This window comes from Pseudoflavonifractor sp., assembly GCF_050943825.1.
In the GTDB taxonomy this organism is placed as follows: Bacteria; Bacillota; Clostridia; order Oscillospirales; family Oscillospiraceae; genus Pseudoflavonifractor.
The window spans coordinates 57,309-114,979 of sequence record NZ_JBMNPX010000005.1 but is presented as its reverse complement, the minus strand read 5'-3'; the positions used below and the strand labels follow the sequence as shown (position 1 = coordinate 114,979).

The 57,671-nt window shown below is 61.3% G+C and carries 49 protein-coding genes and 1 riboswitch (2 of these 50 cut by a window edge); of the genes, 8 read left to right on the top strand and 41 right to left on the bottom strand.

The genetic code is table 11. The annotated features are described in order from the left end of the window. The 17 genes from ACOX7T_RS06935 to ACOX7T_RS06855 all read right to left on the bottom strand — a co-directional run. A protein-coding gene (locus tag ACOX7T_RS06935; protein WP_433441199.1) for an amidohydrolase family protein crosses the window boundary here: on the bottom strand, positions 1-100 show its 5' end (the start). Its footprint begins 1,202 nt before the window's first position; only the first 100 of its 1,302 coding nucleotides appear in the window; it begins with the start codon at positions 98-100; its stop codon lies off the left edge, out of view. A 90-nt stretch (positions 101-190) separates the two neighbouring features. Next, positions 191-1,015 carry a purine-nucleoside phosphorylase gene (locus ACOX7T_RS06930; protein ID WP_433441197.1) on the bottom strand — a complete coding sequence of 275 codons (825 nt, stop codon included), beginning with the start codon at positions 1,013-1,015 and terminating at the stop codon, positions 191-193. Positions 1,016-1,097: 82 nt separating this feature from the next. Beyond that, positions 1,098-1,490, bottom strand: a complete 393-nt coding sequence (locus ACOX7T_RS06925; protein ID WP_433441195.1) for a zinc ribbon domain-containing protein — start codon at positions 1,488-1,490, stop codon at positions 1,098-1,100. A gap of 213 nt (positions 1,491-1,703) precedes the next feature. Continuing rightward, positions 1,704-2,396, bottom strand: a complete 693-nt coding sequence (locus ACOX7T_RS06920) for a Crp/Fnr family transcriptional regulator (protein ID WP_433441193.1) — start codon at positions 2,394-2,396, stop codon at positions 1,704-1,706. A gap of 255 nt (positions 2,397-2,651) precedes the next feature. After that, positions 2,652-5,039, bottom strand: coding sequence for an S-layer homology domain-containing protein (locus ACOX7T_RS06915; RefSeq protein ID WP_433441191.1), 2,388 nt, complete (start codon positions 5,037-5,039; stop codon positions 2,652-2,654). Between the two features lie 45 nt (positions 5,040-5,084). Continuing rightward, on the bottom strand, positions 5,085-5,732 hold the full coding sequence (locus ACOX7T_RS06910) for a Crp/Fnr family transcriptional regulator (protein WP_433441189.1): 648 nt from the start codon (positions 5,730-5,732) through the stop codon (positions 5,085-5,087). Between the two features lie 206 nt (positions 5,733-5,938). After that, a complete protein-coding gene (locus tag ACOX7T_RS06905) occupies positions 5,939-7,693 on the bottom strand; it encodes an NADH-dependent [FeFe] hydrogenase, group A6 (protein ID WP_433441187.1) in 1,755 nt (584 codons plus the stop codon). A gap of 15 nt (positions 7,694-7,708) precedes the next feature. Next, positions 7,709-9,511 (bottom strand): NADH-ubiquinone oxidoreductase-F iron-sulfur binding region domain-containing protein, encoded by a 1,803-nt coding sequence (locus ACOX7T_RS06900; protein WP_433441185.1) that lies wholly within the window; start codon positions 9,509-9,511, stop codon positions 7,709-7,711. Positions 9,512-9,526: 15 nt separating this feature from the next. Continuing rightward, on the bottom strand, positions 9,527-9,895 hold the full coding sequence (locus tag ACOX7T_RS06895) for a (2Fe-2S) ferredoxin domain-containing protein (RefSeq protein WP_433441183.1): 369 nt from the start codon (positions 9,893-9,895) through the stop codon (positions 9,527-9,529). A 94-nt stretch (positions 9,896-9,989) separates the two neighbouring features. Further along, a complete protein-coding gene (locus tag ACOX7T_RS06890; protein WP_277214819.1) occupies positions 9,990-10,523 on the bottom strand; it encodes an ATP-binding protein in 534 nt (177 codons plus the stop codon). Positions 10,524-10,681: 158 nt separating this feature from the next. Next, on the bottom strand, positions 10,682-11,176 hold the full coding sequence (gene nuoE / locus ACOX7T_RS06885; protein ID WP_006573279.1) for an NADH-quinone oxidoreductase subunit NuoE: 495 nt from the start codon (positions 11,174-11,176) through the stop codon (positions 10,682-10,684). A 143-nt stretch (positions 11,177-11,319) separates the two neighbouring features. Beyond that, entirely contained in the window at positions 11,320-12,033 is a 714-nt protein-coding gene (locus ACOX7T_RS06880; RefSeq protein WP_433441180.1) for a PHP domain-containing protein, read from the bottom strand. A 646-nt stretch (positions 12,034-12,679) separates the two neighbouring features. Continuing rightward, on the bottom strand, positions 12,680-13,006 hold the full coding sequence (locus ACOX7T_RS06875) for a DRTGG domain-containing protein (RefSeq protein ID WP_433441178.1): 327 nt from the start codon (positions 13,004-13,006) through the stop codon (positions 12,680-12,682). A gap of 38 nt (positions 13,007-13,044) precedes the next feature. Then, complete coding sequence (locus tag ACOX7T_RS06870; RefSeq protein ID WP_148319398.1) at positions 13,045-14,385, bottom strand: [Fe-Fe] hydrogenase large subunit C-terminal domain-containing protein; 1,341 nt, start codon at positions 14,383-14,385, stop codon at positions 13,045-13,047. Continuing rightward, a complete protein-coding gene (locus ACOX7T_RS06865) occupies positions 14,382-14,588 on the bottom strand; it encodes a hypothetical protein (RefSeq protein WP_433441176.1) in 207 nt (68 codons plus the stop codon). The genes ACOX7T_RS06870 and ACOX7T_RS06865 overlap by 4 nt, the downstream gene beginning before the upstream one ends. A gap of 13 nt (positions 14,589-14,601) precedes the next feature. Beyond that, on the bottom strand, positions 14,602-15,021 hold the full coding sequence (locus ACOX7T_RS06860) for an ATP-binding protein (RefSeq protein ID WP_433441174.1): 420 nt from the start codon (positions 15,019-15,021) through the stop codon (positions 14,602-14,604). Positions 15,022-15,025: 4 nt separating this feature from the next. Further along, complete coding sequence (locus ACOX7T_RS06855) at positions 15,026-15,367, bottom strand: DRTGG domain-containing protein (protein WP_294552314.1); 342 nt, start codon at positions 15,365-15,367, stop codon at positions 15,026-15,028. 326 nt (positions 15,368-15,693) lie between these two features. On the opposite strand from ACOX7T_RS06855, the gene serC reads away from it, so the two are divergent. Together serC and ACOX7T_RS06845 are read left to right on the top strand one after the other, a co-directional pair. Next, the gene (gene serC / locus ACOX7T_RS06850; protein ID WP_433441171.1) at positions 15,694-16,776 is read left to right on the top strand and encodes a 3-phosphoserine/phosphohydroxythreonine transaminase; all 1,083 of its coding nucleotides are present in this window, start codon (positions 15,694-15,696) and stop codon (positions 16,774-16,776) included. Positions 16,777-17,205: 429 nt separating this feature from the next. Beyond that, the gene (locus ACOX7T_RS06845) at positions 17,206-18,375 is read left to right on the top strand and encodes a phosphoglycerate dehydrogenase (protein ID WP_433441169.1); all 1,170 of its coding nucleotides are present in this window, start codon (positions 17,206-17,208) and stop codon (positions 18,373-18,375) included. Between the two features lie 128 nt (positions 18,376-18,503). Here the strand turns inward: ACOX7T_RS06845 and ACOX7T_RS06840 are convergent, their stop codons facing one another. Together ACOX7T_RS06840 and ACOX7T_RS06835 are read right to left on the bottom strand one after the other, a co-directional pair. Continuing rightward, the gene (locus ACOX7T_RS06840; protein ID WP_433441167.1) at positions 18,504-23,009 is read right to left on the bottom strand and encodes an S-layer homology domain-containing protein; all 4,506 of its coding nucleotides are present in this window, start codon (positions 23,007-23,009) and stop codon (positions 18,504-18,506) included. Beyond that, positions 22,957-25,080 carry a serine hydrolase domain-containing protein gene (locus ACOX7T_RS06835; protein ID WP_433441165.1) on the bottom strand — a complete coding sequence of 708 codons (2,124 nt, stop codon included), beginning with the start codon at positions 25,078-25,080 and terminating at the stop codon, positions 22,957-22,959. Before ACOX7T_RS06835 ends, ACOX7T_RS06840 begins: the two co-directional genes overlap by 53 nt. Before the next feature lie 224 nt (positions 25,081-25,304). Between ACOX7T_RS06835 and ACOX7T_RS06830 the strand changes: the two genes are divergently transcribed. The 3 genes from ACOX7T_RS06830 to ACOX7T_RS06820 all read left to right on the top strand — a co-directional run bounded on the left by ACOX7T_RS06830 (position 25,305) and on the right by ACOX7T_RS06820 (position 28,322). Beyond that, positions 25,305-25,550, top strand: coding sequence for a helix-turn-helix transcriptional regulator (locus tag ACOX7T_RS06830; protein ID WP_433441163.1), 246 nt, complete (start codon positions 25,305-25,307; stop codon positions 25,548-25,550). Positions 25,551-25,677: 127 nt separating this feature from the next. Beyond that, positions 25,678-26,151 carry a hypothetical protein gene (locus ACOX7T_RS06825; RefSeq protein ID WP_433441161.1) on the top strand — a complete coding sequence of 158 codons (474 nt, stop codon included), beginning with the start codon at positions 25,678-25,680 and terminating at the stop codon, positions 26,149-26,151. A gap of 173 nt (positions 26,152-26,324) precedes the next feature. Continuing rightward, a complete protein-coding gene (locus tag ACOX7T_RS06820) occupies positions 26,325-28,322 on the top strand; it encodes an LTA synthase family protein (RefSeq protein ID WP_433441159.1) in 1,998 nt (665 codons plus the stop codon). Between the two features lie 41 nt (positions 28,323-28,363). Here the strand turns inward: ACOX7T_RS06820 and ACOX7T_RS06815 are convergent, their stop codons facing one another. Both ACOX7T_RS06815 and aroF read right to left on the bottom strand, forming a co-directional pair. Beyond that, on the bottom strand, positions 28,364-29,230 hold the full coding sequence (locus ACOX7T_RS06815; protein ID WP_433441157.1) for a prephenate dehydrogenase: 867 nt from the start codon (positions 29,228-29,230) through the stop codon (positions 28,364-28,366). A 15-nt stretch (positions 29,231-29,245) separates the two neighbouring features. Next, a complete protein-coding gene (gene aroF, locus ACOX7T_RS06810) occupies positions 29,246-30,262 on the bottom strand; it encodes a 3-deoxy-7-phosphoheptulonate synthase (RefSeq protein WP_433441155.1) in 1,017 nt (338 codons plus the stop codon). Between the two features lie 328 nt (positions 30,263-30,590). Between aroF and ACOX7T_RS06805 the strand changes: the two genes are divergently transcribed. Continuing rightward, complete coding sequence (locus tag ACOX7T_RS06805) at positions 30,591-31,025, top strand: RrF2 family transcriptional regulator (RefSeq protein WP_006573297.1); 435 nt, start codon at positions 30,591-30,593, stop codon at positions 31,023-31,025. Here ACOX7T_RS06805 and ACOX7T_RS06800 read toward each other — a convergent pair. The 4 genes from ACOX7T_RS06800 to ACOX7T_RS06785 all read right to left on the bottom strand — a co-directional run bounded on the left by ACOX7T_RS06800 (position 31,022) and on the right by ACOX7T_RS06785 (position 34,760). Continuing rightward, positions 31,022-31,618 carry a hypothetical protein gene (locus ACOX7T_RS06800; protein WP_433441153.1) on the bottom strand — a complete coding sequence of 199 codons (597 nt, stop codon included), beginning with the start codon at positions 31,616-31,618 and terminating at the stop codon, positions 31,022-31,024. The two genes, ACOX7T_RS06805 and ACOX7T_RS06800, sit on opposite strands and share 4 nt — an antisense overlap. 129 nt (positions 31,619-31,747) lie before the next feature. After that, positions 31,748-32,896, bottom strand: coding sequence for an ABC transporter substrate-binding protein (locus tag ACOX7T_RS06795; RefSeq protein ID WP_433441151.1), 1,149 nt, complete (start codon positions 32,894-32,896; stop codon positions 31,748-31,750). A gap of 11 nt (positions 32,897-32,907) precedes the next feature. Next, positions 32,908-33,735: an ABC transporter ATP-binding protein gene (locus tag ACOX7T_RS06790; protein ID WP_433441149.1), complete on the bottom strand. Its 828-nt coding sequence runs from the start codon at positions 33,733-33,735 to the stop codon at positions 32,908-32,910. After that, positions 33,732-34,760 carry a FecCD family ABC transporter permease gene (locus ACOX7T_RS06785; protein WP_433441147.1) on the bottom strand — a complete coding sequence of 343 codons (1,029 nt, stop codon included), beginning with the start codon at positions 34,758-34,760 and terminating at the stop codon, positions 33,732-33,734. Before ACOX7T_RS06785 ends, ACOX7T_RS06790 begins: the two co-directional genes overlap by 4 nt. Before the next feature lie 109 nt (positions 34,761-34,869). Further along, positions 34,870-35,011: riboswitch (molybdenum cofactor riboswitch) on the bottom strand. A 117-nt stretch (positions 35,012-35,128) separates the two neighbouring features. Here ACOX7T_RS06785 and ACOX7T_RS06780 point away from each other — a divergent pair. Further along, a complete protein-coding gene (locus tag ACOX7T_RS06780) occupies positions 35,129-35,632 on the top strand; it encodes a nucleoside-triphosphatase (RefSeq protein WP_433441145.1) in 504 nt (167 codons plus the stop codon). Positions 35,633-35,678: 46 nt separating this feature from the next. Here ACOX7T_RS06780 and cysK read toward each other — a convergent pair whose 3' ends face one another. The 4 genes from cysK to ACOX7T_RS06760 form a co-directional block, all read right to left on the bottom strand. After that, positions 35,679-36,614, bottom strand: coding sequence for a cysteine synthase A (cysK, locus tag ACOX7T_RS06775; RefSeq protein WP_433441143.1), 936 nt, complete (start codon positions 36,612-36,614; stop codon positions 35,679-35,681). A 112-nt stretch (positions 36,615-36,726) separates the two neighbouring features. Continuing rightward, positions 36,727-37,596, bottom strand: coding sequence for a MetQ/NlpA family ABC transporter substrate-binding protein (locus ACOX7T_RS06770; RefSeq protein ID WP_433441140.1), 870 nt, complete (start codon positions 37,594-37,596; stop codon positions 36,727-36,729). A gap of 584 nt (positions 37,597-38,180) precedes the next feature. Beyond that, on the bottom strand, positions 38,181-38,912 hold the full coding sequence (locus ACOX7T_RS06765; protein WP_433441138.1) for a methionine ABC transporter permease: 732 nt from the start codon (positions 38,910-38,912) through the stop codon (positions 38,181-38,183). Then, a complete protein-coding gene (locus ACOX7T_RS06760; protein WP_433441136.1) occupies positions 38,905-39,909 on the bottom strand; it encodes a methionine ABC transporter ATP-binding protein in 1,005 nt (334 codons plus the stop codon). The genes ACOX7T_RS06765 and ACOX7T_RS06760 overlap by 8 nt, the downstream gene beginning before the upstream one ends. Before the next feature lie 448 nt (positions 39,910-40,357). Here ACOX7T_RS06760 and ACOX7T_RS06755 point away from each other — a divergent pair, with 448 nt between their 5' ends. Further along, positions 40,358-42,712 (top strand): vitamin B12-dependent ribonucleotide reductase, encoded by a 2,355-nt coding sequence (locus ACOX7T_RS06755; RefSeq protein ID WP_433441134.1) that lies wholly within the window; start codon positions 40,358-40,360, stop codon positions 42,710-42,712. A 72-nt stretch (positions 42,713-42,784) separates the two neighbouring features. Here the strand turns inward: ACOX7T_RS06755 and rpiB are convergent, their stop codons facing one another. The 12 genes from rpiB to glgA all read right to left on the bottom strand — a co-directional run. Beyond that, positions 42,785-43,222: a ribose 5-phosphate isomerase B gene (gene rpiB, locus ACOX7T_RS06750; RefSeq protein ID WP_433441132.1), complete on the bottom strand. Its 438-nt coding sequence runs from the start codon at positions 43,220-43,222 to the stop codon at positions 42,785-42,787. Positions 43,223-43,240: 18 nt separating this feature from the next. After that, positions 43,241-44,047 (bottom strand): PHP domain-containing protein, encoded by an 807-nt coding sequence (locus tag ACOX7T_RS06745; protein WP_433441130.1) that lies wholly within the window; start codon positions 44,045-44,047, stop codon positions 43,241-43,243. A gap of 11 nt (positions 44,048-44,058) precedes the next feature. Next, complete coding sequence (locus ACOX7T_RS06740; protein WP_433441128.1) at positions 44,059-46,272, bottom strand: phospholipid carrier-dependent glycosyltransferase; 2,214 nt, start codon at positions 46,270-46,272, stop codon at positions 44,059-44,061. Positions 46,273-46,395: 123 nt separating this feature from the next. After that, positions 46,396-47,559 carry a molecular chaperone DnaJ gene (dnaJ, locus tag ACOX7T_RS06735; protein WP_433441126.1) on the bottom strand — a complete coding sequence of 388 codons (1,164 nt, stop codon included), beginning with the start codon at positions 47,557-47,559 and terminating at the stop codon, positions 46,396-46,398. A gap of 68 nt (positions 47,560-47,627) precedes the next feature. After that, complete coding sequence (gene dnaK / locus ACOX7T_RS06730) at positions 47,628-49,487, bottom strand: molecular chaperone DnaK (protein ID WP_433441124.1); 1,860 nt, start codon at positions 49,485-49,487, stop codon at positions 47,628-47,630. Between the two features lie 184 nt (positions 49,488-49,671). Further along, positions 49,672-50,238 carry a nucleotide exchange factor GrpE gene (grpE, locus tag ACOX7T_RS06725; protein WP_433441122.1) on the bottom strand — a complete coding sequence of 189 codons (567 nt, stop codon included), beginning with the start codon at positions 50,236-50,238 and terminating at the stop codon, positions 49,672-49,674. Between the two features lie 17 nt (positions 50,239-50,255). Then, the gene (hrcA, locus tag ACOX7T_RS06720) at positions 50,256-51,320 is read right to left on the bottom strand and encodes a heat-inducible transcriptional repressor HrcA (protein ID WP_433441120.1); all 1,065 of its coding nucleotides are present in this window, start codon (positions 51,318-51,320) and stop codon (positions 50,256-50,258) included. A 224-nt stretch (positions 51,321-51,544) separates the two neighbouring features. Next, positions 51,545-52,303: an MBL fold metallo-hydrolase gene (locus ACOX7T_RS06715; protein ID WP_433441118.1), complete on the bottom strand. Its 759-nt coding sequence runs from the start codon at positions 52,301-52,303 to the stop codon at positions 51,545-51,547. Positions 52,304-52,336: 33 nt separating this feature from the next. Continuing rightward, a complete protein-coding gene (locus tag ACOX7T_RS06710; RefSeq protein ID WP_433441116.1) occupies positions 52,337-53,740 on the bottom strand; it encodes an MATE family efflux transporter in 1,404 nt (467 codons plus the stop codon). A 27-nt stretch (positions 53,741-53,767) separates the two neighbouring features. Further along, on the bottom strand, positions 53,768-54,904 hold the full coding sequence (locus tag ACOX7T_RS06705) for a cysteine desulfurase family protein (protein ID WP_433441114.1): 1,137 nt from the start codon (positions 54,902-54,904) through the stop codon (positions 53,768-53,770). Between the two features lie 154 nt (positions 54,905-55,058). Further along, positions 55,059-57,518 carry a glycogen/starch/alpha-glucan phosphorylase gene (locus ACOX7T_RS06700; protein WP_433441112.1) on the bottom strand — a complete coding sequence of 820 codons (2,460 nt, stop codon included), beginning with the start codon at positions 57,516-57,518 and terminating at the stop codon, positions 55,059-55,061. A gap of 118 nt (positions 57,519-57,636) precedes the next feature. Then, on the bottom strand, positions 57,637-57,671 hold the end of the coding sequence (gene glgA, locus ACOX7T_RS06695) for a glycogen synthase GlgA (protein ID WP_433441110.1). 1,402 nt of this gene lie beyond the right edge of the window; the window shows 35 of its 1,437 coding nt (coding positions 1,403-1,437); the start codon falls outside the window, past its right edge — the gene reads right to left on this strand; it ends in the stop codon at positions 57,637-57,639.

The window sequence follows — 57,671 nt, the reverse complement described above, 5'->3', positions numbered from 1 at the left end:
AGGAGATCTTGTCCCCCTCCACGGCCACAAAGGCGCCCTCCAGCACCGTGTTCTTCTCGTCCATCAGCACGGCACAGGCGTTTTCAAACAAAACAGACATGGGAAAACCCCCTTATCTCAGAATTCAGTGGGGAAAAAACCGCGGAGACGGACGCCGGAATCGGCGCCGTCTCCCATGGAGCGGTTATCCTTACAGCTTCTTCAGGCAGGAGAGCACCAGCCGGGAGAACTTGTCCTTGCAGGCCTCGGCGGCGTCCAGCACCTCCTGCTCGCTGAGGGGCTGATCCAGGATGCCGGCGGCCATGTTGCTCAGCAGGGTGAAGCCCAGCACCTGCATGCCGCAGTGGCCGGCCACGATGACCTCGGGGGCAGTGGACATACCCACCGCGTCGCCGCCCAGGATACGGGCCGCCCGCACCTCGGCGGGAGTCTCGTACTGGGGACCGTAGCAGTAGAAGTAGACGCCCTCACGCAGCTCGATGCCCAGCTCGGCAGCGGCCTGACGGGCCAGATCCCGCAGGGCGGGGGTGTACAGGGAGGAGGCGTCGGGGAAGCGGACGCCGAACTCGGGCAGGTTCTCGCCCCGGAGGGGGGACTCGGAGAACATCTTGATGTGGTCGGTGATGAGCATCAGGTCGCCGGCCTTCCAGTCGGTGCGGACGCAGCCGGCGGCGTTGGTGACGATGAGGGTGTCGGCGCCCAGCAGGCGCAGCACCCGCACGGCGTAGGACACCTCCTCATAGGAGTAGCCCTCGTAGTGGTGCATGCGGCCCTGCATCACGGCCACAGGCTTGTCCTCCAGATAGCCGAACACCAGCTGGCCCTTGTGGCCGGGGGCGGTGGAGGCCTTGAAGTGGGGGATCTCCTTGTAGGGCACCACGATGGGGTCCTTCACCACGTCGCCCATGAAGCCCAGGCCGGAGCCCAGCACCATGGCCGCCTTGGGGGTAAAATCACCGATTTTGGAGCGGATGTACTCCGCGCTCTCCTGATACTGGGCAAAGGTATAATTCATACGCTTGTCCTCCTTTGTAGTGGGTGGAGCCGGGCGGAGGCTCCGCCCGGCGTGGATGGAAGGGGAATGCAATCCGCCGGACTCAGAAGGGCCGGCCGCAGCTCTTGCAGAATTTGTCGTCCCGGCCGCAGGAGGCGCCGCAGGCGGGGCACTCCTTGGCGTGCTTCAGGGCGGCGATGCGGTCCTTCAGCTCGTCGATGGCGCGATTCTTCTCGTCAATCTGGCCCAGCTTTTCCTCCAGCGCGGACTGGTCGGCGGTGCGGCCCAGATGGGTGTCGTAGACCGTCTGGCCTACCTCACGCAGCAGGTTGTTGATGTCGCTCTTCAGGTCGAAGATCTTCATATTCAGCTTGGCAATGTCCACGGTCTGCCCGGCACATTTGGCGGCATCCCGGGCGGTGGTGCCCGCAGCCTCACTCACAGTCAGGGCAGTGCCTCTCACCCGATCCAGCAGCTCTCTCACGCGTTCATCCATACCGGAGAACCTCCTTTTTCAGCGTTCAGGCCATAGTATGCGGCAAGTCAGAGGTATTTTACACCAGAGGCGGGAAAAAAGCAACGGACACACGGCTGTTATCGGAGAAAAGCGGGACAAAACTTCCGTTCAAACTGGAAAAAACGGCAGAAAAAGCCCGCTGTTCCCCCGGATGGGAACAGCGGGCGGAAGAGACGCAACAGGAAGGGGGCGTTAGTCGTTCCTGCCCCAGTTTTCCGTCAAACGGGCGTACTGGTCCGCGTTGATGTGGACCTTGCCCCGGACGATGGAGAGATAGTCCCCGTCCTGGAGCTGCTGGAGGCAGCGGTCCACGGTCTTGGCGCTCATGATGAGCTCGCTGGACATGGTCTGACGGGTCTTGGTGACCACCGTCTCACGAGCGGCGGTGGGGGGCGTTATGGAGCAGTAGCGCAGCAGGTAGATGGCCACCTTGTCCAGGCTGGAGCGGAAGGCGGACTTGCCGCGGTAATAGGAGCTGTCATAGGTCTTGCGGTTGCACAGGGCGGAGACCATCCGCAGGAAGGGCAGGTCGTTGTCCAGCCAGCGGGAGACCATGGCAGCGTCGCAGCGGATCATGTCGCAGTCGGTGTTGGCCATGACATTGGAGGCGTAGACCGGCATGTCGGCCAGCAGCTCCAGGTCGGAGAGCATGCTGGGGGCGTCCAGGGTGATGAAGCTGGACTTCTTGCCGTCCTCCGTCTCGCTGAAGGTGAGCAGCTCGCCCATGAGCAGGAACCAGGCGTACTTTACCGGCTCCTCCTGGCGCACCACCACCTGCCCGGCGGGGACCCGGATCAGGGTGCCGCTGTCCAGCAATACAGGGGGGACCTTGTTGAGAAATTCCGCGACTTTCTTGCTGCTCTCGCGATAGCTGGTGAGATCCATATTTGACGCCTCCAGAAGAGTGAAGTCAGAATAGAAACAGGAGAGTTCTGTTTTTCTATTTTACATAATCGGCGCGGAAAATGCAACATGGAATTGGACAATTGGCTGAAATGGGAAAGAGGAGAAGAAAATGAAATATTTATAAGAAAAGACGATAAAAAGCACGGAAAGAGGCCTGAAACAGGCCTCTTTCCGTGCTGAGAATGAAAGGCGGTGCAGCGTGAACTTTATCCGCTGCTGCCGGAGAAGCTGCGCTTACAGATAGGGCGCCACGTCCGCCTCGGTAATGGAACGGACATTGGTCCGGCCGTTCTCCAGCGCGGGGAGGGTAATGGTGCCGTTGTTGATGAGCTCAACCGCCTTCTGATAGGCGGGAGAGGTCTCGTCAATGCCGGTGTAGATGTACCAGTTCTCATAGTTGAAGATATCGCCGTCCACCGTGCCCTTCAGCACCTCCTGGATATAGCGGATGGTCAAGGCACGGACGGTACCGTCGTCGCCCCACTCGGAGACCGTGTTGAACACGACCTCGGGGTCATGGCCCTCCAGCATTCCGCCTTCGGCCAGCAGCTTGTCCATATCATAGGAGTTGCAGCCGAACAGGATCTCCATATCGTCGGTGACGGGGACGGTTTTGGGATTCCCGTCGCTGTCCAGCACAGGGAGCCCCGCATCATCATACTCCGTAATCAGGCACAGGTCCTGAATGCGGCTTCCCACCGGCTTGGTCAGATCGATCCAATAGGTGACGCCGTTGGCAGTATCGGCCTCGCTGATGCCGCCCGTACGGCGGACGGGGTCATAGCTTATCGTAAGATCGCCGGGCTGAATCTGATTGTAGTAACCGGCGCACCACTCAAGCCAGGTCTTCAGCTCCGCGCCCGTCAGCTTATAGACGGTGACCTCGCCGCCGGAGTAGGAGTAGCTCTGAGAGATGTTTTTGATGCTGATGGGGCCGACAGGGAAGCCCGCGTTTTCATAGTCCGTGTTCAGGGCCACCACATCTGCGCCGGAATAGTACCGGCCGGCGGTCTCGAGCAGGGAGAGAATGCCGGTGGATTCCGTAAAGACGCTGGAGATGCCGGAAATTTTGTCCTGGGCGGAGAGATCGCTGTTAATCAGCTGGCCGATGGGCGTATTGACATACTCCTGGAGCTCCGTCTTGTAGGGGGCCATCAGCTCGACCAGCTGGGGGTCCTCCTCCGAGCCGGCCGTCTGGATGCCGCTGCGCTTTTCCGCGACGGTGTAGCCGTCCCCGTCAGGAACCATCACCAGATCCACAACCGAGACCACCTGGGCATAGGCCTTGGGCTCGGTAATCAGCACACCGTTGACCTCCTGGCCGTCAATGCGGCTGTGGGAGTGGCCGGCGATGATCACATCCAGCTCAGGATAGCGCTCCGCAATCTCTGTGACGCTGGTGCCGGTGACCTCGTTTTCCTTGTTGAGGCCCATGTGGTAGATGCCGATAATGGCGTCCACGTCCTGCGCCTGAAGCTCCTGCAGGGCGAGCGCAGTCTCATCCAGAGGATTCCGGACATCCATATCATCTAGCGTGCCGCGCCCGGCCTCAAAGTCGGCAATCATGGGGGTGGTAATTCCGATGAAGCCCAGCTTGACGCCGTCCCGCTCCACTACGGCCGTAGCAGGCAGGTAACGCTGATTGGTGCTCTTGTCATACACATTGCCAGAGAGGCAGATGCCGTTGAACTGGTCAATGAGGCCCTGACGGCGGTCAGAGGTGAAGTTGTACTCGTGGTTGCCCCAGGTCCAGATATCATACTTGAGATAGTTCATGGCGGTCAGCATGGGATTCTGCTCCGCGTCAATGAAATACTCGCTGTAATTGGCCTGTACCGTATCACCCGCATCCACCAGAACCAGGTCGGGGAAATCCTCCCGATTGGCAGCAATGACGGTTGAAAGCAGCGTGAGGCCGCCGCTTGTGCTGGCCTGATCCATGGCAAAATCCCAGGGGACAAACCAGCCGTGAATATCACTGGTGGCCAGAATGCGGATGTTTTTGGCATCGGGGTAGAGCGGCTCCACTTTGGAGAGGTTGAACAGCATCTGCGCCAACTCGGCCCGGACGGCGGTGCCGTTGGGATCCAGCAGGCCGCCCGGCTTGCCGGACAGTACGCCTGCGGACAGGCACCACTTCATTCCCTCCGCGGCCCAGCTGCCCACGGCGGCATAGTCCGGGGCGGCAGTCAGGTCGGGGCCGCCCTCAGGGGAGGAGAGCAGAGCCACCTGCTGGGCGTAGCGGAAGAAGATGGTGGCCAGCTCGCCGCGGGTGATCAGCCGGTCGCCATGAAAGAGCTTGTCAGCAGAGACGGCGGCCAGACCGGTGTACTCCGCCCAGCCCGCCGCATCGGCATACCAGGTGCCTGCCGTATCGGTGAAGCTGGCGGCGGGGGAGACCGGAGCACCTGCCATACGGTAGAGAGTCTGGAACACAACGGCCCGGGTTACAGGACCGTCAGGCTGGAAATCTCCGTCTGTGGCGGTCATGATGCCTGCTTCCATCACATAATTCTTGGCGTCTGCGTACCAGGGGAGGGAGTCTGTCTCCGCGGCAAGGGCGGATACAGTCAGGGACAGCAGCAGAGCGAGGGCTGTCAGGATGCTGATAACTCGTTTCACGTTTTTTCCTCCTTCTTTTTTATACGGAATGCTGCTCAAACAGCATCAGCACGAGGGCCCCCATGACTCCAACAGGCGCTGATACTGAGACGCACTGATGTGGATTTTGCCATGACGAATGGTGAGATAGCCGCTGTCACGCAGTTTGATGAGGCAGCGGTCCAGGGTTTTTTGGCTGATGATAATTTCGCTGGCAATACGGGAACGGGTTTTAAGAAGGACGAAATCGATGCCCTGCATGGGCGGATGAAAGGCGCACTGCTGGAGAAGAAAAAGGGCGGTCTTATCCAGACTGGAGCGGAAAGCGGCGTTGCCCCTGCTGTGGGAGAGAAGAAAATTTTTCTGGCCGACCATTCGGGCCACGGACCAGAGAAAATTCGCGTCGCTACGCATGAGAGCGGAAAATTCAACTGCGGAGGAGCGCAGGGCGATGCAGCCCGACCCAGCGGAGACGCTGGCGGCGTATGTGTCGGTGCCCGCCAAAATTTCCAAATCAGAAACAACAGTCGGTGCGTTCATGGTCATCCAGGTGGAAAATTTCCCGTCAGCGGTTTCGCTGCAGACCAGAAGTTCACCTGAGAGTACATAGTAGGCATACTCTACCACATCATCCCGCAGCACCACGGTTTGTCCTGCGGAAAAGTGAACCAGTGTGGAAATCTCCAGAAGCCGATGGGGAAGCGTCTCCAGCAAGGGCGCCAGCTGAGGATATCGGGAGCTAAGCCTTGAACTCACGGTTAGACCATCCACCTTGTTAAAAATAAATAAAAGATTGCCGGATTTGGAGCAGGGGAATGGATAGATTTATTATAGCAGTAACCGCAGGCACAAAAAAGGACATATGACTATTTTAAAAGTTTCGGGGTGCGCCAAAGGCGCGCCCCGAAGGGAGAACAGCATTATTCCGTACGGTACCGTTTCTGGGGGATATAGGTGGTGTGGAGCAGCTCGTGGGCACGGTGGCCGCCGGGCTCGCCCAGATACTCCTTATATACCTGCTGGACAATGGGGTTCTCGTGGCTGCGGCGGTAGGTCATGCCCTCGTCCTGGGTGTAGAGAGCCTTGGCCCGCAGGGAGCGGACGTCGGTCCAGTTGCGCACGTCGGCGTGCTGGATGGGCTGGCCGCCGCCGTTGATGCAGCCGCCGGGACAGGCCATGATCTCGATGAAGTCGTACTGCATCTCGCCGGATTTGACCCCGTCCAGCACCTTCTTGGCGTTGGCCAGGCCGGAGGTGACGCACACCCGGACGGTCTTGCCGGGCAGGTCGTAGCTGGCCTCCTTGATGCCGGTCATGCCCCGGACCTCGGTGAACTCCAGGGGCTTCATCTCGCCCTTGGTGACGACCTCCACCACGGTGCGCAGGGCGGCTTCCATCACGCCGCCGGAGGCGCCGAAGATGGCGGCCGCGCCGGTGGACACACCCAGCATCTCGTCAAACTCCCCGTCGGGCAGGTTCTGGAACAGCAGGCCGGCCCGGGTGATCATGCGGCCCAGCTCACGGGTGGTGAGGGACACGTCCACGGGCAGCCAGCCGTGCTGGCGCATCTCCTCACGCCGCACCTCGTACTTCTTGGCGGTGCAGGGCATGATGGACACCACGAAGATGTCCCGGGGGTTGATGCCCATCTTCTCGGCGTAGTAGGTCTTGACCAGAGTGCCGAACATCTGCTGGGGGGACTTGCAGGAGGACAGGTTGGGCACCATCTCGGGATAGTGCTGCTCGCAGAACCGGATCCAGCCGGGGGAGCAGGAGGTGATGAGGGGCAGGGTGCCGCCGTTCTGGAGGCGGTGGAGGAACTCGGTGCCCTCCTCCATGATGGTGAAGTCGGCGGCGTTGTCCACGTCGAAGACCTTGTCAAAGCCCAGACGGCGCAGGGCAGTGACCATCTTGCCCTCCACGTTGGTGCCGATGGGCATGCCGAAGCACTCGCCCAGGGTGACACGGATGGAGGGGGCGGGGCCCACCACCACGTGCTTGGTGGGGTCGTTGAGGGCGGCCCACACCTTGGCGGTGTCGTCCTTCTCCTGGAGGGCGCCGGTGGGGCAGGCCACGATGCACTGGCCGCAGGACACGCAGTCCACCTCGTTCAGGTCCCGGTCAAAGGCGCAGCCCACGTGGGTGGCAAAGCCGCGGTCGTTGCAGCCGATGACGCCCACCTCCTGGCTCTTGCGGCACACGGCGGTGCACCGGCGGCACAGGACGCACTTGGAGTTATCCCGGATGAGGTGGGGCGCAGAGTCCTCAATCTGGGGAGGCAGGTTGTCGGCGGCGTAGCGCACGGCGTCAATGCCCAGGTCCCGGGCCAGGTCCTGCAGCTCGCAGCGGCCGCTGCGGGAGCAGGTGAGGCAGTCCATCCGGTGGTTGGACAGAATCAGCTCCAGGGTGAGCTGACGGGAGTGGCGCACCTTCTCGGTGTTGGTAAAGACCTCCATCCCCTCGCTGACCGGGTACACGCAGGAGGCCACCAGGCTCTTGGCGCCCTTGACCTCCACCACGCAGATACGGCAGGCGCCGATCTCATTGATGTCCTTGAGGAAGCACAGGGAGGGGATTTTGATGCCCGCGTTCCGGGCCGCCTCCAGCACGGTGGTGCCGGCGGGCACGGAGACCGGGATGTTGTCGATTTTCAGATTGACCATCTTCTGTTCCATCTTGTTTCCCCTCCTTTAGCCCTTGAGAATGGCGCTGAAGCGGCAGTTGTCCATACACACGCCGCACTTGATGCACTTGCTCTGGTCGATGACATGGGGCGCGCGGACCGCGCCGGAGATGGCGCCCGCCGGGCAGTTCTTGGCGCACAGGGTGCAGCCCTTGCACTTAGCGGGGTCAATGGTGTAGCGCAGCAGGTTCTTGCACACGCCGGCGGGGCAGCGCTTCTCCACCACGTGGGCCACGTACTCGTCCCTAAAGTGCTTCAGGGTGGACAGCACCGGGTTGGGTGCGGTCTGGCCCAGGCCGCACAGGGCGCTGGACTTCAGGTGGTAGCACAGCTCCTCGATGGTGTCCAGGTCCTCCAGGGTGCCCTCGCCCTCGGTGATCTTGGTCAGCAGGCCCAGCAGACGCTTGGTGCCGATGCGGCACACCGAGCACTTGCCGCAGCTCTCGTCCACGATGAACTCCAGGAAGAACTTGGCGATGTCCACCATGCAGTTGTCCTCATCCATGACGATGAGGCCGCCAGAGCCCATCATGGAGCCGATGGCGCCCAGGGAGTCGTAGTCCATGGGGGTGTCGATGAGGCTGGCGGGGATGCAGCCGCCGGAGGGGCCGCCGGTCTGGGCGGCCTTGAACTTCTTGCCGTTGGGGCAGCCGCCGCCGATGTCCTCGATGACGGTGCGCAGGGGGGTGCCCATGGGGATCTCCACCAGGCCGGTGTTGGTGATCTTGCCGCCCAGGGCAAAGACCTTGGTGCCGGTGGACTTGGGGGTGCCGATGGCGGCGAACTTGTCGGCGCCGTTGTTGAGAATCCAGGTGATGTTGGCGTAGGTCTCCACGTTGTTGAGCAGGGTGGGACGCTCAAAGAGACCCTTGTTGGCGGGGAAGGGAGGACGGGGATGGGGCTCGCCACGCTTGCCCTCGATGGAGGTCATAAGGGCGGTTTCCTCGCCGCAGACGAAGGCGCCCGCGCCCAAGCGCAGCTCCAGATTGAAGGAGAAACCGGAATCAAAGATGTTGTCGCCCAGCAGGCCGTAGTCCTTGGCCTGCTTGATGGCGATCTCCAGACGCTTGACGGCGATGGGGTACTCGGCGCGGACGTAGATGTAGCCCTGCTGAGCGCCGATGCAGTAGCCGGCAATGGCCATGGCCTCAATGACGCTGTGGGGGTCGCCCTCCAGCACGGAGCGGTCCATGAAGGCGCCGGGGTCGCCCTCGTCGGCGTTGCAGCAGACGAACTTCACCCCGTCGGGGGAGACGGCGTCATGGGTGAACTGCCACTTCCGGCCCGTGGGGAAGCCGGCGCCGCCGCGGCCGCGGAGGCCGGAGGCCAGAATCTCGTCGATGACCTGCTGGGGCGGAATTTTCTCGGTCAGGATGCGGCCCAGGGCGGCGTAGCCGTCCACGCCGATGTACTCGTCAATGTCCTCGGGGTTGATGACGCCGCAGTTGCGCAGCGCGATGCGCAGCTGATGCTTGTAGAAGGTGGTCTCGGACAGGCTGGTGGCGGTGCCGCCCTCGTCGCTCTCCATGTGGAGCAGCCGCTGGACGATACGGCCCTTAACGATGTGCTCAGAGACAATCTCGGGCACGTCAGCCGGGGTGACCTTGGTGTAGCAGGCGCCCTCGGGGTAGATCATGACAATGGGGCCCATGGCGCACAGGCCGAAGCAGCCGGTCTTGACCACCTGGGCCTCCTTGGCCATGCCCTGGGCCTCCAGCTCACGCTCAAAGGCCTCGATGATCTTCAGGCTGTTGGAGGAGGTGCAGCCGGTGCCGGTACAGACCAGGATGTGGGATCGAACCAGATTCATGCCGCATACCCTCCTTTATTCCACCGCGCCGATGGTGTATTCGGTCACCACCTGGCGATTGACCAGATGGTCGGCCACAATCTTGGGCACCATCTCGGGCTTGAGTTTGACATAGGTGACTTTCTCTTCGCCGGGGACGTACACTTCGGCGATGGGCTCCAGACGGCACACGCCGATGCAGCCGGTCTGGGTGACGGTGACGTCCTTCAGCTCCCGCTTGTTGACCTCCTCCAGGAAGGCCTCCAGGACGGGACGGGCGCCGGCGGCGATGCCGCAGGTGGCCATGCCCACCACGACGCGGATGGTATTCTCATCGGACTCACGCAGACCGACCTGCTTCTGCATGCGGTCGCGGATGGCCTTCAGTTCTTCCAGGCTTTTCACAAATTCATCCCCCATTCAAACAAGTTGGTGTGCCGCCGGCACGGGGCAAACCCGCCGCGGCCCTGTCAGCGGAAGGGTCCCTCCCGCGCCGTGATCAAACGCTCTGCTCCAGCTCCTCCAGATAGCCCCGCATCCACACGGCCACCTCCGGCTCGGCCAGGGAGATACCCTCTCCCAGCACGGCGCGGATCTCCCGGGTGTCAAAGGTGAAGGAGCCGCGGGATGTGGTGTGGGTGTAGATGGTATCCACCTCGGGCGCGCCCTGCACCAGCAGGGCCACCGTACCCGCCATGTCGCCCAGGGGCGGGCAGTCGATGTGCCCGCTGCAAAACCGGGCGGTCACCGTAGTGCCAACACCCACCGTGCTCTCAATGGCCAGACTGCCGCCGGTCTGCTCCGCAGCCATGCGGAGGAGGGGCAGGCCCAGGCCCACCTTGCGGGTGGTGCGGGTGGTGGTGAAGGGGTCGGTGACAGACGCCAGAAATTCCGGCGTCATGCCACGGCCGTTGTCCCCGATGACCAGGGTGAGCTGTCCGTCCTGCTCGGTCAGGGACAGCTCCAGCCTGGTGCATCCGGCGGAGATGGAGTTCTGGGCAATGTCCAGAATATGAAGGGAAAGCTCTTTCATAATTCCGCCCTCCCTGGGGCTGGCTTATTTGTCACGCTTCCCACGCCTCGCGGGCGGGTCGCCTTCCCTGCGACTCGGGCTGGTCTCCGGGCCGCTCTGCGGCCCTTTGCTCGCCCTCGCTCCGGTCCAGGCTCCCCTGCTCGGCGGCTCAGCGCTTCTTACTCGTATTTATCGAGAATAGGACCAACCTGGTCGGGGGTGAGGCGGCCGTACACATCGGAGCCCACCATCATGACCGGGGCCAGACCGCAGGCGCCCACGCAGCGGCAGGCGTCCAGGGAGAACTTGCCGTCGGGGGTGATGGAGCCGGGGCGGATGCCCAGCTTCTTCTCCACCGCGGCCAGGATATCCGCCGCGCCCTTGACGTAGCAGGCGGTGCCTAGGCAGACGGAGATCTGATACCGGCCCTTGGGATTCATGGAGAACTGCGCGTAAAACGAGGCGACGCCGTAGACCTCGGAGAGGGGAATGTCCAGCCCTTCGGCAATCATAATCTGAACCTCTTCAGGCAGATAGCCGAAGATCTCCTGAGCAGCCTGGAGCACAGGCATGGTGGAGCCGGGCTGACCCTTGTGCTCGGCGATGACCTGGCGCAGCCGCTCCTCCTGCTCAGGCGTTCCGTTGTAGGGCACAACGGTCTTGCAGTTTGGCATGTAGGTGTCCTCCTTTTTCGTATATGTTCTCAATGTGAGGCTGTATTCTGACCTAATATTTGTTCATTATATCTAACTTTTTTGAAGGGCGCAAGAGGCAATCCGGACAAATGTCAAAATTGTGCTAGAAAAGGGCTGAAAATTCAAGATGACAGCGGCCTGAAAGCCTTGAAATCAGGGCGCTTGAGCCAGTTCAGCAGGGCAGCCGGATTTTTTTCCGTCAGCGTGATCTGCTGGCAGGCGTCCATGACCTGGTCCAGGTAGTGGGCGTCCGAGGCGGTGATCACCGGCAGCCCCTTCAGGTCGGGCCGGTCCAGAAAATCAGGGGGACAGGAGCGGGATACCTCCGCGAAGGAAAAGCCAAGGTCCGGGTCCCACAGGCCCAGGTTGGAGATGAGGGAGAAGGAAGGGCGGTCGATGTGGGCGGGCCAGCAGGCCCCGCCCAGAGCGGCTACCAGGCCGGGCACCTCGTAGATGCCGATACCGGTGGCGGTGGAGAGCATGCGATGCTCCTCACCCAGTACGGTGTCCTTACTGTCCATCTTCACCTGGGGGCCGAAGACCCGGGGGTCATTCTCCAGAGGGGGCAGACGGCGGAATACCTCTGCCTCAAAGGCCTGGGCAGCGTCCAGATCTCCAAACACGCACACCATGTGGACCTCCTCTGCGGTGGTCAGCTCCATCCCCGGCAGGGCGATAATGCCATACCGCTCCGCGGCCTCGCAGAAGGCGGCACAGTTGCCTACCGTGTTGTGGTCGGTGAGGGCGGCGGCCTCAATGCCCGCCAGAGCGCACATTCCCGCCAGGTTGGCGGGGGTGTTGTCCTCGGAGCCGCAGGGCGACAGACAGGAGTGCAAATGCAGGTCAAATGTAAGATTTGGGATAGAACTCACCGCCTTTCAGCAGCAGAAGGGTAAAGCCTGTCTGACGCCCTACCAGGCGTTTTGTGGAGCAAAACCCTGATGCCGGGCGGATTCACTCCGCCCGAGCAGATAAAAAAGATGGGGCCCCCGCCCGGCTAAAGCCGGGTGGGGCGACAGACAGGAGTGCAAATGCAGGTCAAATGTAAGATTCGGGATAGAACTCACCGCCTTTCAGCAGCAGAAGGGTAAAGCCTGTCTGACGCCCTACCAGGCGTTTTGCGGAGCAAAACCCTGATGCCGGGCGGATTCACTCCGCCCGAGCAGATAAAAAAGACGGGGCCCCCGCCCGGCTAAAGCCGGGTGGGGCGACAGACAGGAGTGCAAATGCAGGTCAAATGTAAGATTCGGGATAGAACTCACCGCCTTTCAGCAGCAGAAAGGTAAAGCCTGTCTGACGCCCTACCAGGCGTTTTGCGGAGCAAAACCCTGATGCCGGGCGGATTCACTCCGCCCGAGCAGATAAAAAAGACGGGGCCCCCGCCCGGCTAAAGCCGGGTGGGGTGACAGACAGGAGTGGAGATGCAGGTCAAATGTAAGATTTGGGATGAAACTCACCGCCTTTCAGCAGCCGGAACAAAGGTCACAGCAGGTCGTGTACTGCCGCGGCCAGAGCAAAGGTGCCCTTGTCGGAGCCCAGCAGGTTGACCTCCTGTTCCTTTGCCCGGGACAGGAGCGCCTCGTCGGGGGTGACGCCTTCGGACAGAATGACGCAGGCCACATCGGCCATCAGGGCCACGGCGGCCACGTTCTGGTTGGACATGATGGTAATCCAGCAGTCCCCGGCGCTGGCCCGGCCCATGACCCAGCTGAGCAGGTCGCCGGCGTAGCCGCCGGTGACCGGCACGTCGGGGGCGGGGAGGGTGAATTCCGTCAGGGACAGTGCGGCGGACAGCTCTTTGACAGTCATGGGAAAACCTCGCTTCCTGGCATAGAATAGGTGAGGGGTTATTTCTTGTGTCCGTGGGGCGGTTCCTTCTTGTGGCGGAAGGGGGCGGGCAGGTACTCGTCAGCGTCGGAGGAGCCGGTCATGTACTGCATCCGCTCCCTCATCTTGAAGATGCAGTCCTCCTCGCTGGCCCGGCCCAGCACCACATCCTCGGCAAAGGCCCGGCAGGAGGGAGCACCGCAGGAACCGCAGTGAAGGCCGGGGAGCTGCTGCTCCAGGGCCTCGATTTTGGCCAGCTTCTCCATGGCGGCGGCCCGATCCTCATCCAGCACGAACACGGGGACATACTGCAATTCGTAGTCAAACTTCACCACATCCCGGTCCTCGCCCTTAAAGGTAAAGCGGTTGCGGGACACAGGCAGGCCTTTCATCAGCTTTTTGATGCGCATCCGGGCGCCGTAGGGATTTTCCACCGTCAGGCAGCCACCCACGCACCCCTGGACGCAGGCGTTGAGCTCAATGAAGTCGGCCTCGGGCAGACGGCCGTCCTCAATCTCCTCCAGCATACGGATCACGTTGGAGATGCCGTCCACCGCCACATACCGCTCGCCCATTCGGGCGGCGGACTCGCCGCCGCAGTAGGCCCAGCCCACGCCCATGATGCCCGAGGAGGACAGGGGCCGCAGCTCCTGGCCCCGCAGCTTTTTCATGGCGCTGAGGAGGCGCAGGTAGATATCACGGATGGCAAAGGCACCGTCCAGCACCGGGTGGTTGAGGCCGTCGGGGGTGAGGGCGGCGGTGACCTTGGAGGAGCAGGGCACAATGGAGAACACCCCGATCTCCTCCGGCTTCAGGCCGGTCTTCTCCGCGGCCTCACGCCGGGCCAGGATGGCGGCCAGCTCCACCGGGGTGATGACCGGCGCGATGTTGGGGATAAGCTTGGGAAAGCGCATGCGGATGAGGCGCAGCACCGTGGGGCAGGCGGAGCTGATCTGGGGCATGACCCGGTCCACACCGCCGGTGATGCACTGGCGCTGGTAGTCGCTGACCAGCTCAGCGGCCTTGGAGACCTCATACACGTCGTGAAAGCCGATCTCCAGCAGGCCGTTGAGGATGATGTCGATGTCGTCCATGTTGTGGAACTGGCCGTAGAGGGCCGGTTCCGGCAGGGCCACGCAGTAGCGGAATTTCTTCAGCATGTCCAGCGGGTCGCTGATGGACTTGATGGCCTTGTGGGGGCAGACCTGGATGCACACGCCGCAGTCGATGCAGCGGGCGTTGAGGATGGCGGCCTTGCCGTTGCGCACCCGGATGGCCTCGGTGGGACAGCTCTTGATGCAGGTGGTGCAGCCCCGGCAGCGCTTATACTCCAGGACAACAGAGTGCTTCAATTCATTCACCTCCGAAGGACGAGAAGGACGAGGACGATAACCGCCGTAAACAGTCCGTTGAGCAGGATGGACAGGTACCAGGGGGCGGACTGCACGGCGAACAGTTCGGGCCGGGCGTGGTACTCATAGCAGCGCCACAGGCTGCCGCCGAGAAACACGCCGATAAAGGCCCATATGGCGATGTGCAGGAAATCATATACTTTTTTCCACATGATATTGCCCCGATTACAGATTGAACCGCATGGTCACGGTGGTGCCCACGCCCAGGGTGGTGTCGATCTTCATCTCGTCGGAGTAGCGCTTCATGTTGGGCAGGCCCATACCGGCGCCGAAGCCCAGGTCCCGGGCGATCTCGCCGGCGGTGGAGAAGCCCTCCTCCATGGCCTGGTCCACGTCGGGGATACCGGGGCCGGAGTCGATCATGCGGATGATGATGTGGTCCATGGCGATCTCCACCTCGGCCCGGCCGCCGTCGGCGTGGATAACCATGTTGATCTCGCCCTCATACATGCAGATGGCCGCCCGGCGGATGGTCTCCTGGGGCAGGTCCAGCTTTTTGAGGGCCATTTTCATCTTGCTGGAGGCCTCACCGGCGCCGATCAGGTCGCCGCCCTCCACGTGATAGGTCAGTTTGATGGGCTCCACAGCGTCAGTCCCCCCTCAGTCCGTTGAGATAGAGCAGCCCGCAGGCATCGTACATCCGTCTGGGCGAGCGCATGACCACGATGTCCCGGGCCTGGGCCAGCTTCAGAATGGACTCATCCGGCGTCTTGCCCCGGACAAAGACAATGCACTTCATGTCCAGCATCTCAGCCGTGCGTACCACCTGAGGATTGACCAGTCCGGTGAGCAGCAGTGCCTGGTCCTTCACATAGGCCAGCACATCGCTCATGAAGTCGCTCCCGCAGGCGGCCAGGACCTCCCGGTCCAGATGTTCTTCGCCGGAGAGCACCGTGGCGTCCAGAATCTCCCTGATTGTACTGAGTTTCATAGGCGAGCCTCCGTTCTAAGCCGTAGTCGGCAGAGTGACAAAAAAGTTTTTTAGATAATTATAACATGCTGTTGAAAAAAGCGAAAGTTATGTTGTAAAATTCACAAAGACCAGGGAATGGTGTCCTCCCGTTTTAGACGTTTGTATCATTGACAGAGACGGTGCCCTGGGCTATAATAGTTTTAATACTTTATCGGACTAAAGCAACGGCCACGGAGTGCCGTGGCCTCACAGAAGGGCCGCGGTCTTCTGCGGCCGTTTTTCGTCCCTTGAGTATGCCGTGTGCCCGGTGGGCGGACGGCAAAACACATTTAGGAGGGTGTCCAATGTCAGATCGCGTGTACAACTTTTCCGCAGGACCGTCCATGCTGCCGCTGGAGGTGCTTCAGCGCGCCGGTGCCGAAATCACCAACTATCAGGGTTCAGGCATGTCAGTGATGGAGATGAGTCACCGATCTAAGGTTTTCCTGAAGATCTTTGAGGACACCCAGGCGCGCTTCCGCAAGCTGTTCCAGGTGCCCGACAACTACAAGATTCTCTTCCTCCAGGGCGGCGCCTCCAGCCAGTTCTCCATGGTGCCCCTGAACCTGATCGGTAAGACCGGCAAGGCCGACTACGCTGTCACCGGCAATTTCTCCAATGTGGCCTACAAGGAGGCCCAGAAGTACGGCCAGATCAGCCTGGCTGCCTCCTCTGCCGACAAGAACCACACCTACATCCCCACCCAGGACCAGCTGAAGCTGGACCCTGAGGCCAGCTACTTCTATTACTGCGCCAACAACACCATCTACGGCACCGAGTGGCAGTATGTGCCCGACACCGGGGACGTGCCCATTGTATGCGACATGTCCTCCGACATTCTCTCCCGCCCGGTGGACGTGAGCAAATACGGCATTATCTTCGCCGGCGCCCAGAAGAACATGGCCCCCGCCGGCCTGACTGTGGCCATCGTCCGGGAGGATCTGGCCGGCCATGAGCTGCCCTACACCCCGCTGATGATGAACTACAAGACCATGATTGACAAGGACTCCATGTACAACACGCCCCCCTGCTGGTGCATCTACATGCTGGGTCTGGTGCTGGAGTGGCTGGAGGGCCAGGGCGGTGTGCCCGGCATGGAGGCCATCAAGCACGGCAAGGCGTCCATGCTCTATGATGTCATCGACAACTCCCGCCTGTTCACCTGCGCCGTGGAGAAGGACTCCCGCTCCGACATGAACGTGGTCTTCCGCACCGGCAACGACGAGCTGGACGCCAAATTTGTCAAGGAGTCCACCGCCGCCGGCTTCACCAACCTGAAGGGCCACCGCTCCGTGGGCGGTATGAGAGCCTCCATCTACAACGCCATGCCTGTGGAGGGCGTGGAGAAGCTGTGCGACTTCATCAAGGATTTCGACAAGAACAACTGAACCCGGAAGCACAGCTTCTCCACGGGGCCCCGAAAGGCGGGGCGCGGCTGAGCCGCGTCCAAGCATTTTGGCCAGAGGCCAAAATCTTGCCGCAGGGCGGATTCACTCCGCCCAAGGAAGTAAAATCCGGGGTCCCCGGGAAAGGCGCAGCCTTTTCTGGGGGGAAGCTGTGCGACTTCATCAAGGATTTCGACAAGAACAACTGAACCCGGAAGCACAGCTTCTCCACGGGGCCCCGAAAGGCGGGGCGCGGCTGAGCCGCGTCCAAGCATTTTGGCCAGAGGCCAAAATCTTGCCGCAGGGCGGATTCACTCCGCCCAAGGAAGTAAAATCCGGGGTCCCCGGGAAAGGCGCAGCCTTTTCTGGGGGGAAGCTGTGCGACTTTATCAAAACCTTCGACAAAAATAACTGAGAAGGGGCGAACCAAACATGTACCGCATCAAAGCGCTGAATAAAATTTCCCCCGCCGGCCTGTCCGTGCTGGACCAGAGCCGCTTTGCCGTCAGCACCGACGTGGAGAATGAGGACGGCATTCTGGTCCGCTCGGCGGACATGCACGAGTACGTATTCCCCGAAAACCTGCGGGCCATCGCCCGAGCGGGTGCGGGTACCAACAATATCCCCATCGACCGCTGCTCCGAGGCGGGCATCGCCGTGTTCAACACCCCCGGCGCCAACGCCAACGCTGTCAAGGAGCTGGTCATCTGCGCCATGCTGCTGGCCTCCCGCAACGTGGTGGGCGGCGCGGCTTGGGTCAAGGAGCAGGCCGCCGCAGGGGCCGACGTGGAAAAAGTGGTGGAAAAGGGCAAAAGTCAGTTTGTGGGCCCCGAGGTCCAGGGCAAGACCCTGGGCGTGGTGGGCCTGGGCGCCATCGGCGTCCAGGTGGCCAACATTGCCACCAAGCTGGGCATGACCGTGTGGGGCTACGACCCCTTCCTGTCCGTGGACGCGGCCCTGTCCCTCTCCCGCATGGTCCAGCGGGCCAACGACCTGGAGACCATCTATAAGAACTGCGACTACATCACCCTCCACCTGCCCCTCAACGGGGACACCAAGGGTATGATTGACGCCAGTGCCATTCAGATGATGAAGAGCGGCGTGCGGGTCATCAACCTTGCCCGGGGCGGACTGGTCAGCGACGACGACATGCTCCAGGCTCTGGAGAGCGGCAAGGTGGCCTGCTACGTCACCGACTTCCCCAACAACAAGATTCTCACGGGCCGCAACGTGGTTGCCATCCCCCACCTGGGTGCCTCCACCCCCGAGAGCGAGGAGAACTGCGCCGTCATGGCCGCCCAGCAGCTGCGGGATTATCTGGAGAACGGCAACATCCGCAACAGCGTGAACCTGCCTGCCCTGGAGCAGCCCTGGAGCGGCATCGCCCGGCTGTGCATCATCCACCGGAACATCCCCGGCGCCATCGCCAACATCACCAAGGTCCTCTCCGACGACAACGTGAACGTGGAGAACATGACCAACAAGTCCAAGAAGGACTACGCCTACACCGTGGTGGACATCAACACCAAGATTCGGGACGACGTGGTGGACGAGATCCGGGCCCTGGAGGGCGTCCTCCGGGTGCGCCTCCTGAGCCACTGAGAAAATGATCCACAGGACAAGATAAAAATGTGCAAAAAAATCCGGACCGCATTACTGCGGTCCGGATTTTTTCATTGATCCATTCAGAAGGATTTAAATGATACTTGCCTGAGACAAACAAAATGGCGTTAATGTTCCAGGATATACGAAACCAGGCGCTGAATCATCACGGCAGCTTCTGCACGACTGAGAGGAGAAGAAGGATTTAGTCTGTTTTCAGAATCACCTATCAGAATTCCTTCCCGGACAGCCCAGTGCATAGCTTCCAGTGCCCAATCCGAGATAACGTTATGATCAGAAAAAACTGTCAGATCAGCTGTCACCGGCTCGGCATTGACAAAGCGGTAAAGCATAACGACGAATTGTTCACGGGTAATGAGTTCTTCGGGGGCAGTTCCATCGCTAATGCCGGCCGTCTGTGCCCAGTCTACCGCGTTGGAATACCAGGAAATTCCGCCGGAAATATCCACACCATCAAGCCGGGCCAAGACGGTAAAAAGCATGGCACGGCTCATCTCAGCCGACGGATAAAAGCCATTGTCTCCGCCGAGGAAAAGGCTGCGGCTTACAACAAAATTAATGGCATCCGCAGCCCAATGGCTGGCCGGCACGTCGTGGAAGGTGCTGCTGCCGTCCACCAGTTCCAGCTTGACGCTGCCATTGAGACTTAGTTTTATGCCCCATGCAGCAGGTGCTGAGAGTTTTATGGCTTCACGGCTGCCATCATCTCCTATGCGAACGAGGATATCTCCGGGGCCGGGAGAGATAACAGTTGGAATGGTTACTGTAACGTCATCCAAATGCTCAGGAACTGTGACATCGATAGTGACAGGAGCGCCATTTCCCGGCGCAACAGTGACAATTTTAACTCCGTTGGGATACGTTGTCGTTCCAGTGACGTCTCCTGTTTTCCTGTTGGTTACTGTAACAGTGGTAGAACCATCGGGATTCTGCTTGACAGTCGTATATGTATTTTTGGGCGTGGAGGAACCAGAATCGGGCGTTTCTGGCTCAGAACTGGACAGTACATTAAATTCTGCATGAGTAAATGCGTCATTCGACCCAGATACGGCCAAGAAGCCAATGGTACCCTGAGAACAATCTTCAATTACTGCGCTTCCTAATTTGGTCCATGTTCCATCTGTACTGTAAGAAGCCGTTATTGTGTCACCCGACTGCTCCAGTTTTACGCTGATTGGGAGTGCTGCCGTACACTCCTCCACAATGCGCCGTTCACCGCCTGCAGTCTCACGTACTGCGAGCGTCAGCTTGCCATCAGAGTATCCAAGATAAACATTTGGCGCATCTTCCGATTTGGTTCCAGACTGGAACATCACACCTGCAGCTGCGTCTGAAATGGAACCCTGGCTCTGCAGCTCGGTGATGGCAACCGCAATAGAGGCATTGCCGTCTGTATACTGATAAACATAGCGGAAGGCATCTTCTGTGTCCCCGAGCCAACCCATTGTATCCAGCTTATAGGTTCCATCATATTCAACCGTGCCATAGGTATTGCCTATGGTATACTGCATAAAGCCGTCAGGAAGAGCATCCGCTTCAGGAGAATGTTCAAAATCAAAGACAGTTCCACTTTGACGCTGTTGACGCAGCCAAATGCCCATCATTGCGCGTGCCAGATGCACGGATACCCAGCGTTCGCTTCCGGATGAACCACCTTCCTCATCATCGATATAGGTGCGGCCATCTGTGAAGCGATCCTGGAGCCGGAGAATTTCGTCAATGTGTATATTGGCCCAGTATTCGCCGTCCAGAGTTACGTTATGGTCAAAGCCCAGTGCATCGGCAAAAACATCAATGGAGGCCACATGCATCAGTCTGTTGTCCCCATAATCGTTTGTCATGGGGTAATAGAGCTTGGGGGCGAGAGACTTGTACATGCTGCCGCCGGGCTCGTTGTACTCCGGCGTTTCAAATTCCAGATCCACATAGGCCTGGTAAATCAGATCCGCATTGAACACCGTTTCCTCCGGCACGGTCTGTCCGGACATGGCAAACTGTACTGCACCATTGAGCAGATGGGCAATAACGGCCATGTAATCGGGATGGATACGGCTGTGGTTGATGGCGATACCATTATTCTCGGCATTTGAGCCATTTAGCCAGTCCTTTACGGCTTTTCCGTCGATTTCATGCGTATTCAGAAGATCATTGGGAGTTGCGTAGGAGGAGAGCATCAGCTCTGTACATTTTTCGGCCCAGGCTTCGCGGTTCTGATGGTTGGGCATCATGGAGAGCGCCAGAGCCAAAACACCGGAGTTCCAGGCATTTTCCTCGCCTCTTGTATTTCCGGGTGTGAGTATTGTTCCGTCAGGGCTTTGATAATAGGGAACCTCATAGTCGATCAGGGAGTTGGCCTCATACTCCACCATCCTGCGGGCATACTCCCGATATTCATCAGGAAGGTATTCCCACATAAGCCATGCTGCGGTGCCGCAGACGTTCGCGTCCAGCGCAGTCTGATCGGAAGCGCCCCGCGTGGTTTTATCAGGGCTGATGCCCCAGCCGCCGGACTCCTGGTTGCTTCTGTGCTTGTATGCAATAGAGGCAATCAGTTTAACTGTACGGTCAATGGCCTCTTCTCTACTGTGTCCAACGAGCGCTTCGTCATAGACATCCATGCTGAGAACTGTGGCAGAAACAAACGCCAGTGCAGCATAACCTTTTACAGTCGAACCAATCGGATAAAATTCATCAGGACTCGTACCAAACTGACTGTCGATCCACTGGAAAAGATTGTACTTCATATTGTTGTTGGCAGCTTTGGCATATTTCTGCGCCAATGGATCCGTAAAGGGACCTGGAGCGAAATTTTCCCACTGGATAGGAACCACAGCGTTCTGTTCCCGCTCGGGCGGTGCCTCCACAACCGTAACATTGCAGGAGTCCGTGTGGCCGCCGTCTTGGGTTTCCACAATGATTTTTGTTGAGCCGGGGGTGATACCGCGCACCTTGCCATTCTGATCTACTTCGGCGATTTCAGGATCTTCCGAACGCCATTCTACGGCCTGATTAGTGGCGTAAAAGGGCTCCACAACGGCGGAGAGGCCAAGGATCTGGCCCTCCTCCAGGGTCATTTCATCCCGACTGAGCACAACGCCGGTGGCAGGGAAGTCGCTACCCTCAGGAACAAGGCTTCCGCTCAATTCAAAATTGTCAAAATAAATTTCAGAAGAATTGCTTGTGTACAGACCTACCTGACCAAAAGGATGGGCGGTGTTCTGCACGGAATAGATTTCCTGATCATCAATAAAAAACCGGAATGTACTGCCAGATGAAATCAGCTTAAAATGATAAGTTTTTCCTTTCTCCAGGGTTACAGATGGATCCGGCGTGACAGTGGAGCCTGCCCGGTCAACAAAGCGCACACCCTTCCCGTTGGTATAGCAGGCCAGGAGGTGGTTCTTGGAATCGGAGAAACGAGTAATGATACCGACAGTAAAGTCCTTGCTGTCGTCCTCAACTGTGACGTCCACCTCGATAACGCTGTCAACCAGCGCCTCATAGGTTGTCAGGATAAACTCAGCTCTGCCGCTGCTGCTGTTGGAGGCCAGAAGGCGTGCGTCCCCTTCCGGAATGCTGAAGGAACCTTCAGGGCCCTTTACCAGAGACCATGCGGACAAATCTCCACTGAAATCGTCAGCGACGTTTACCGTCTCCCCAGGGGGGAGCGCGATCCATTTGGCATAGAGCGTGGTGTCCGAACTGAGCGGAGTGTCAAAAGAGAAGGGAGTCTCCCGGGCGGGATCTGCATACCAGCCGCCAAAAAGATAGCCCGTTTTAATAGGCGCTTCAGGGGCGGTAAGTGTGTGCCCGATTTTCAACTGTTGATCATCGATAGTTGAGCCGCCGTCCGTATCAAAAGAGACCGTGATGGTTGGCTCGGCTTGGGCCTGAGTCACCAGAATATTGTCGAAGTATGCCCGTTCTGGGGCATAGACCCGAAAACCGATGCTGCCTGACATGATGGGGTTATCCTCATCGGTGTATTTCAGAACAGGCTCGACGGGCATCTCTTCACCAGCGGGCCAGACATAACACTCCAGCTGGTTTCCAACGGCACGGACCGAGCAATGATAGGTAACGCCAACTTCAAAATTGTAGGGAACGCGATTGCCCAGTGAAGAGGACTTTCCGTTTTTCCACTGCAGAAGCGCTGCGTACTTGTCCCCTTTATAGTCCATGAGCCTGAAATGATAGAAATTATTATCATCCTGATAGCGAAAGATTGCGCCTGCTGAACCACCCACACCATCAGAGGTAGGCGTAATATCATAGCTCATTACATAATCGGTCCATGTAGTATCTCCGGCGGAGATGAGACTGGTACCGGCTCCGACAAGAGCCGGATTTCCGCCCTCAAGGGCTTCTGTACCCCAATCCCCAGAGGAGACTGTCCAGATCGAGGAATCCAGGGATTCAAATTCCTCCGAGAACAGGACAGAAGGCTCATCGGCCGCCGGGGATTCTGCAGATACAGCGACAGCAAAGGCGGTGCTGTTCAGACATAGACACGCTGTCAGTATAACGGCAAGGAACGACCTACATTTTTGCATGTTCTTTTTACCTCCATTTCCCTTCCGGATGACTACCTGTAGAAAAATAGGCTGCTTCAAAAAAGAAAGATTCCTGGGGGGTAATGCAGTTGATACAGATTACATGCGATGCGCAGAGCAGAATTGAAATGCCGTTCTCAGGCAGGGTGACGGTGCTGTCACCCCACACCACAGAGGAGGCGGTCAGGCTGCCGGCGGCATCGTAGACGTAAAAGCCGCCGTTGCCCTCAATCTCCACCTGGATGGTCAGGCCGGCGGCGCTGTCCACGGTGTACCACCGGGCGTAGCCGTCGGGCTGGACAGTGGAGTAGGCGCCAGCGCCGCAGTAGATGGGCTGGGCGATGGAGGCGTCGGCGTACAGCAGGCCCTGGGCGTCCATCCAGATGTGGCCGTCCCGCTCGGTGATGGTGATGTCCGAGCCGTCGCGGCCGGCATTTCCGGGCACCTGCACGGCAAACTGGCTGTGGTTGGTGTCCGCAATCTTCTGGGCCCCCACATAGCCGGGGATGTACTCGGGCAGCTCAGCGGCGGAGGCAGTGCCCAGGGAGAGCCAGACCTGGGAGGTGTACTTCTCGTTCAGAGGCAGGACGCTGGTGGTGTTCCACCTGTCCCAGGCGGCCTGGACCGCTTCGGAGAGCTGCACGGGCTCCACCTTCTGCGCCACATAGTTGGAGGTGGGCAGCACGGTCAGGCCGGGGAGAAAAGCGTAGGCCTTCTGCCAGAGGTAGGTCTCACCGTTCTCCTCCACCACCGGCTTGACCATGGCGGCGGTGCCGGTCTCATCCCGGAAGGACCCGTCGTCAAAGTAGTAGAAGGTCTGGGCGGGGGAGCTGGGCACGGTGAGGGACTGAAGCGTGAGCACGCCGTCGGCGGAGATGTCGACCTTGAACTGCTGGAGGGTGGAGGCGTAGTAGCCGGAGTAGTCCAGCATCCCGGCGGGCATGGACTGGCTGGGATTGGCGGCGGGCAGGGAAGGGACGGTCTCGTCCACGGCCACGCCCTGTTCCGTCAGCGCGTCAATGAGCATCCGGGAGGCGGCCATCTGGTTGTAGGTGGATACACCGCCGGAGGTGAGCACCGCCGCAGCCATGTTGTACTCGGGGAGCACCACCAGAGCGGCGTGGTAGTACTGGGTGTCGCCGCCCTTGGCCAGGGCCTGGATGTCATTGTACCCGAAGGGGGCCAGGGACACGGTATCCCAGCCCAGGCCGAAGGACAGAATGTCGTCGGTGTCGTCGGGCCAGATGCCGCTGCTGTACTCGGGGGCGGCCATGGCATCCAGAGAGGCGGAGGTGAGCAGCCCGTCCGAGCAGAGCAGGCCGCCGAAGGCGGCCAGGTCGGCAGCGCTGGCGTAGATGCCGCCGGTGCCTACGGTGCCCAGGCAGTCCTGAGGCAGGGCCCGGGGATCCTCGCCCAGATAGGTCTTTACCAGGCGGGAGGCATCAAACTCATCCTGGGGGGTGAAGGTATTCTCCAGGCCGTTGGGGACCAGAATGGACTCGTGGAGATACTCGGGGAAGGTCTTGCCGCTCACTGCCTCCACCACCAGCTCAGCCAGAGTGAAGCCGGTGTTGCAGTAGACGCTGTATGCCCCGGGGTCGGCGGCCAGCCGCTGGGTGGACAGGGTCTCCAGCAGGTTCTCGGTGGCGGAGCGGTCATCGTCGGCGAAGAGCAGCATGTTATGGGAGGCGCTCATCAGACCGGAGGAGTGGTTGAGCAGCATGCGGACCGTAATGTCCTTGTACCGCTCGTCGGCCATCCTGAAGTCGGGCAGATACTTGGTCACCGGCGCATCCAGGTCGATCTTGCCCTGGTCCGCCAGCTGCATGACGGCGGCGGTCACATACATCTTGCTCACCGAGCCGATGCCGTACAGGTCGGTGTCCAGCAGGACCCGGTTCTCCGACTTGGAGTACACGCCGGCATGGCCGGAGATGGTGATCTCTCCGTCCTGCCACACGGCGTACTGCACGCTGACGGCGCCGCCGTATTGGGCGGCATATTGGGCGGCCAGTGCGGCGGATTCCTCCCGGGTGGCGGGGGCCTCCGTCTCAGCGGCCAGTGCAGGCGCGGAGATACTGACCGCCATAACCGCGGTCAGCGCAAGGGCGCTCAGTCGTTTTTTCCACATTGCTGCGTTCATCCTTTCCCGGCTCTTTCCCGAGCCGCAAAGAAATTATCCCACCGGCCCGCCGTGCTGTCAAATAAAGAATCCATTAAAAATACCGGGCCCGGCGTCGGCTGGAAATATTTTACCACCCGGAAAGCGGGAAAGCAAGGAGAATTTGTGAGTTTATAGCTAACATACATTTGGGCCCCGCTTGGGTACAATTTTCTCAGGTGGTGGCGTATCAGATGAAAAAGACCGAGCCTCCCGTATTTGACGGGGATATTTATAACACCATACGGCGCAACATCAAAAAATACCGCAAAGAGAAGGGGCTGACCTCCGCTCAGCTGGCTGAGCTGGTGGACCTGTCCCATGACTTTGTCCGGCAGATTGAGAGCGAGCGGGTGGGGCGCAATTTTTCCGTGGAGACCTTTTATAAAATCTCGGTGGCCCTGGGCGTCAGTATGGACAAGCTGGCCAGGAAATCATAACATATCCCCTTCCCGGGCTGGGGAGGGGACGAAAATTTTTAAAAAATTTTGGGTTTTTGTGTAACAAATCCGTTCTGCCAAACGTCTATATCAATAGAAGGTTCGTTTGCAGGGAGGAGGGGTGCACATGTATCGGAAGCAGCGGCTGTACCGGAAATACGCGCTGGTGCGCTACGGGGTGCTGTGCGCCTGCTGTGCCCTCGTGCTGCTGGCCCTGGCCAGAACCATGGGCTATCACCAGCTGATGCTGCTGCCCTTCTGCATGGCGGTGGTGATGGCGGTACCCTATTTCAGCGCGGTCTACACCTATGAGTACGACGGCCGCCGTCTCATTGTCTCCCAGGGCAGCGGGGAAAATCCCCCTGTGCTGGAGATTATCGACACGGAGGACATCCTGGCCTACGGCGTCTATCTCCCCGGCCAGCTCTCCGCCCGGCAGGCCAGCCGGACGGTGCGGGCCTGCCTGTTCCTGGATCCCAGAAGCAAGCGCTACCTGCTCTACCGCCTGCCCGGCGGCGGTACGGGAATCCTCATCTTCTCTCCCGACCGGGAGATGCGGGAGGCCCTGATCCGGGAGCAGTGGATCTTTCAGGTTACCTGAAACGGCAGAAACTTCATAAAATCTTTCGTGTTTTTTTCTTGCGCTTTCCGTAAAATCCGTGTAAGATCTTGATGCAACGGTAAGGATATCGCTCAATATGCCGCGCCGGCTCATCCGGCGCGGCCGCTTTTTGTTCCATAGGACATATTTGCGTGCGAGGTAAGAGAAATACCATGAAGACAGAGACAAAATTGCCGGTCCAAACTGGGAAAAAATGGGTGGAGATACGGCGCTGGGGCCTGATCGCGTCGGTGCTGGTCTTTGCGGGCGTACTGACGGGATTGCTGGTATCCGGCTTCCCCTGGTGGGAGAGCCTGCTGTGGGCCCTGGGTCTGACCCTGCCCATCCCGGTGCGCTTCAAGCTGGAGGGACGGGCGGCGCTGTGGCTGTCCCGGCTGTTCTGGGCCGCCGGCCCGGTGGTGGGGTACTCCCTGGTGGAGATCCTCAACTGGAACAACCCATTCACCAGCTTTTCCACCCTCCAGGTGGCCCTGAACCTGGCCTTTTACTACATCATCGCCCTGGTTGTCTGGCTCATCGTGGGGCGGCGGAACCTGTCCTGCGGCATCTCCACCGCCCTGTTCTGGGTCATCGGCATGGCCAACCACTATGTCATCGCCTTCCGGGGCCGCACCATCTTCCCGGGCGACCTGCTCACCCTGGGCACCGCCGTCAACGTGGCGGGGAACTACAACTACGCCTTTGACACCAAGCAGGCCCTCACTGCCCTGGGACTGGCCCTCTTCCTGCTCCTGCTGCTCACCCTGCCCAGGCAGAAGGGCCGCGCCAGGCTCCGCCTCCGCTCCGCTGTGCCGGTAACCGCCGTCTGCGCTGCCTTCCTGGCCGTGTTCTTCGGCACCAGCTTCCTCTCCGCCGTGGGCATTGAGCCCTCCATGTGGACCACCCGGGGCAACGGCTTTGTGCTCAACTTCTCCGTGTGCCTGCGGTACTCCTCCGTGTCCGAGCCGGAGGGCTACTCCCAGGAGGCCCTGGCTGAAATTGTGGCTGAGGTGGAGGAGGATTCTGTGCCCGTGTCGGGCACAGGGGACGGCGGGGTTCAGCCGGTCAACGTGATTGTCATCATGAACGAGTCCTTCTCCGACCTGACCGGAACCTTTGACCTGGAGACCAATCAGGACCCCATGCCCTTCTTCCGCTCCCTGACGGAGAACACCATCCGGGGCACGGCCTACTCCTCCGTGTTCGGCGGCACCACCGCCAACTCGGAGTACGAGTTCCTCACCGGCAACACCACCGCCTTCCTTCCGGCGGGTACGGTGCCCTACCACCTCTATGTAAAGGAGGGATCCGAGTCCATGGTGGCCCAGATGAGCGCCCAGGGCTATGAGTGCGTGGCCATGCACCCCTACTACTCCTCCGGCTGGAACCGGATTCCCGTGTACAAGGCCTTTGGCTTTGACCGCTGGCTTTTCCAGAGCGACTTTGAGAATCCCTACTACATCCGGGACTACATCTCCGACCAGACCGACTACGAGAACCTGATCCGCATCTGCGAGGAGAAGGAGAAGGGGGAGCCCCTCTTCATCTTCAACGTGACCATGCAGAACCACAGCGCCTACTCGGGTGCGTGGACCAACCTGCCCAAGGAGGTGTGGCTCACCGGGGAGATGGAGGGCAAGTACAACACGGTGAACCAGTACTTAAACCTGATTTACCAGAGCGATAAGGCCTTTGAGTACCTCGTCAACTACTTCTCCCAGGTGGAGGAGCCCACCATGATTCTGATGTTCGGCGACCACCAGCCCCAGGTGGCCACCAATTTCTACACCGACCTGCTGGGCAGCGACCCCACCGTGGAGGAGGCCCAGAAAAAGCAGGAGGTGCCCTTCCTCATCTGGGCCAACTACGACATTGAGGAACAGCAGGACGTGAAGCTGTCCCTCAACTACCTGTCCGGGCTGCTGATGGACGCGGCCAACCTGCCCAAGACCGGCTATCAGACCTTCCTCAGCCAGCTGCGGGAGACGGTACCGGCAGTGAACGCGGTGGGCTATCAGGACACCGACGGCACCTGGCATGAGCAGACCACGGACATGAGCCAGGCGGCACAGGAGGGGCTGCTGAACTACCAGATGCTCCAGTACAACGAGATTTTTGAGGACCGGGACAACCGGCTGGAGGACTTTTTCTTCCTGCCGGAAAAAGAGTAAAAAGCAAGCGGCGCATCCCATATCCGGGATGCGCCGCTGATTTAATCCAGGCTGAGCAGGTCGGGACCTTCCAGGTTCATCTTGCGCTTGCGGCCGGCGGAGAAGGCCAGCTTTTCGGAGAGCAGCTTGGTGTCCCCCGAGGCGATGGCCTCCCGGTAGGCGTGGAGGTTTTCCTCCAGCCGGTCCAGGGCGGTGAGCAGGGCGGGGGAGTTCATGGAGAAGAGCTGGGTCCACAGCCCCACGTCCAGAGCGGCCACCCGGGTGCAGCCCCGGAAGGAGCTGCCCTCAAAGCCCTTGCAGGTGAAGAGCGTGGGGTCGTCACACACCGAGACGGCGATGATGTGCATCATCTGGCTGGTGTAGGCCAGGATGGCGTCGTGCTCCTCGGGGGTGGTGCGCACCACGTCCTTGCAGCCGATGTAGTCGGCCAGCCGCTCCATCAGGGCGATGTGCTCCTGGGTGCTCTTTTCCCTGGGGGTGAGGATGAGGTGGGACTTTTGGAACATCTCCCCAAAGGCGTGCTCAATGCCGGAAAACTCGGTGCCCGCCATGGGGTGGCAGCCGATGAAGTCCACTTCGGGCGGCAGCACCTCCGCCGCCTCCATGATGGCGGTCTTGATGCCGCACACGTCGGTTACCAGGCTGCCCGGCTTGAACTGATGTTTGTACTCCTCCAGGAACCGGGTGATGCCCCTGGGGTGAAGGCACAGGATGGTCACGTCCGCCTGGGGGACCACCTCGCCCGCCTCAGCGGTGACACGGTCGCCAACACCGTGCTCCGCGGCGAAGCGGAGGGTGGGCTCCGACACATCCACGCCTACAATTTCAAAGTCCTCAAAGCCCTTCAGCGCCAGGGCCATGGAACCGCCAATCAGGCCCAGGCCGATGACGGCAATGGTTTTTGACATGGAAAAGACCTCCTTTTACACGCTGCGGCCCACGCAGGCGGCGATGCCGCCGATTTTGCCCATCAGGTCCCTGAACTGAGCGGGGGTGATGGACTGGGCGCCGTCGCACAGGGCGTTTTTGGGGTCGTTGTGGACCTCGATCAGCAGGCCGTCGGCTCCGGCGGCCACGGCGGCCAGGCTCATCCGCTCCACCATCCAGGCCTTGCCGCAGGCGTGGGACGGATCCACCACCACAGGCAGATGGGTCATCTGCTTGACGGCCAGCACGGCGGACAGGTCCAGGGTGTTGCGGGTGTAAGTCTCAAAGGTGCGGATGCCACGCTCACAGAGGATGACGTTGGGGTTGCCGCCGGCCAGAATGTACTCGGCGGACATGACCCACTCCTCAATGGTGGAGCTGAGGCCCCGCTTGAGCAGGATGGGCTTGTTGAGCTTGCCCAGCTTCTTGAGCAGGTCGAAATTCTGCATGTTCCGGGCGCCCACCTGAATCACGTCCACGCAGGCCTCGAAGAGGGGAATCTGGTCGGCGCTCATCAGCTCGGTGACAATGGGCAGGCCGGTGGCCTCACGGGCCTCCCGCAGCAGTTCGATGCCCCGGGAGCCCATGCCCTGGAAGGCGTAGGGGGAGGTGCGGGGCTTGTAGGCGCCGCCACGGAGGGCCACGGCTCCGGCGGCCTGCACGTCCCTGGCCACGCCCACAATCTGCTCCTGGCTCTCTACCGAGCAGGGTCCGGCAATGACGGCCAGCTTGTTGCCGCCCACGGTCACGCCGCCGCCCAGGTCAATGACCGAGTCGTCGGGGTGAAACTTCCGGTTGGCCTTCTTGAAGGGCTCGCTGACCCGCATCACCCGGTCCACGCCAGGCAGCTGGGACAGCTTTTCCCCGTCCAGACGGCTGGTGTCGCCCTCAGCGCCCAGAATGGTGGTCTCGCTGCCCTTGGACACCATGACCTTCACGCCGCCGGCCTCCATGGCACGGATGGCCTCCTCCATCTGCTCCGCGGTAAAATCAGGCTTTAAAATGATAACCATATATTCCATCCTTTCTCGTTCCGGCACTCCGTCCCGCCGCGGAAAAAGAAAAACGCGGCGGCCCAAAACGGACCGCCGCGGTATGTGTTCCGGTTAGGAAACGCTCCCAGCTGGCAAATCGGTTATGGGCAGGCAAAATAACCGCTACGGTAATAGCGGTAATAGCCGTATGCATAGCCGAAGCACAGCGCCATGGTAGAGCTCCTCTCCTGTTTGATAGAGAAACTTTAGCACTTTTTGCTGTTAAAGTCAAGAGCTTTTTTTGCTTGAAATCCTACCAAACCCGTGGTAATATAGTTGTAACTACCTGAGAAGAGGAGTTTCTGATATGAAAATTTCCACCAAGGGCCGCTATGCCCTTCGTTTGATGCTGGATCTGGCCATCCAGCCTGGAGATTCCGCCGTCCCCCTGCGGGACGTGGCCGAACGGCAGGAGATCTCCGATAAATACCTGGAGCAAATCGTCACCCAGCTGGCCCGGGGCGGCCTGGTGCGCAGCGTCCGGGGCGCGGGCGGCGGCTATCTGCTGACCCGTACTCCCGAGGAGTACACCGTGGGCGAGATTCTCCGCCAGCTGGAGGGCAACCTGGCTCCGGTGAGCTGTGTGTCCGGCGGCAGCTGCTGCGGCCGGGCGGACCGCTGCGTCACCCTGGAGGTGTGGCAGCAGATTCAGGACGCGGTGGACGGCGTGGTAGACAACATCACCCTGGCCGACCTGGTGAAGCGCTACCACGAGAAGTGCCCCGAGGAGGAGCAGGATTAATCGGAAACCGGCTCAAAGGGGATGAGCAGCAGGGAGCCGTCCTTGCCGCTCATAGCGATGGCACAGTAATGGACGGCGCCGTCCGAGTCGGTAAAGACCAGGGCGGTATTGGGCATGTCGCCGGGGAAGGCCATGGCCACCACAAAGGGACGGCCGGGGGCGATGGCGTCAAGGGTGCCCAGAACGGCGTCCACCCGGTAGCCCATATCGTCCATGGGGATGGACACCACCTGAATATCGGTGACTGTCTCGGTGGAGGTGATAGCCACGTCCACCCGGTACTCGCTCTCGTCCAGAAGCAGCAGGTCGTAGTCCTCGGGCCGGGAGAGCAGGTCCTCGTCGGCATAGTCCGCTGAAACCGGCAGTTCCTGCTCGGCGGGCTCCTCCGTCTCCTCAGGCGGCAGGCTCTCCTGGGGCGGCGTCGCCTCGGGCGTCTCCACGGTCATGCTCTCCTCCGGCGACGGAGTGGGCACCATGCTTTCGGTGGGAGGCGGCGTAGTATCGGTAGGCGCGGGGGATTCTGCGGCAGGGCCGCAGGCGGCCAGGGCCAGAAGCAGCCCCAGAGTTGAGAGCAGGGCGAAAAACCGTTTCATACCGTTTTCCTCCTTATATTCCGCAAAAATGGCTCATCTTTAGTATCAGTATACCAGAAACAGTGAAATAAATCCATCAAAAAGAGCTGCGGCGCATCTGCGCCGCAGCTCTTTTGACTTTGTTGTAGCTCAGCTCGCCAGCTTGCCGATGGAGTTGGCGGTGAGGGCGTCGAACTGCTCCTGGGTCAGGTCGCAGTGGTAGAAAATCTCGTAGTACCGGGCCACCTCGGTGTACAGGTCATAGTCGATCTGGTCGGGGTAGAGGAGAGCGCCCATCCACAGCATGCCCAGATAGCGGTTGACGGAGGGGGGGAAGCCCATCCAGTTGTAGGGCCCGAAGGGCACCTCATAGTAATTGCCGTTCTGGATGGCGGTCAGGTCCTGCCACACCGGGTCGTCGGCCACTTGGTCATAGTAGCTGTCGGGAGCGAAGATGATGATATCCGGGTTCCAGAGGAGGAGCTGCTCCATGTCCACCTCGTTGCCGGTGCCCTTGGAGGAGGGGGAATCCACCACGGCCAGGTTGTTGGTCATCAGGTCGATGACCTCGGCGTGGTAGGAGTTCTGGGCGATGACGTTCAGGCCCTGGTCACCCAGGCAGTAGAGGATATTGGCCTTGTTGTCGCCGATGGCCTCCATCATGGAGACGGTCTCGCCGTAGATCTCGTCGCAGTAGTCGGCGATGACGGCGGCCTCCTCCTCCATGCCCAGCAGCTCGCCCAGCATGCGGTAGGTGTCGCCCATGGTGGCGGTGTAGGCGTCAATGTGGACGGCAGGGATGCCCAGCTGCTCGGTGATGGCGTCCATATCCTCCACGATGGAGTCCTTGGGTTCGCCGATGTCGATGATCACCTGGGGATCAGCGGCGGCCAGAGACTCCAGGTTCAGTTCACCGGCGCTGGAGCCGTAGAGCTGGCCCAGGGTGGGCAGGTTGTAGTACTCGGTGTCAATGTACTGGTCGGCCTCGGGGTCCCACTCGCTGGCCAGACCCACGAACTTGTCGGGGCACAGGGCGAAGAGCACGATCTGGGCCATGGGGCCGGAGGGCGCGATGCGGTCGATCTGGGCGGGGAGCTCCACCGTGCGGCCGCAGGAGTCGGTGAACTGGACGGTGTCGGCAGTACCTTCCTCAGAGGGCTGGGCGCTGGGGGTCTGGGAGACGGAGGGCTCGGGAGAGCCGGAGGCCGACGGGCTGGCCTCGGGGGTGGTCTGGGTGCAGGCGGCCAGGGAGACTACCATGGCCAGGGCCAGCAGCAGAGACAGGGCTTTGTGTTTCATAACAATCCTCCTTACTGATTTGAAGAGACCGGATTATATTCCACCTGCTCGCAGGGGGAAAACGTGGGAAGGTCACGGGGGATGCACACCCGCATCCGCCCGTCCCGCAGGGGTACCACCTCGGCATCGATGCCGTAGAGGGCCTTGATCAGGTTCTCGTTCATCACCTCGTCAGGGGTGCCGTGGGAGAGAACCTGGCCGTCCTTCATGGCCAGAATCTGGTGGGAGAAGAGATAGGACTGCTCCGGGTTGTGGGTGGACTGGACGATGGTGTACCCCTGGTCAGCCAGGGCACGCACCTTGGTGAGAACCCGGATCTGGTTGCCGTAGTCCAGGTTGGCGGTGGGCTCGTCCATCAGCAGCACGGTGGACTGCTGGGCCAGAGCCCGGGCGATGAGCACCAGCTGACGCTCGCCGCCGGACAGGCGGGTGTAGCTCCGCTCGGCCAGATGGCCGATGTCCAGCCGCTCCAGCGCCTCCAGAGCGGCGGCCTCCTGCTTGGGGCCGGGGGGCGAGAAGCCCCTGCTCTGGGCCGTGGTGCCCATGAGGACCATGTCGAACACGCTGTACTGGAAGGCGGGGTAGTTGGACTGGGGGATGTAGGCCACCTTGCGGGCCAGCTCCCGGGCACCCAGATTGCTGACCACCGCGCCGTCCACGGTGATCTCACCCTGGAAGCCGTGGAGCAGGCCCAGGATGCAGCGGAACAGGGTACTCTTGCCCACGCCGTTGGGACCCAGCACCGAGAGAAGCTGGCCCTTGCCCACGGAGAAGCTGACGTCCTTGAGTACCTGGCGGTTTCCGTAGGAGAAGGAGAGGTGTTTGACTTCAATACTCACGTCACATCGCCTCCCTTCATCATCAGATAGAGGAAGAAGGGCGCGCCCACAAAGGCGGTGAGGATGCCAATGGGCAGCTCAGTGGCGTAGAGGTTGCGGGAGATGTTGTCCACAATCAGCAGGAACAGCGCCCCTGCCACCATGGAGGCGGGCATGAGGTACCGGGTGTTGCTGCCCACCAGGCGGCGGCACAGGTGGGGAATCACCAGACCAACCCAGCCGATGGCGCCGCACACCGACACCGCCGCGGCGGTGATGAGGGTGGAGGCCAGAATGATCACCGGCCGCACCACCCTGGCGTTGACGCCCATGGTGCGGGCCTCCTCGTCGCCCATGGTGAGCACGCCCAGCTGCCACCGGAGCACGAACAGGATGACCAGGCCAATCAGCATGGGCAGGAACACAAAGGAAACCTTGTCCCGAGTGGTACCGGACAGGCTGCCCATGAGCCAGTAGGTGATCTTGGGAAGGGCCTCGTTGGGGTCGGCCACCAGCTTGATGTAGGAGGTGCCCGCCTCAAAGAGGGAGCTGATAACGATACCGGCCAGAATCAGGCTCATGACCCGCTTGCCCTTGGCGCGGCTGCTCACCAGCCACACCAGCACCACGGTCAGGATGCCGAAGCCGAAGGCCATCAGCATGGTCAGCTGTGCGCCGAATCCGGCGATGATGGCCAGGGAGGCGCCGAAGGCGGAGCCTTTGGTGGCGCCCAGGATGTCGGGGGAGGCCATGGGGTTCTGGAAAATACCCTGGTAGGCACAGCCGGCGGCGGACAGACAGCAGCCCACCAGACAGGCCATGATGATCCGGGGCAGGCGGACGTTGAAGAACACGTTTACCATGGTGTCGGCCCAGAACTGCTCGATGGGGAAGAAGCGGGAGAGCACGATGCCTGCCAGTTCGGCGGGCGTGATGGGGTACCGGCCCAGACCAAAGGACAGGATGGCGGTACACACCAGCAAAACCAGCATAATCAGAATAATCAGGACTTTTCTTCTGCCCCCTCGGGGCGATGCAGACGGCATGGGCGGAGCTCCTCTCTGTTTCTCCGAGCGGGCGAAAAAGGATACAAAAAAACCTCCGTCGAGAGGACGGAGGCAACAACAATCAAACCATACCGCGCATACAGCGGTACAGCCTGAAAAAACCTCTCCTTCTCAAACACGGAAGGCCTGTCCGTTTCCAGCGCAGACCCTGAAAGGACGCCATAGGGACGTCCACGGCCCGGGCGCCATAGCAAAGCCTTAGGCGCAGGGGCTCGGAGAATATTGAATTGTGGAAAAAACCGGAGTATGATACCAGATGAAAGACAGTGGGGACAGGGTGTCCCACAGGCCTATTGTCAAAAGCATACTATTTTTGCGGTTGGTTGTCAATGTTTTTGGAGGTTTGCATGAGACATATTTTTCTAACCGGCTCGGTCCAGTGCGGTAAGAGCACGGTCATTACCCGGGTGCTGGAGGCGTGGAGCGGGGCAGTAGGGGGCTTTCGTACCGGCTTCGGCCCCGACCGGGCCTGTCCGGAGCGGCTGCTCTACCTGTGGAGCGCGGCGGAGCCCGCCCGGTACGACCAAGACCATGCGGTGGTGAAGTTTTTCAACGGCTGTGCGCCGGAGGCCATTCCAGGCCGGTTTGACGCCTTGGGCACCGCCTGCCTGACCGGGACGCCCATGCTGTGGGTGATGGACGAGTGCGGCCGCCTGGAGCGGGATGCCCTGGCCTTCCAGCAGGCGGCTCTGGAGAAGCTGGAGGGAGACACGCCGGTGCTGGGCGTGGTAAGGGAGGGCTTCCCGGGCTGGACCAGGTCTATTGCCGACCACCCCAATGTGGAACTTATCACCGTAACCGAGGACAACCGGGACGCCCTGCCGGGCCTGATTCTGGCAAAGCTGAGGTAAAAATAAAAAGGAGCTGTCTGCCGGGATGGCAGACAGCTCCTTTTATTTACTCACTCTTCTGGAACAGGCCGGTGGACAGGTAGCGCTCACCGGTGTCGGGGAGCACCACCACGATGTTCTTGCCCCGGTAGGCCTCCTCCTTGGCCAGGGAAGCGGCGGCGGACAGGGCCGCGCCGGAGGAGATACCCACCAGCACGCCCTCGGTCTGGGCCAGGGCCCGGCTGGCGGCAAAGGCGTCCGCGCCAGGGACGGGGATGACCCGGTCCACCACGGAGCGGTCCAGCACGGCGGGCACAAAGCCAGCGCCGATGCCCTGGATCTTGTGGGGACCGGCCTGACCGCCGGAGAGCACCGGGGACTCGGCGGGCTCCACGGCAATGACCTCAATGGCGGGGTTCTGCTCCTTCAGGTAGCGGCCGGCGCCGGTGACGGTGCCGCCGGAGCCCACGCCCGCCACCAGCATGTCCACCTTGCCGTCGGTGTCCCGCCAGATCTCGGGACCGGTGGTCTCGTAGTGGGCGGTGGCGTTGGCCGGATTGTCGAACTGGCCGGGCATCCAGGCAGAGGGCAGGGTGCGCAGCAGCTCCTCCGCCTTGGCGATGGCGCCCTTCATACCCTGGGCGCCGGGAGTCAGCTCCAGCTTGGCACCCAGTGCGGAGAGCAGGTTCCGCCGCTCCAGGCTCATGGTCTCGGGCATGGTGAGGATGACCTGGTAACCCTTGATGGCGGCGATATAGCTCAGGCCCACGCCGGTGTTGCCGCTGGTGGGCTCCACGATGATAGTACCCGGCTTGAGCAGGCCCCTGGCCTCCGCGTCCTCAATCATGTACTTGGCGGCCCGGTCCTTGGCGGAGGAAAGGGGATTGAAGCACTCCAGCTTGGCCAGCAGAGCGGCGGACAGTTGATTGGCGGCCTCGTACCGCTCCAGGCGGAGCAGGGGGGTGTTGCCGATGAGGTCCATGAGGGAGTGGGCGATCTTCATTTTATTTCCTCCTTATTCAGTATGAATACTATGAAATTAATTTGAGAAAATGTCCCGGCCCTGCCGGGACATTTTCCATCATTTTAGCAGAGAGACAACAGGTTGTCAACCATCAGAACATAGGAACAACGGCGTTGGGCCAGGTCTCCTCCATGAAGGCCTTGACCTCATCGGACTTGAGCGCCTCCACCAGAGCCTGGATGGCGGGGTCGTTCTCACGGCCCTCCTTGACGGCCAGCACGTTCACATAGGCCTGGGTGGCCTCGCCGTCGGTAGACTCAATGGCCAGGGCCTCGGAGGCGTTCAGGCCAGCCTGGAGGGCATAGTTGCCGTTGATGACGGCCAGATCCAGGCTGTCCAGAGAGCGGGGCAGCTGGGCGGCCTCCAGCTCCTCAATCTGCAGGTTCTTGGGGTTCTCGGCGATGTCCAGCTTGGTGGCGGTCAGGCCCACGCCCTCCTTCAGGGTGATGAGGCCCTCCTGCTGGAGCAGGAGCAGGGCGCGGCCCTCGTTGGAGGGGTCACTGGGCACGCCAATCTTGGCGCCGTCGGGCAGGTCGGCCAGGGAGGCGGTGGTGCCGGCATAGATGCCGAAGGGCTCGTAGTGGATCTCAGCGGCGCTCACCAGGTGGGTGCCGTTCTCCTCGTTAAAGTTGTTCAGATAGGTGATGTGCTGGAAGTAGTTGGCATCCACCTCGCCCTCCTCGGTGGCCAGGTTGGGCTGGATGTAGTCGGTGAACTCCTTGATCTCCAGGGTGATGCCCTGCTCGGCCAGGACCTCCTTGGCCACGGCCAGAATCTCGGCGTGGGGCGTGGGGGAGGCGGCCACAGTGATGGTGGTGCCCTCCAGAGAGCTGGACGCAGAGGGCTGGGCAGGGGAGGAGGACTGGGGGGTGCCGGTGTCGCCGCCGGTGGAACTGGAGCAGCCGGCCAGCAGACCCAGAGCCAGCGCGCCGGTGAGGAGCAGAGAGGTGAGCTTCTTCATGATGTATTTCTCCTTTTCTGTTGGATTGATTAGGATTATGTAAACTGTTCCGGGGTACCGCCGGAGCAGCCGACATCGATTCAGGGTACAAAAAAACGCCCTTGATGCATCATCAAGGACGAGAGCCTTTGGCTTCGTGGTACCACCTTGCTTCACCCGCTCCTCACGGATACGGGCCTTATGAAGTACGGGAGAAACTCCGATACTCCTGCGCTGTTACGGGCGCTCCCGTCGCAGCCTAATGCAGATACACTCGGTGCGCGGCTCCGAGACCATGTTCGGCCAGGCCTTCCGTACCCGTTTCCACCAATCCGGGCTCTCTGTGACGTATCTCCCAGCTTACTCTTCTCTTCCTTGCCTTTGGGTAAGCCTGTTCAGTTGTCTTGGAACTTGGGACTAGTGTATACCCCGCCAACGGGAAAGTCAATTGTACATTTTAAACAAAAGAACGATGAAAAAGTTTTGGCAAGCCAGAGGAAGGAGAGAAAAAACGTGGATTCAGACAAAAAATGTCCAAAGTTTGTGAAAAACAAAACAAGGCAGGCCGCCCTGTGAGAGCGGCCTGCCGGAAGGCACAGTATGGGTTACTTGCTCTTGAGCTTCTTTCTGCGGCGGGTGCGGGTGAGCCGCTTGTCGCTGCGGACCGCCAGCCAGGTGCCCAGGGACTGGAAGATCTGCACCAGAATGACGATGAAGATGACCGCGATGAGCATGACGGCCGGGTTGTACTTGTTGTAACCGTAGTTGATGGCGATCTTGCCCAGGCCACCGCCGCCGATGGCACCCGCCATAGCGCCGTAGCTGAGGATGGTGATAAAGGCGGTGGTGGCGCCGGAGATGAGGGAGGGCTTGCTCTCGGGCAGAATGACCTTCCAGATAATCTGGAAGGGGGAGCAGCCCATGGACTGGGCCGCCTCAATGACGCCCTTGTCCACCTCGTGCAGGGAGGTCTCCACCAGCCGGGCCACAAAGGGGGCAGCGGCGATGATGAGGGGCGGGATGGAGGCCAGGGTGCCGATGCGGGTACCCAGCAGCACCTTGCTCAGGGGGAGCACCATCAGCATCAGGATAAGGAAGGGCACGGAGCGGAGAATATTGATGACAAAATTGAGCACCCGCATCACAGGAGAGGGCAGGGGGCGGATGCCATCCTTCTCACCCACCACCAGCAGTACGCCCAGGATCATTCCCAGGACGCAGGCGAAAAAGGTGGAGATGACGGTGGAGTATAGGGTCTCCCAGGTACCGGCCCGGAACTCCTCCCACATGGCGGGGCTGGAGAGGGCTGCCTGCAGATCTGCGATAAATTCATCCATGGTAGTCCTGCACCTCCTCTACGGTGACGTCACGCTGGCTTTTCAGATAGTTCATGGCCTTGGCTGCCTCGGCGCTGTCCTGGGGCAGGCCCAGCAGCATGGAGCCGAAGGCCTTGCCGTCGATGTTCCGGGTGTCGGCGCCCAGGATGTTTACCTTCACGCCGCAGTCGATGGCCAGGGAGGAGATGAGGGGCTCGTAGGAGGAGCCGCCGTTGAACACCACCCGCACCACCTTGGCCACGGGGAACTGCTCCAGGGCCACCCCGTCGGGGAACACCAGCCGCCGGCCGGCCTCGCTCTTGGGGTTGGAGAAGACCTCCTCCACTGTACCGGTCTCCATCACGTGGCCGTGCTCCAGCACCGCCACATGGGAGCAGATCTCCTCCACCACCGCCATCTCGTGGGTGATGACGATGACCGTAATGCCCAGCCGCTTGTTGATGTCCTGAATCAGCCGCAGGATGGAGCGGGTAGTGGTGGGGTCCAGGGCGGAGGTGGCCTCGTCGCACAGGAGCACCTTGGGGTTGCTGGCCAGGGCACGGGCGATGGCGATGCGCTGCTTCTGGCCGCCGGAGAGCTGGGCGGGGTAGGAGTCGGCCTTGTCGGGCAGACCCACGGTCTCCAGCAGCTCTCTGGCCTTGAGCCGGGCCTTGGCCTTGGGCACCCCGGCGATCTCCATGGGGAAGCAGATATTGTCCAGGCAGGTGCGCTGCATGAGCAGGTTGAACTGCTGGAAGATCATGCTGATGGAGCGCCGCTTTTCACGCAGGGCCTTGGGGGAGAGGGCGGTCATGTCCTCTCCGTCGATGATCACATTGCCGGAGGTGGGCCGCTCCAGCAGGTTGATGCAGCGCACCAGAGTGGATTTACCCGCGCCGCTCATGCCCACAATGCCGAAGATATCGCCGTCCCCGATGGTGAGGCTCACATCCTCCAGGGCGGTGAACACGCCGTCCGGCGTGGGAAAGGTCTTTTGTAAATGCTGAATTTCTATCACGGTGAAGTCTCCTTCCGCTTTTGTAGATGGGAGCCGCCCGGCTCCGGTGGGAGGCCCTTCACATTCGCTCCCCGGAGGGAAAACGGCCTGAGCATCCCAGATGAAGCATGACTGCATCCCTCCTGGTGAAGACGGATTTTGCCCCCTGGATGGGGAAAATGGGGACAATGGGTACCCTAAATTGTATGACAGGGAGGCAATACTGTCAAGGCGAAATTCCCCGTGTGTCCGTCTGCGGGGCTGTCAATCGCTTTTTTTCAACAAGAATGAGGGCTAAAATTCTACACGGAATAGGAAGAACAACATGTTGACAGAAGCTGTCATCATGATACAATATATTGCGTGACAAATCCGACCCGCCTCACTGTGAGGGCGGGTCTTGCTTTGGCCTGAGCGGGCGGCCCAGCCCCACGGCCCATAAACTTACCGAGAAGAGAGGAAGAACGACATGGCGATTTCCGAGAACGCAAGAGCCGTGCTGGAGAAGCGATATCTGATCCGCGACGAGAAGGGTGAGCCCACCGAGACTGTGGACGACCTGTTCCACCGGGTGGCAAACGCCATCGCGGCGGCGGACGCCGCCTTTGACCCCAAGGCCGACGTGGCTGCCACCGCCCAGAGCTTCTACGACATGATGACCGGGCTGGATTTCCTGCCCAACTCCCCCACCCTGATGAACGCCGGCCGCCCTCTGGGCCAGCTGTCCGCCTGCTTTGTCCTGCCCGTAGGGGACTCCATGGAGGAGATTTTTGACGCCATCAAGAACGCCGCCCTCATCCACAAGTCCGGCGGCGGCACCGGCTTCTCCTTCTCCCGCCTGCGTCCCCGTGGCTCCACCGTCAACTCCACCGGCGGCGTGGCCAGCGGCCCCATCTCCTTCATGAAGGTGTTCAACGCCGCCACCGAGGCGGTGAAGCAGGGCGGCACCCGCCGGGGCGCCAACATGGGCATCCTCCGGGTGGACCACCCCGATATCCTGGACTTCATCACCTGCAAGAACGACACCAAGGAGATCACCAACTTCAACATCTCCGTGGGCATCACCGAGAAGTTCATGCAGGCCGTGGAGAACGGCGGCAGCTACGAGCTGGTGGACCCCGCCACCCACAAGGTTACCGGCGCCCTCAACGCCCGGGAGGTCTTTGAGAAAATCGTCTCCTCCGCCTGGCAGACCGGCGAGCCCGGCATCATCTTCCTGGACCGGCTTAACCGGGACAACCCCTGCCCCCAGCAGGGCGAGATCGAGTCCACCAACCCCTGCGGCGAGCAGCCCCTCCTGCCCTATGAGGCCTGCAACCTGGGCTCCATCAACCTGGTGACCCACCTGATGGAGGAGGACGGCCGCTGGGTGCTGGACAAGGACAAGCTCACCGCCACCATCCGCACCGCCGTCCACTTCCTGGACAACGTCATCGAGGTCAACAAGTACCCACTGCCCGAGATTGACGCCATGACCCGCTCCACCCGGAAGATCGGCCTGGGCGTCATGGGCTTTGCGGATATGCTGCTTTATATGGGCATCCCCTACAACAGCGACCAGGGCGTGGCCATGGCCCGGGAGGTCATGGAGCTGGTCAACACCATCGGCCACGAGGAGAGCCAGGCTCTGGCCCAGGTCCGGGGCGCTTTCCCCCTCTTCGATGAGAGCACCTACCGCAATGGCAAGCCCATCCGCAACGCCACCGTCACCACCATTGCTCCCACCGGCACCCTGTCCATCATCGCCGGTGTGTCCTCCGGCGTGGAGCCCGTGTTTGCCTACGCCTACATCCGCAACGTGATGGACAACACCCACCTCATCGAGACCAACCAGATCCTCAAGAACGTGCTGGTCTCCCGTGGCCTCTACTCCGAGGAGCTGATGCGCCAGATCGTGGAGCAGGGCAGCCTGGCCCATGTGGACGGTATCCCCGAGGACATCAAGCGGGTGTTCGTCTGTGCCCACGACGTGTCCCCCATCTGGCACGTGAAGATGCAGGCAGCCTTCCAGGCCTACACCGACAACGCCGTCAGCAAGACGGTTAACTTCCCCAACTCCGCCACCAAGGAAGAGGTGGCCGAGGTGTATACCCTGGCCTACAAGCTGGGCTGCAAGGGCACCACCATCTACCGCGACGGCAGCCGTGACGAGCAGGTGCTCAACATCGGCAAGGTCAACGACGGCAAGGACAAGGCCGAGAAGAAGGACACCACCGGCGATCCCATGGTGGACGCCGTGCTGGAGGCCAGCTGCGACGGCGCCGCCTGCGTCATGAAGACCAGCGCCTACGGCACCATCCTGCCCCGTCCCCGTCCCGCCGTCACCAGCGGCTTCACTGAGAAGGTGAAGATCGGCTGCGGCAACCTGTATATCACCGTCAACTACGACGAGACCGGCATCTGCGAGGTGTTCACCAACACCGGCCGGGCTGGCGGCTGCCCCAGCCAGAGCGAGGCCACTGCCCGTCTGGTGAGCGTGGGCATCCGCTCCGGCATGGACCCCAAGGAGATCATCCAGCAGCTCAAGGGCATCCGCTGCCCCTCCTGCCTGCGTCAGCCCGGTGTGCCTGTCACCTCCTGCCCCGATGCCATCGCCAAGTCCATCGAGAAGGTCATCAAGGCCACCCATGACGGCGGCAAGCCCCAGCCCACGGTCTCCGCGCCCGCCAAGGTGCCCACGCCCCAGGCCAAGGTCCAGGTGAACCCCAACATGACCCCCGCCGAGGCCAAGCTGGCCAAGTACTGCCCCGAGTGCGGCAGCAAGCTGGAGCATGAGGGCGGCTGCGTCACCTGCCGCAACTGCGGATACTCCAAGTGCGGCTGATAAGCTGTTAAGAGAATAAAACGGACCGGCATTGCTTGGCAATGCCGGTCCGTTTTGCTTGTAAGCGGGAAATTAGTCCTCCAGGGCCATGATCTTGTTCACGCGGCGCTCGTGGCGGCCGCCCTCAAACTCGGTCTCCAGGAAGGCATCCACAATGTGCTCGGCCTCAAAGGGGCCGGTAAAGCCGCCGGCCAGGGCCAGCATGTTGGCGTTGTTGTGCTTGCGGGTGAGCTGAGCGGAGAGCAGGTCCCGGCACAGGGAGCAGCGGATGCCCTTCACCTTGTTGGCGGTGATGGAGATGCCGATGCCGGTGGTGCACACCACAATACCCTTCTCGCACTCGCCGGATGCCACAGCCTTGGCGGCGGCGGCGCCGAAGTCAGGATAGTCGCAGCTCTCGGTGCTGTCGCAGCCGAAGTCCTTCCAGGCAATGCCCTTACTGTCCAGGTAAGTCTTGATGTGCTGCTTGAGGGCAAAGCCGCCGTGATCGGAACCAAGTGCAATTGTCATAACAGGTACCTCCATTTTTTAAATAATCGGGACAAATTCCGGCTTTCTCCGCCGGAATACGGTCACATAGCGGAACCCGGCCTCCCGCAGCAGGTCAAAGGCCTGGGGGACCCCCTTGCCCACGTTGCAGGGGGCGTGGGCGTCGGAGCCCACGGTGACAATCTCGCCGCCCAAACTCCGGTACAGCTTCAGGAGAGGCAGCCAGTCGGCCAGCGTCCGGCCGCACCAGGTATTGACCTCCATGCCCTTGCCGCGCCCGATGACCGTGCGGAGCAGAGCCTCCAGCCGTTCCTCATAGCCAGCCAGGGTGACGGGGCCGTCGGCTGGCTTCATGTACCGCAGGGGGTAGATGATGTGGGCCAGCACGTCATAGAAATCTGTCTCCGCCAGCAGAGCCAGGGAGGCGAAATAGTCGTCCAGAGCCTCCCGGCAGGCGGCTGTGGTGGAGTAGTCGGCGAAGTAGAAGTCGATGCCGCCCAGCTCCGGGGACTGGTTGTGGACCGAGCCCAGAACAAAGTCCAGCAGGGGCTGAGAACAGATGCGCTCCGCTGCGGCGGGGTCCAGATAGGGCATGCCGAATTCCAGGCCCAGCCGGAGGGAGAAGCCCTCCCGGTTGTGGAAGGGCACCGCCGCCTCGAACTGGTCCAGGGCCTTGGCCCAGTCATAGGTGCGGACGGGGACGCCGTTTTCGTCCAGAAAGTCGCAGTGGTCGGTGATACACAGCTCATTGAGCCCCGCATTCACGGCCGCCTGAGCCATGTCGGACATGGGAAATTTCCCGTCAAAGGACACCAGACTGTGGGAGTGGTAGTCGGAGAGGAACACAGCGCACCTCCTCAGAAGGGCCACGCGCCGGGAATCCAGCGCAGGAAGTTGGTGGTGTACCAGGTGGGCACCATGATGCCCACCAGAACGGGGTAGGAGGCAGCGTACAGGGCCACGGCGCCGCCGGTGGTGCCGTAGACCGCCACCCGCCAGCCGGGCGCTCTGCGGCCCACCAGGTCATTGAACACATAGGCCAGGGCCAGCACCAGGAAGAGGATGGAGGGGAAGTAGTGGTAGGCGAAGGTGATGCGGCCGATGAACATCCAGGGCACCAGCTGGGACAGGTAGCCGATGAGGATGAACATGGCCTTGGAGGAGTAGCGGGGGAAGGACTTGCTGGCCAGATAGCCCAGAATCCAGTAGATGAGCACGCCGCCTGCCAGCAGGCACAGGTTGCGCAGCCGGACCATATTGTCCAGCTCGGCGCTGAGAACCCCGTCCACGCCGATGACCGCACCGGCGGCCACCAGACCGGACAGAAGGAAGAAGAGCATCTTGGACCGGAACCGGCGGAAGGACTGGGCGGCGCAGGCGATCATGGCCAGCAGGCCGCCCCAGCACACGATGGGGTTGGAGAAGGCGCCGAAGGCACACTTGAGCCCCTGGGCCGCACCGCTCTGGTTGTCCAGATAGTAGAGGATGGGCCGGCCGTCCACAATCCACTGGTACCAGCGGGAGGAGTAGGGGTGGGGTGTGTGGACGCCCTCGTGGTAGGTGAGCATGTAGACCTGGTTGTCCCACATGACCTTGATGAGGTTTTCCAGGCTGGTGTCACCCTTGGCGGCGGCGTAGGGCAGGTAGGAGGCGGTGTAGATGACCGCCGGGATGAGCACAAAGCACAGCACGGAGAAGAGCAGGGTCTTGACCAGCCAGGGGGCGAACCGGGGGGCGTCCTCCGACTGAGGCCAGTCACGCCACTTGAAGTACAGCCCGATGAAGTAGAGCAGGGCCAGACCCACCGCGCCGTAGATCACCGTCCACTTGCTGGCCGCGCCGATGCCCCACATGAGGCCGGACAGGAACAGGGGCAGGGCGCCCTTGCGGAAGGGAGTACCGGCGGGCAGGGTCAGGTACCGGTACATGAAGTAGTACATGGCCAGGATAAAGAACACACCGTAGGTGTCGATGGTGGCGATGCGGGTCTGGGTCAGATGCATGAAGTCAAAGGCAAAGAGGGCGGTGCCGCAGAAGGCCACAACCGTCTTGCCGAAGAGATTTTTCAGGAACACATAGAGCAGCGGCACCATGAGCACACCGAAGAGGGTGCCCATAAACCGCCAGCCGAAGGGAGTCAGGCCGAAGAGCTGGATGCCCAGGCTCATGATCAGCTTGCCCAGAGGCGGGTGGGAGATCTCATAGGGATAGATGCCACGGATGTGCTCATAGGCAGTGCGGGGGTGGTAGATCTCGTCAAAGTAGGAGGAGTTGTACCAGGTGGGCATGGCGGGCACGGTGTCACCCTCGTCAAACAGGGGGGAGGCGCCCTCGCCGGTATAGGAGATGTCGCGCAGGGTGATGAGCTCGCCGTCGGCGTCGTACAGGGCCAGTTCACCCAGCTCTACCCAATCGTCCCCGGCGTCGGGGTTGCCGGTGAGCCGGAACATCCGCACCTCCAGGGACAGGGGATCAGGGCCCTCGCCGGTGCGCAGCACGGAGTTGTCAATCCACTTGAACAGATCGGAGTATTTCTGGTGGAGGGCGGCGGAGGTGTTGCCGCTGTCCAGACCAGCGGGCAGGGTGGATCCGCTCTTGTTCTCCTTCCAGATGAGGCCGGAGACGTTGTTCTCCTCGTCCTCATAGGCCATAAGGGTGTACCAGATCTCACCGTCGGGGCTGGCCTCCAGGGTGTAGCTGCCGGTGTTGAGGCCGGTGTAGTACATCACCCGGGAGATGGCCGTGGGCTCGGCCAGGGTAAAGGTGACGGTCTGTCCCTGGGAGAGCTGGTAGAAGGACTGGGGGTTGGTGAAGGAGCCCAGGTTCCAGAAGGCGGTGAAGGCGTATACCGCCGTCAGCAGCAGGAGAGGCAGAGCGTCCTTCCGCCGCATGGGGAACCGGCGGCGGGGAAAGGACATGGGGCGGGGGGCGGCGCTGGCCATGGTCACCCACTCCAGGGTACCCGCTCTGGGGGACATGGCGTGGCGGTAGTAGCTCAGCAGGCAGAACATGGCCGCCAGCACCACGATGGGGAACACCAGCGTGGGGGTGATATAGTACGTGAGGTTCATCGCGGCAGACCTCCGGAGACAGAATGGGCGGGGGAAGCACCTTCCCGCCGTGGGACATACAGGGGTATTCTACCATATATTTGGGTAAAAAAATAGAGGACGGACCAAAGTCCGTCCTCTATTTTATTTCTTTTTCCGCTTCTTGTCAAAGAAGCCCTTCAGGCCGTCCTCATGGTCCGCTGGAATCTCGCCCATGGCTTGGCCATAGGCGTGCAGCGCCTCCTTCTGCTCCCGGGTCAGATTCTTGGGAACCTGAACCTGGACCGTGACGAACTGATCGCCCCGGCCTCTGCCGTTGATGGAGGGGATACCCTTGCCCCGCAGGCGGAAGGTGGTGCCCGGCTGGGTGCCCTCGGGCAGGGTCCACTTCACCTTGCCGTCGATGGTGGGGATCTCCAGCTCCGCGCCCAGGGTGGCCTGGAGGAAGGACACCGGCTGCTCCAGGTAGACCGACGTGCCGTCCCGCTTGAAGAAGGCGTGGGGCCGGACGGTGACGCTGATGATCAGGTCGCCGGCAGGTCCGCCGTTGCGGCCCGCGCCGCCCTGGCCACGCAGGGACACGGCCTGACCGTTGTCGATGCCGGCGGGAATCTTGACCGTAATCTTCCGCTGCTTGCGCACCGAGCCGGAGCCATTGCAGGTCTTGCAGGGCTGGTGGATGATCTTGCCCGTACCGCCGCACTTGGAGCAGGGGGCGCTGGTGGCGAAGGTAAAGGCGCCGCCGCCCCGCTGGATGCGGACGGTGCCGGTGCCCCGGCAGTTGGGGCAGATCTCAGCGGTGGTGCCCGGCTCACAGCCGGAGCCGTGGCAGGTCTCGCAGGTCTCCTCCCGGTTGAGGATGATCTCCTTCTCACAGCCGAAGGCGGCCTCCTCAAAGGTGATGGTGACGCCTGCACGCAGGGTGTCGCCCTTCATGGGGCCGTTGCGCCGGCTGCTGGAGCCGCCGCCGAATCCGCCGCCAAAGAAGGAGCCAAAGATGTCGCCCAGGTCGATGTCCCCGAAGTCGGCGCCGGAGAAGCCGCCGAAGGGGTCGCCGGCTCCCGCACCGAAGTTGGGGTCCACGCCGGCATGGCCGAACTGGTCATACCTGGAGCGCTTCTCCTTGTCAGACAGCACCTCGTAGGCCTCGTTGACCTCTTTGAATTTGGCCTCGGCGGTCTTGTCGCCGGGGTTCAGGTCCGGGTGGTACTGCTTGGCCATCTTGCGGTAGGCCTTTTTGATCTCGTCGTCCGACGCGCCCTTGGACACGCCCAGGACCTCATAATAATCCCGTTTCTGCTCTGGCATGGGAGTTCACCTCTTTACGCGGGAAACGGCGGGGGACAAGCCCCCGCCTCATTTCCCATGGTTATTGATTACTGCTGATCATCGTCGACAACCTTGTAGTCAGCGTCCACCACGTTGGGGTCGCTGTTGTCGCTCTGACCGGCCTGAGCGCCGCCGAAGCCCGCGCCGCCCATGTCGGGGCCGGCCTGCTGGCCGCCAGCCTGGCTGTACAGCTTCTCGCTGATGGGATAGAAGGCCTTGCCCAGCTCCTCGGTAGCGGTCTTGATGGCCTGGGTGTCGGTGCCCTTCAGAGCGTCCTTCAGCTTGTTCAGGGCGGCGTCCAGGGTGTTCTTGTCCTCGGTGGACAGCTTATCCTTCAGGTCCTCCATGACCTTCTCAGTCTGGTACACCATCTGGTCGCCCTGGTTGCGCACGTCAACCTCTTCCTTGCGCTTGGCGTCCTCGGCGGCGAACTGCTCGGCCTCGCGGACAGCCTTGTCGATGTCCTCCTTGGACATGTTGGTGGAGGAGGTGATGGTGATGTGCTGCTCCTTGCCGGTGCCCAGGTCCTTGGCGGACACGTTCACGATGCCGTTGGCATCGATGTCGAAGGTGACCTCGATCTGAGGCACGCCGCGGCGGGCGGGAGCGATGCCGTCCAGGTTGAAGCGGCCCAGAGTCTTGTTGTACTGAGCCATCTCACGCTCGCCCTGGAGCACGTGGACCTCAACGGAGGTCTGGTTGTCGGCGGCGGTGGTGAAGATCTGGCTCTTCTTGGCGGGGATGGTGGTGTTGCGCTCGATGAGCTTGGTCATCACGCCGCCCATGGTCTCAATGCCCAGGGACAGGGGGGTGACGTCCAGCAGCAGCAGGCCCTTCACGTCGCCCACCAGAACGCCGCCCTGGATGGCAGCGCCCATGGCCACGCACTCGTCGGGGTTGATACCCTTGAAGCCGTCCTTGCCGGTGAGCTTCTTCACCATGTCCTGCACGGCGGGGATACGGCTGGAGCCGCCCACCATCAGGACCTTGGAGATATCGTTGCCGGTGAGGCCGGCGTCGCTCATGGCCTGACGGACGGGGCCGGCAGTGGCCTCCACCAGGTGAGCGGTCAGCTGGTCGAACTTGGCACGGGTCAGGGTCAGATCCAGGTGCTTGGGGCCGGTGGCGTCGGCGGTGATATAGGGCAGGTTGATGGCGGTGGAGGTGACGCCGGACAGCTCAATCTTGGCCTTCTCGGCGGCCTCCTTCAGGCGCTGCATGGCGACCTTGTCGCCGGTCAGGTCTACGCCCTCGGTCTTCTTGAACTCGGCGGCCATCCAGTCCATGATGCACTTATCGAAGTCGTCGCCGCCCAGACGGTTGTTACCGGCGGTAGCCAGAACCTCGATGACGCCGTCGTCGATGTCCAGGATGGACACATCGAAGGTGCCGCCGCCCAGGTCGTAGACCATGACCTTCTGGGCGGTCTCCTTGTCCACACCGTAGGCCAGAGCGGCGGCGGTGGGCTCGTTGATGATACGCTTGACCTCCAGACCGGCAATGCGGCCGGCGTCCTTGGTGGCCTGGCGCTGGGAGTCGGTGAAGTAAGCGGGGACGGTGATGACCGCCTCGGTGACGGTCTCGCCCAGATAGGCCTCAGCGTCCGCCTTCAGCTTCTGAAGGATCATGGCGCTGATCTCCTGAGGGGTGTACTTCTTGCCGTCGATGTCCACCTTGTAGTCGGAACCCATCTCACGCTTGATGGAGATAACGGTGCGGTCGGGGTTGGTGATGGCCTGACGCTTGGCCACCTGGCCCACCATACGCTCGCCGTCCTTGGAGAAGGCGACGACAGAGGGGGTGGTGCGGTTACCTTCCGCGTTGGGGATGACAACGGCGTCGCCGCCCTCCATGACAGCAACACAGCTGTTGGTTGTACCGAGGTCGATACCAATAATCTTAGACATAGTGCTTTTCCTCCAATATATCGAAATTATTTTTTACAAAGGGGATGGTGGTGTCACGCTTCGCCTGTTCGCGACGCCCGGCTTCCCTTTGACTCGGGCTTGAAACAGGTCCGCTGCGCGGCCCTTCGGTTTCGCGCCCTCGCTCCGGTCCATCCGGGCTGCTCACGACGGCTCAGCGCTTCTTTCAGTTCGCCACTTTTACCATGGCAAACCGGACCACCTTGTCACCGGACTTGAAGCCGGTCTGGAATACCTCAACAACGGTGTTTTCACCGGCGGATTCATCCTCCACGTGCATCACCGCGTTGTGGACGTTGGGGTCAAAGGTCTCGCCCAGCGCGGGGATTTCCTCCACGCCCAGCTTCTTGAGTACCTCACGCAGCTGGTTCATGGTCATCTCCACGCCCTTCTTGAAGGCCTCGTCGGCAGTCTCCTGCTTGAGGGCGCGCTCCAGGTTGTCGTACACCGGAAGGAAGGCCAGCACGGTCTCCGACTTGGCGTCGTTCCACACCGACTCCTTTTCCTTCTGGCTGCGGCGGCGGTAGTTGTCGTACTCGGCGGCCAGGCGGAGGAACTGGTCCTCCTTCTCCTTCAGGGCGGCCATAGCCTTTTCGGCGGACTCCAGGGCGGCGGTCAGCTCTGCGCTGTCGGGGGCCTCTGCGGTTCCGGCCTGGGACACGGCCTCCTCCTGGGGGGCCTGGGTCGTCTCCTGCTGGGAGACGGGCTCCTTTTCCTGATCCTTTTTACTCATAGCTTATGTGCTCACTCCTATTTCTTGCCGTCATTGTTTTCACCAATGGGGGGAAGCTCGCCCTGTCCGAACAGTTTGGAAAGGCCCTGGGCCAGGTAGGACAGGCGGGCGGTAATCTTGGCATAATCCATACGGGTGGGACCCACCACGCCGATGACGCCCCGCATACCCTCGCCGATGTCGTAGCTTGCCACCACAACGCTGGTGTCCTTCAGGGCGTCGGCCACGTTTTCCGGGCCGATGAGGATGCTCATGGGGTTGTCCTTGGGGACGGGGAAGCGGCTGGGGTCGTTGTCCTCGGAGAGGTAGCTCATCAGGGTCTGGGCCTTCTCCAGGCTGCGGTATTCGGGGTGCTCGAGGAGATGGGCGATGCCCGCCGTGTGCACCTTCCGGTGCTCCAGCTCCTCCAGTACCTCGATGGCGAAGGAGACAACCAGACTGATCAGTCCGTAGGAGTCGCCGGCGGCGTGCTGGGCCACCCGCATCAGCTCGGGGGTAATCTCCTCCAGGGTGAGATTGGTAAAGGTGGTGTTGAGCAGGGTGTTAAGCAGCTGGAGCTGGGGCTCGCTCAGGTCGGTGGGCAGCCGCACCAGCCGGTTGCGGACCACGTTGGTGTCCGTCATCACCACGATGATAAAGGCGCTGCGCTCCACCATCAGCAGGTCAAACCGCTTGATAGTCACCCGCTCCATGCCGGAGGAGAGGGCGAAGGCGGGGTACTGGGTCAGCTGGGAGACAATCCGTCCCGCCTGGTCGATGACCCGGTCCAGTTCCTGCATCTTCAGGCGCAGGGCCTGGTTGATCCGCTGGGTCTCCTGGAGGGAGAGGCGGTAGTCACCCATGAGCTCGTTGACGTAGAGCCGGTAGCCCTTGGGGGAGGGAATCCGTCCGGCGGAGGTGTGGGGCTGCTCCAGGTAGCCCATGGCCTCCAGGTCGGCCATCTCGTTGCGGATGGTGGCGGAGGAGATATCCAGTCCGGAGGACTCGGCGATGGTCTTGGAGCCGATGGGCTCTGCCGATTCAATATAATTCTCAATGATGACCCGCAGAATGCGTTTCTTGCGGTCAGTCAAATCCATCATGCCGCCTCCTCTCATGTTTTAGCACTCATACTTCCTGAGTGCTAACGTAAATGTACCACCATCCCCCGGCATTGTCAATAGGTTGGTTGTAAATGATTTGTGAACGGAAAAATTTCGGGGAGAACAGAAGCAGAGTGGGAGCGTGATTGCTAAGAAACGGCCCGGACAGGAAAAAGCAATGCCGCGACACAGCCGGAACAGACCGGCCGCATCGCGGCAAAAGATTAAAATTCCAGGACGAGGCCGGTCCTGAGATAGGCCAGCCTGTCGCCCAGCTCCTCCTGAAGAAGGGCGAAGGCGGGCTCGCCGGTGCAGTGGCCGGTGTACACCCGCTCCACGCCCAGCTCATCGGTGAGCCAGTGGGCCAGATTGCGGACAATGCCGGGGGCCACACCCAGGGTGGCAGTGCCGCCGTGGCCCATCAGGTGGAACCCGCCCACAATGGCGTACACCTGCTGGCCGGGAAAACGGGCGAGGATATCCTTTACAATATATCCGGCCCCGGCGTGACAGCAGGAGTTCATCACCACCAGGCCCTTGTCCGTCTCAGCCACTAGGGACTGCTCGTGGTCCACGGCGTCGGGGATGAGATGAAGGCCGGGCAGAATCATCCGGGGGCCGTCGGCCAGGTCGAAGCGGCTGCCAAACTGCTCAATGAGGGCGGGGCTCACGCCATCGTAGCTGCCGTCCTTCTCCCGGTACCGGGGCAGAAGGGCGGCTGGCCGGGCGTACACCGGTGCGGCGGCATTGCAGGCGAAGAAGGCGCCCAGGCCGTCGGCGTGGTCCCAGTGGCCGTGGGAGAGGGCGGCCTTCTCCACAGTGGACAGGTCCACCCCCAGGGCGGCGGCGTTCTCGGTGAACCGGCCGGAGGAGCCCACGTCCAGCAGGACGCTGTGGCCCGCATAGGACAGATGCAGGGACAAGCCGTGCTCGTGGAGGAGACAGTGGGGGGAGGTGTTTTCCATCAGAACCGTAACCTTCATAGAGAGCTCCTTTCCGCCGGTGGCCCGGCAGGCTTATGACGGGTCGGTTTTCCGGTAGCTGGCCTGGGTCACGTCGTGAATCCAGGCACCCGAGCGGAACCGCCACAGGCCGATGAAGAATTTCAGCACGTTTTCCAGGGAGATGCCCAGATAGACCCAGAAGATATCCAGCTTCAGCACCAGGCCGAAGAAGGCGGACAGGGGCAGGGCAAAGCACCAGAGAGGGAGCAGGTCGTTGAGGGTGGCGGCTCGCACATCTCCGCCGCCCCGGAGCACACCCACGATGTTGGTGGTGTTGAAGGAGCGGACGGACAGGAAGGTGAAGGTGACCAGCAGCATCATGGTGGCAATGTCCTGGGCCTCCTTGGACAGGCCGAAGTTGGGATACACCACCGGGCTGACAAAGAACAATGTGCCCAGAATGCCCAGCACGCTGACAACCAGACCGGCCAGAAAGGCCAGGGTGTTCAGGGTGCGGCCGGTGTCGTACACCGTCTCCATCCGGCCCGCGCCGATCTCACGGCCGATGATGATGGCCGCCGTACCCGCGATGGCAAAGACAATGACGGTACATACCTTTTCAATGTTGCCCGAGATGGCGTAGGCCGCCAGAATCTCGGTGGAGCCCTCCATATAGCCCATGATGGTGGGATAGAGGGCGGTGCCCAGGCCCCAGAGGGTCTCGTTGAGCACCACGGGGGTGGAATAGCGGATGTAGCGGGCCAGCAGCTCCCGGCCGGGGCGGAACACCAGAGCGGGCTTCAGGCGGAAGCGGCGGCTGCGGACGGCGTAGGTCACCATGACGGCAAACTCCAGCATGCGGGCCAGCAGGGTGCCCACGGCGGCGCCCACCACGCCCAGCCGGGGGGCGCCCAGGTTGCCGAAGATGAACACCCAGTTGAGGAAGGTGTTGGACACCATGGACACGCCCAGCACGCACAAACCCAGCTTGGGGTTCTCCATGGACCGGTGGGCTCCCAGATAGACCTGGGTGATGGAGTTGAACACATAGGAGAAGCCAACGACTTTGCCGTACCCCGCCGCCAGCTCCACAACCTCCCGGTTGTTGGAGAACAGACCCAGGAATTCCACCGGGAAGAAGTACATCACCAGAGCAAAGATCATGGTAATACTGCCGGCGGCGTAAAATCCGATGCCGATAACCCGGTTGATGGAATCGGTGTCCTGTTTGCCCCAGAACTGGCTGATGAGCACGGAGGCTCCGCTCTGGAGGCCGAAGATAAGCAGGAGAATGACAAAGATGGGGATGTTGGCCAGGGTCACCGCCGCCATGGGGGCGTCTCCCGGCAGGGAGCCCACCATGAAGGTGTCCACCAGGGCCAGGGACTCGGTGATCAGATTCTGAAAGATGATGGGCAGGGCCAGCCGGACCACGTCGCGGTAGAAGTACCTGCCCCGGTTCATGTAGGAGAGCATAACAACCTCTCTGAATGTTATTTTGTCTCAGGACAGGGTGGTGAACAGGGTGTCCCGGGCCTTGAGCAGGGCCTCCCGCAGGCCGTCCACGTCCTCACGGGTGCTGTCGGGGGAGAAGGACACCCGGAAGGCGCCGTCCATCTCGTTCTTGGGCAGGCCCATGGCGGCGAACACATGGCTGGGCTTGCCCCGGTGGCAGGCCGACCCGGCGGACACGCACACCCCCATGTCCCCCAGCACCCGCACCAGCACCTCGCTCTTGTAGCCGGGCAGGGTAAGGCAGAGAATGTGGGGCGCGTCGCTCTCACCCACCTGCTTCAGCTGGGGAATTGCCCCCAAAAGCGACTCCAGAGCGTATTCTTTCAGCTCTTTCATACGAACGGTATAGGAATTCATCTCGGCCTTGCCCACAGCACAGGCGGCGGCAAAGGCGGCGGTCTGGGCGGTGGCCTCGGTGCCGGGACGCATGCCCTCCTCCTGGCCGCCGCCCAGCATCAGGGGCGGGAACCGGAGGCCCTTGCGGATGTAGAGCGCCCCCACGCCCTTGGGGGCGCGCACCTTGTGGCCCGAGATGGTGAGCAGATCCACGCCCAGGGCCTTGGGGGTGAAGGGGATTTTCAGAAAGGCCTGCACCGCGTCGGTGTGGAGCAGGGCGGGGGAGTGGGCGGCCTTGATGGCCCGGGCGGCCTCGGCCACAGGCTGGATGGTGCCCAGCTCGTTGTTCACCAGCATCATGGACACCAGCACGGTGTCCGGCCGGAGGGCGGCGGTCAGGTCCTCGATGGAGATATGGCCGGTCTTGTCCGGTTTGAGCCAGGTGACCTCGTACCCCTCCCGCTCCAGAGCCTTGCAGGGCTCCAGCACGGCGGAGTGCTCAAAGGCGGTAGTGATGATGTGCTTTCCCTTCCGCTTACCCAGCTCCACGGCGCCGCGAATGGCCCAGTTATCCCCCTCGGTGCCGCAGGAGGTGAAGAAAATCTCCTCCGCAGCGCAGCCCAGGGCGGCGGCCACCTGGCCCCGCTGCTCCTTGAGCCGCTTGGCGGCCTCCCGGCCCAGAGGGTAGCGGGAGGAGGGGTTGCCGTACTGCTCCGTCATAGCCTCCAGCGCGGCCTGGGCGGCCTGGGGACACACCCGGGTGGTGGCGGCATTGTCCAGATAAATCAAAGAAATTCGCTCCTTAGTCTCACAATTTCTCCTCAATTCTAATTCGGAACCGATATAAAGTCAAGCGGGGCGGCGGAGAGGGGGCGGACGGAAAGGACAGGACAGCGAAAAACCGCCTGCCCCTCTCCGAGGGGCAGGCGGCTGAGGGGACTGATTACAGCTCCCGGGTGGAGACATGCCAGATGTTATCGGCGTAGTCCCGGATGGAACGGTCAGCGGCGAAGATGCCGGACCGGGCGATGTTGATGAGGGACATGCGGTTCCAGGCCTTCTGGTCCAGATAGGCCTTACCGGCCCGCTCGTGGGCGGCTCTGTAACTCTCAAAGTCGGCCAGCAGCAGGTAGTCGTCGGGGGCGCTGCCGTTCTGACCGAAGAGGAGCCGGTTGGTCAGGTCGGTGTAGCTCACGCCGTCGTTGAAGCCGCGGGTGATCTGGTCCAGGATTCCCTTCAGGGTGGGAGAGCCCATATAGTACTCATAGGGCTTGTAGCCGCGCTGCTTGAGGGACACAACCTCGTCGGCCTTCAGGCCAAAGAGGAAGATGTTCTCGTCGCCCAGCTGCTCATGCATCTCCACGTTGGCGCCGTCCAGGGTGCCGATGGTCAGGGCGCCGTTCATCATGAACTTCATGTTGCCGGTGCCGCTGGCCTCCTTGCCGGCGGTGGAGATCTGCTCGCTCAGCTCGCTGGCGGGCATGAGACGCTCGGCCAGGCTGACCCGGTAGTTCTCCAGGAACACCACCTGCAGCCGGTCCTTGCAGACGGGGTCGGCGTTGATGGTGGCGGACAGGGAGTTGATGAGGTGGACAATCTCCTTGGCCACATAGTAGCCGGGAGCCGCCTTGGCGCCGAAGAGGTACACCCGGGGGGTGAAAGTGAAGTTGGGGTCGTTCTTGAGGCGCTGGTACAGGTAGATGATGTGCATCACGTTGAGCAGCTGGCGCTTGTACTCGTGGAGGCGCTTCACCTGTACGTCGAAGATGGCGTCGGTGTTGAGCACAATGCCGCTCTCCTTGGCCACATAGGATGCAAAGGCCTGCTTGTTCTCCGCCTTGATCTTGCCCAGGCGGGAGAGGACGCCGGCGTCGTTCTGGAACTTCTCCAGCTTCTTCATGGCGTCGGGCTGGAGCAGGTAGTCATCCCCGCCGGTGCACTCCTTGATGAGGGCGTCCAGCTTGGGGTTGCACTGGGACAGCCAGCGGCGGTGGTCAATGCCGTTGGTCACGTTCTGGAACTTGTCGGGAGTGATGGCGTAGATGTCCCGGAACAGGTCCTTCTTCAGAATGTCGGAGTGGAGGGCGGACACGCCGTTGACGGCGTAGCAGGCGCACACGCACATGTTGGCCATGCGCACGTCGCCGCCCCAGACAATGGCGTTGCGCTCCACACGGCCCATATCGCCGTGGAAGGCCTCGGTGAGGCGCTGCTGCCAGCGGTTGGAGATCTCGATGATGATCTCCCAGATGCGGGGCAGCAGGGTCTGGACCAGCTCCTGGGGCCAGCGCTCCAGGGCCTCGATCATGACGGTGTGGTTGGTGTAGGCCACGGTGTGGGTGACGATATACCAGGCGTCATCCCAGGTGTAGCCCTCCTCGTCCAGCAGGATCCGCATCAGCTCGGGGATCACCAGGGTGGGGTGGGTGTCGTTGATCTGGATGACGTGCTTCTGGTGGAAGTTGTGCAGGGTGCCGTACTGGGCGCGGTGCTTGCGCACGATGGACTGCACGGTGGCGGAGACGAAGAAGTACTGCTGCTTCAGGCGCAGGGACTTGCCCTCGTAGTGGTTGTCGTCGGGGTAGAGGACCTTGGCGATAACCTCGGCCATGGCCTGCTGCTCCACCGCCTTCAGGTACTCACCGCGGGAGTAGAGGGACATATCCACGGGCACGGGGCTCTTGGCGTCCCACAGGCGCAGGACGTTCACGTGGTCGGTGCCGTAGCCGGCGATCTCCATATCCTTGGGGATGGCCAGCACGTCGGTGCCGCCCTCGTAGGCCACACGGTGACGGCCGTTCTCATCCCAGTAACCCTTGACCTTGCCGCCGAAGTGGACGGTCTCGGTCTCGTCTACCTTGGGGATGAGCCAGGCATCGCCCAGGCCCAGCCAGTTGTCCGCCAGCTCCACCTGCTGGCCGTCCACGATCTTCTGCTTGAAGATACCCAGCTCATAGCAGATGGAGTAGCCGGTGGCGGGGATCTCCAGGGTGGTCATGGAGTCCAGGTAGCAGGCGGCCAGACGGCCCAGACCGCCGTTGCCCAGGCCGGCATCGGGCTCGGCCTCGAACAGGTCGGCAGCGGAGAAGCCCAGGGACTCGATGGCCTGGGTCAGAGGCTCCAGCACGCCCAGATTGTAGGCGTTCTTCATCAGGGAGCGGCCCATGAGGAACTCCAGGGACAGGTAGTGAACCTGACGGGCATGGCTGTCCTTCACCCGGTCCTCGGTCTCCAGCTCATGGGCGGACATGATGTCGCGCAGAACCATGGCGCAGGCCTTGAACATCTGGGGCACGGTGGCCTCATCCACGTCACGGCCGAAATTGCGGCGCAGCTTGCCGGTAATCAGATTGGTTAATTCGGTTTTCGTATAGTTATGCAAGGGAACGCATCTCCTAAACATAAAATAGGCTGGGAAAACAGAATAGCTGCCTTGGTAACAGCGCCCTATTTTACCACAAGGAGTTATTTAGTGTCAATGTAACAGACGTAAAATCGGAGATTAAGCCAAAAACCACGGTTTATTTGTTCGTAATCCAACCGTAAATCTCCAAAT

What these genes read in the sequence shown, in the direction of transcription:
- ACOX7T_RS06865 (WP_433441176.1), bottom strand. Translation starts at nt 14,588, where the DNA reads ATGTGGAAAAAAGTATATGATTTCCTGCACATCGCCATATGGGCCTTT.
- ACOX7T_RS06765 (WP_433441138.1), bottom strand. Translation starts at nt 38,912, where the DNA reads ATGGATGAATTTATCGCAGATCTGCAGGCAGCCCTCTCCAGCCCCGCC.
- ACOX7T_RS06715 (WP_433441118.1), bottom strand. Translation starts at nt 52,303, where the DNA reads ATGAAGGTTACGGTTCTGATGGAAAACACCTCCCCCCACTGTCTCCTC.
- aroF (WP_433441155.1), bottom strand. Translation starts at nt 30,262, where the DNA reads ATGGTTATCATTTTAAAGCCTGATTTTACCGCGGAGCAGATGGAGGAG.
- ACOX7T_RS06805 (WP_006573297.1), top strand. Translation starts at nt 30,591, where the DNA reads ATGAAAATTTCCACCAAGGGCCGCTATGCCCTTCGTTTGATGCTGGAT.
- ACOX7T_RS06740 (WP_433441128.1), bottom strand. Translation starts at nt 46,272, where the DNA reads ATGAACCTCACGTACTATATCACCCCCACGCTGGTGTTCCCCATCGTG.
- ACOX7T_RS06900 (WP_433441185.1), bottom strand. Translation starts at nt 9,511, where the DNA reads ATGAATCTGGTTCGATCCCACATCCTGGTCTGTACCGGCACCGGCTGC.
- ACOX7T_RS06700 (WP_433441112.1), bottom strand. Translation starts at nt 57,518, where the DNA reads ATGTTTAGGAGATGCGTTCCCTTGCATAACTATACGAAAACCGAATTA.
- ACOX7T_RS06890 (WP_277214819.1), bottom strand. Translation starts at nt 10,523, where the DNA reads ATGAAAGAGCTTTCCCTTCATATTCTGGACATTGCCCAGAACTCCATC.
- ACOX7T_RS06795 (WP_433441151.1), bottom strand. Translation starts at nt 32,896, where the DNA reads ATGAAACACAAAGCCCTGTCTCTGCTGCTGGCCCTGGCCATGGTAGTC.
- ACOX7T_RS06780 (WP_433441145.1), top strand. Translation starts at nt 35,129, where the DNA reads ATGAGACATATTTTTCTAACCGGCTCGGTCCAGTGCGGTAAGAGCACG.
- ACOX7T_RS06920 (WP_433441193.1), bottom strand. Translation starts at nt 2,396, where the DNA reads ATGGATCTCACCAGCTATCGCGAGAGCAGCAAGAAAGTCGCGGAATTT.
- ACOX7T_RS06855 (WP_294552314.1), bottom strand. Translation starts at nt 15,367, where the DNA reads ATGAAACTCAGTACAATCAGGGAGATTCTGGACGCCACGGTGCTCTCC.
- ACOX7T_RS06770 (WP_433441140.1), bottom strand. Translation starts at nt 37,596, where the DNA reads ATGAAGAAGCTCACCTCTCTGCTCCTCACCGGCGCGCTGGCTCTGGGT.
- nuoE (WP_006573279.1), bottom strand. Translation starts at nt 11,176, where the DNA reads ATGCCAAACTGCAAGACCGTTGTGCCCTACAACGGAACGCCTGAGCAG.
- ACOX7T_RS06830 (WP_433441163.1), top strand. Translation starts at nt 25,305, where the DNA reads ATGAAAAAGACCGAGCCTCCCGTATTTGACGGGGATATTTATAACACC.
- ACOX7T_RS06845 (WP_433441169.1), top strand. Translation starts at nt 17,206, where the DNA reads ATGTACCGCATCAAAGCGCTGAATAAAATTTCCCCCGCCGGCCTGTCC.
- ACOX7T_RS06755 (WP_433441134.1), top strand. Translation starts at nt 40,358, where the DNA reads ATGGCGATTTCCGAGAACGCAAGAGCCGTGCTGGAGAAGCGATATCTG.
- ACOX7T_RS06905 (WP_433441187.1), bottom strand. Translation starts at nt 7,693, where the DNA reads ATGGAACAGAAGATGGTCAATCTGAAAATCGACAACATCCCGGTCTCC.
- rpiB (WP_433441132.1), bottom strand. Translation starts at nt 43,222, where the DNA reads ATGACAATTGCACTTGGTTCCGATCACGGCGGCTTTGCCCTCAAGCAG.
- ACOX7T_RS06815 (WP_433441157.1), bottom strand. Translation starts at nt 29,230, where the DNA reads ATGTCAAAAACCATTGCCGTCATCGGCCTGGGCCTGATTGGCGGTTCC.
- dnaJ (WP_433441126.1), bottom strand. Translation starts at nt 47,559, where the DNA reads ATGCCAGAGCAGAAACGGGATTATTATGAGGTCCTGGGCGTGTCCAAG.
- ACOX7T_RS06800 (WP_433441153.1), bottom strand. Translation starts at nt 31,618, where the DNA reads ATGAAACGGTTTTTCGCCCTGCTCTCAACTCTGGGGCTGCTTCTGGCC.
- ACOX7T_RS06930 (WP_433441197.1), bottom strand. Translation starts at nt 1,015, where the DNA reads ATGAATTATACCTTTGCCCAGTATCAGGAGAGCGCGGAGTACATCCGC.
- ACOX7T_RS06820 (WP_433441159.1), top strand. Translation starts at nt 26,325, where the DNA reads ATGAAGACAGAGACAAAATTGCCGGTCCAAACTGGGAAAAAATGGGTG.
- cysK (WP_433441143.1), bottom strand. Translation starts at nt 36,614, where the DNA reads ATGAAGATCGCCCACTCCCTCATGGACCTCATCGGCAACACCCCCCTG.
- ACOX7T_RS06925 (WP_433441195.1), bottom strand. Translation starts at nt 1,490, where the DNA reads ATGGATGAACGCGTGAGAGAGCTGCTGGATCGGGTGAGAGGCACTGCC.
- serC (WP_433441171.1), top strand. Translation starts at nt 15,694, where the DNA reads ATGTCAGATCGCGTGTACAACTTTTCCGCAGGACCGTCCATGCTGCCG.
- ACOX7T_RS06835 (WP_433441165.1), bottom strand. Translation starts at nt 25,080, where the DNA reads ATGTGGAAAAAACGACTGAGCGCCCTTGCGCTGACCGCGGTTATGGCG.
- hrcA (WP_433441120.1), bottom strand. Translation starts at nt 51,320, where the DNA reads ATGATGGATTTGACTGACCGCAAGAAACGCATTCTGCGGGTCATCATT.
- grpE (WP_433441122.1), bottom strand. Translation starts at nt 50,238, where the DNA reads ATGAGTAAAAAGGATCAGGAAAAGGAGCCCGTCTCCCAGCAGGAGACG.
- ACOX7T_RS06710 (WP_433441116.1), bottom strand. Translation starts at nt 53,740, where the DNA reads ATGCTCTCCTACATGAACCGGGGCAGGTACTTCTACCGCGACGTGGTC.
- ACOX7T_RS06825 (WP_433441161.1), top strand. Translation starts at nt 25,678, where the DNA reads ATGTATCGGAAGCAGCGGCTGTACCGGAAATACGCGCTGGTGCGCTAC.
- ACOX7T_RS06785 (WP_433441147.1), bottom strand. Translation starts at nt 34,760, where the DNA reads ATGCCGTCTGCATCGCCCCGAGGGGGCAGAAGAAAAGTCCTGATTATT.
- dnaK (WP_433441124.1), bottom strand. Translation starts at nt 49,487, where the DNA reads ATGTCTAAGATTATTGGTATCGACCTCGGTACAACCAACAGCTGTGTT.
- ACOX7T_RS06875 (WP_433441178.1), bottom strand. Translation starts at nt 13,006, where the DNA reads ATGACTGTCAAAGAGCTGTCCGCCGCACTGTCCCTGACGGAATTCACC.